This is a genomic window from Haloechinothrix alba (assembly GCF_900188115.1).
Classification (GTDB): Bacteria; Actinomycetota; Actinomycetes; order Mycobacteriales; family Pseudonocardiaceae; genus Haloechinothrix; species Haloechinothrix alba.
In genome coordinates this window covers 1-54,944 of sequence record NZ_FZNW01000021.1, presented here as the reverse complement: position 1 = coordinate 54,944, position 54,944 = coordinate 1, and the positions used below count along the sequence as shown (strand labels likewise).

The 54,944-nt window shown below is 68.7% G+C and carries 59 protein-coding genes, 1 rRNA gene and 1 pseudogene; 25 read left to right on the top strand and 36 right to left on the bottom strand.

Annotation, left to right across the window (positions count from 1 at the left end; translation table 11 throughout):
• The first annotated feature begins 325 nt into the window (after nucleotides 1-325).
• From CHB84_RS18635 to CHB84_RS18625, 3 genes are all read left to right on the top strand, one after another.
• Nucleotides 326-568, top strand: coding sequence for an acyl-CoA-like ligand-binding transcription factor (locus tag CHB84_RS18635; protein ID WP_089302940.1), 243 nt, complete (start codon nucleotides 326-328; stop codon nucleotides 566-568).
• Between the two features lie 362 nt (nucleotides 569-930).
• On the top strand, nucleotides 931-1,275 hold the full coding sequence (locus CHB84_RS18630) for a hypothetical protein (RefSeq protein WP_089302939.1): 345 nt from the start codon (nucleotides 931-933) through the stop codon (nucleotides 1,273-1,275).
• Complete coding sequence (locus tag CHB84_RS18625) at nucleotides 1,205-2,242, top strand: NmrA family NAD(P)-binding protein (protein WP_141134735.1); 1,038 nt, start codon at nucleotides 1,205-1,207, stop codon at nucleotides 2,240-2,242. Before CHB84_RS18630 ends, CHB84_RS18625 begins: the two co-directional genes overlap by 71 nt.
• Before the next feature lie 28 nt (nucleotides 2,243-2,270).
• Here the strand turns inward: CHB84_RS18625 and CHB84_RS18620 are convergent, their stop codons facing one another.
• From CHB84_RS18620 to CHB84_RS23045, 3 genes are read right to left on the bottom strand one after another with little or no spacing between them, the layout of a single operon-like run.
• Complete coding sequence (locus CHB84_RS18620; protein WP_089302937.1) at nucleotides 2,271-2,651, bottom strand: hypothetical protein; 381 nt, start codon at nucleotides 2,649-2,651, stop codon at nucleotides 2,271-2,273.
• A 42-nt stretch (nucleotides 2,652-2,693) separates the two neighbouring features.
• The gene (locus CHB84_RS18615; protein WP_089302936.1) at nucleotides 2,694-2,927 is read right to left on the bottom strand and encodes a hypothetical protein; all 234 of its coding nucleotides are present in this window, start codon (nucleotides 2,925-2,927) and stop codon (nucleotides 2,694-2,696) included.
• Between the two features lie 19 nt (nucleotides 2,928-2,946).
• Nucleotides 2,947-3,105, bottom strand: a complete 159-nt coding sequence (locus CHB84_RS23045; RefSeq protein ID WP_176440037.1) for a hypothetical protein — start codon at nucleotides 3,103-3,105, stop codon at nucleotides 2,947-2,949.
• Nucleotides 3,106-3,284: 179 nt separating this feature from the next.
• Between CHB84_RS23045 and CHB84_RS18610 the strand changes: the two genes are divergently transcribed.
• The gene (locus tag CHB84_RS18610; protein WP_089302935.1) at nucleotides 3,285-4,319 is read left to right on the top strand and encodes a phosphotransferase family protein; all 1,035 of its coding nucleotides are present in this window, start codon (nucleotides 3,285-3,287) and stop codon (nucleotides 4,317-4,319) included.
• A gap of 39 nt (nucleotides 4,320-4,358) precedes the next feature.
• On the top strand, nucleotides 4,359-5,333 hold the full coding sequence (locus CHB84_RS18605; RefSeq protein ID WP_089302934.1) for a DUF7065 domain-containing protein: 975 nt from the start codon (nucleotides 4,359-4,361) through the stop codon (nucleotides 5,331-5,333).
• Between the two features lie 2 nt (nucleotides 5,334-5,335).
• Here the strand turns inward: CHB84_RS18605 and CHB84_RS18600 are convergent, their stop codons facing one another.
• The 18 genes from CHB84_RS18600 to CHB84_RS18515 all read right to left on the bottom strand — a co-directional run bounded on the left by CHB84_RS18600 (nucleotide 5,336) and on the right by CHB84_RS18515 (nucleotide 25,318).
• Nucleotides 5,336-5,602, bottom strand: a complete 267-nt coding sequence (locus CHB84_RS18600; RefSeq protein ID WP_089302933.1) for a cytochrome C oxidase subunit IV family protein — start codon at nucleotides 5,600-5,602, stop codon at nucleotides 5,336-5,338.
• Entirely contained in the window at nucleotides 5,599-6,198 is a 600-nt protein-coding gene (locus tag CHB84_RS18595; RefSeq protein ID WP_089302932.1) for a cytochrome c oxidase subunit 3, read from the bottom strand. The genes CHB84_RS18600 and CHB84_RS18595 overlap by 4 nt, the downstream gene beginning before the upstream one ends.
• Nucleotides 6,198-6,923, bottom strand: a complete 726-nt coding sequence (locus CHB84_RS18590; protein ID WP_089302931.1) for a hypothetical protein — start codon at nucleotides 6,921-6,923, stop codon at nucleotides 6,198-6,200. Before CHB84_RS18590 ends, CHB84_RS18595 begins: the two co-directional genes overlap by 1 nt.
• Nucleotides 6,920-8,251, bottom strand: coding sequence for a protoporphyrinogen/coproporphyrinogen oxidase (locus CHB84_RS18585; RefSeq protein ID WP_089302930.1), 1,332 nt, complete (start codon nucleotides 8,249-8,251; stop codon nucleotides 6,920-6,922). Before CHB84_RS18585 ends, CHB84_RS18590 begins: the two co-directional genes overlap by 4 nt.
• A 193-nt stretch (nucleotides 8,252-8,444) precedes the next feature.
• The gene (locus tag CHB84_RS18580; RefSeq protein WP_089302929.1) at nucleotides 8,445-8,660 is read right to left on the bottom strand and encodes a hypothetical protein; all 216 of its coding nucleotides are present in this window, start codon (nucleotides 8,658-8,660) and stop codon (nucleotides 8,445-8,447) included.
• Nucleotides 8,661-8,763: 103 nt separating this feature from the next.
• Complete coding sequence (locus CHB84_RS18575; RefSeq protein ID WP_089302928.1) at nucleotides 8,764-10,047, bottom strand: peptidyl-prolyl cis-trans isomerase; 1,284 nt, start codon at nucleotides 10,045-10,047, stop codon at nucleotides 8,764-8,766.
• A complete protein-coding gene (locus CHB84_RS18570) occupies nucleotides 10,044-12,467 on the bottom strand; it encodes an RND transporter family protein (RefSeq protein ID WP_089302927.1) in 2,424 nt (807 codons plus the stop codon). The genes CHB84_RS18575 and CHB84_RS18570 overlap by 4 nt, the downstream gene beginning before the upstream one ends.
• Nucleotides 12,468-13,760: an MlaD family protein gene (locus CHB84_RS18565; protein WP_089302926.1), complete on the bottom strand. Its 1,293-nt coding sequence runs from the start codon at nucleotides 13,758-13,760 to the stop codon at nucleotides 12,468-12,470.
• Nucleotides 13,761-13,770: 10 nt separating this feature from the next.
• On the bottom strand, nucleotides 13,771-15,027 hold the full coding sequence (locus CHB84_RS18560; RefSeq protein WP_089302925.1) for an MlaD family protein: 1,257 nt from the start codon (nucleotides 15,025-15,027) through the stop codon (nucleotides 13,771-13,773).
• Nucleotides 15,024-16,337 (bottom strand): MlaD family protein, encoded by a 1,314-nt coding sequence (locus CHB84_RS18555; protein WP_089302924.1) that lies wholly within the window; start codon nucleotides 16,335-16,337, stop codon nucleotides 15,024-15,026. The genes CHB84_RS18560 and CHB84_RS18555 overlap by 4 nt, the downstream gene beginning before the upstream one ends.
• Nucleotides 16,337-17,632 carry an MlaD family protein gene (locus tag CHB84_RS18550; RefSeq protein WP_089302923.1) on the bottom strand — a complete coding sequence of 432 codons (1,296 nt, stop codon included), beginning with the start codon at nucleotides 17,630-17,632 and terminating at the stop codon, nucleotides 16,337-16,339. Before CHB84_RS18550 ends, CHB84_RS18555 begins: the two co-directional genes overlap by 1 nt.
• Entirely contained in the window at nucleotides 17,632-19,056 is a 1,425-nt protein-coding gene (locus CHB84_RS18545; protein WP_245818829.1) for an MlaD family protein, read from the bottom strand. Before CHB84_RS18545 ends, CHB84_RS18550 begins: the two co-directional genes overlap by 1 nt.
• Nucleotides 19,053-20,285 carry an MlaD family protein gene (locus CHB84_RS18540; RefSeq protein ID WP_089302922.1) on the bottom strand — a complete coding sequence of 411 codons (1,233 nt, stop codon included), beginning with the start codon at nucleotides 20,283-20,285 and terminating at the stop codon, nucleotides 19,053-19,055. The genes CHB84_RS18545 and CHB84_RS18540 overlap by 4 nt, the downstream gene beginning before the upstream one ends.
• 3 nt (nucleotides 20,286-20,288) lie before the next feature.
• Nucleotides 20,289-21,146 (bottom strand): ABC transporter ATP-binding protein, encoded by an 858-nt coding sequence (locus CHB84_RS18535; RefSeq protein ID WP_245818828.1) that lies wholly within the window; start codon nucleotides 21,144-21,146, stop codon nucleotides 20,289-20,291.
• Nucleotides 21,147-21,175: 29 nt separating this feature from the next.
• Nucleotides 21,176-21,946: an ABC transporter permease gene (locus tag CHB84_RS18530; protein WP_245818827.1), complete on the bottom strand. Its 771-nt coding sequence runs from the start codon at nucleotides 21,944-21,946 to the stop codon at nucleotides 21,176-21,178.
• 123 nt (nucleotides 21,947-22,069) lie between these two features.
• Complete coding sequence (locus CHB84_RS18525) at nucleotides 22,070-22,933, bottom strand: MlaE family ABC transporter permease (protein ID WP_245818826.1); 864 nt, start codon at nucleotides 22,931-22,933, stop codon at nucleotides 22,070-22,072.
• A gap of 538 nt (nucleotides 22,934-23,471) precedes the next feature.
• The gene (locus CHB84_RS18520) at nucleotides 23,472-23,846 is read right to left on the bottom strand and encodes a hypothetical protein (RefSeq protein ID WP_089302920.1); all 375 of its coding nucleotides are present in this window, start codon (nucleotides 23,844-23,846) and stop codon (nucleotides 23,472-23,474) included.
• A gap of 20 nt (nucleotides 23,847-23,866) precedes the next feature.
• Nucleotides 23,867-25,318, bottom strand: a complete 1,452-nt coding sequence (locus CHB84_RS18515; RefSeq protein ID WP_089302919.1) for an aldehyde dehydrogenase family protein — start codon at nucleotides 25,316-25,318, stop codon at nucleotides 23,867-23,869.
• A gap of 302 nt (nucleotides 25,319-25,620) precedes the next feature.
• Here CHB84_RS18515 and CHB84_RS18510 point away from each other — a divergent pair, with 302 nt between their 5' ends.
• A complete protein-coding gene (locus CHB84_RS18510; RefSeq protein WP_089302983.1) occupies nucleotides 25,621-26,448 on the top strand; it encodes an alpha/beta fold hydrolase in 828 nt (275 codons plus the stop codon).
• Between the two features lie 35 nt (nucleotides 26,449-26,483).
• Here the strand turns inward: CHB84_RS18510 and CHB84_RS18505 are convergent, their stop codons facing one another.
• Nucleotides 26,484-27,899, bottom strand: coding sequence for a M24 family metallopeptidase (locus CHB84_RS18505; RefSeq protein WP_245818825.1), 1,416 nt, complete (start codon nucleotides 27,897-27,899; stop codon nucleotides 26,484-26,486).
• Between the two features lie 183 nt (nucleotides 27,900-28,082).
• On the opposite strand from CHB84_RS18505, the gene CHB84_RS18500 reads away from it, so the two are divergent.
• Entirely contained in the window at nucleotides 28,083-29,324 is a 1,242-nt protein-coding gene (locus CHB84_RS18500; protein WP_089302917.1) for a lipase family protein, read from the top strand.
• Nucleotides 29,325-29,402: 78 nt separating this feature from the next.
• Nucleotides 29,403-30,128: a spermine/spermidine synthase domain-containing protein gene (locus CHB84_RS18495; RefSeq protein WP_089302916.1), complete on the top strand. Its 726-nt coding sequence runs from the start codon at nucleotides 29,403-29,405 to the stop codon at nucleotides 30,126-30,128.
• Nucleotides 30,129-30,261: 133 nt separating this feature from the next.
• Here the strand turns inward: CHB84_RS18495 and CHB84_RS18490 are convergent, their stop codons facing one another.
• The 3 genes from CHB84_RS18490 to CHB84_RS18485 all read right to left on the bottom strand — a co-directional run bounded on the left by CHB84_RS18490 (nucleotide 30,262) and on the right by CHB84_RS18485 (nucleotide 31,220).
• On the bottom strand, nucleotides 30,262-30,666 hold the full coding sequence (locus tag CHB84_RS18490) for a hypothetical protein (RefSeq protein ID WP_089302915.1): 405 nt from the start codon (nucleotides 30,664-30,666) through the stop codon (nucleotides 30,262-30,264).
• A 159-nt stretch (nucleotides 30,667-30,825) separates the two neighbouring features.
• The gene (locus CHB84_RS23040) at nucleotides 30,826-30,996 is read right to left on the bottom strand and encodes a hypothetical protein (protein ID WP_176440036.1); all 171 of its coding nucleotides are present in this window, start codon (nucleotides 30,994-30,996) and stop codon (nucleotides 30,826-30,828) included.
• Nucleotides 30,993-31,220 (bottom strand): hypothetical protein, encoded by a 228-nt coding sequence (locus CHB84_RS18485; protein WP_089302914.1) that lies wholly within the window; start codon nucleotides 31,218-31,220, stop codon nucleotides 30,993-30,995. The genes CHB84_RS23040 and CHB84_RS18485 overlap by 4 nt, the downstream gene beginning before the upstream one ends.
• A gap of 392 nt (nucleotides 31,221-31,612) precedes the next feature.
• Here CHB84_RS18485 and CHB84_RS18480 point away from each other — a divergent pair, with 392 nt between their 5' ends.
• Both CHB84_RS18480 and CHB84_RS18475 read left to right on the top strand, forming a co-directional pair.
• Nucleotides 31,613-32,014: a hypothetical protein gene (locus CHB84_RS18480; RefSeq protein WP_089302913.1), complete on the top strand. Its 402-nt coding sequence runs from the start codon at nucleotides 31,613-31,615 to the stop codon at nucleotides 32,012-32,014.
• Between the two features lie 196 nt (nucleotides 32,015-32,210).
• Nucleotides 32,211-33,227: a DUF3048 domain-containing protein gene (locus CHB84_RS18475; protein WP_176440035.1), complete on the top strand. Its 1,017-nt coding sequence runs from the start codon at nucleotides 32,211-32,213 to the stop codon at nucleotides 33,225-33,227.
• Between the two features lie 42 nt (nucleotides 33,228-33,269).
• Here CHB84_RS18475 and CHB84_RS18470 read toward each other — a convergent pair whose 3' ends face one another.
• Together CHB84_RS18470 and CHB84_RS18465 are read right to left on the bottom strand one after the other, a co-directional pair.
• A complete protein-coding gene (locus tag CHB84_RS18470; RefSeq protein ID WP_089302911.1) occupies nucleotides 33,270-33,632 on the bottom strand; it encodes an Hsp20/alpha crystallin family protein in 363 nt (120 codons plus the stop codon).
• 60 nt (nucleotides 33,633-33,692) lie between these two features.
• Entirely contained in the window at nucleotides 33,693-34,511 is an 819-nt protein-coding gene (locus tag CHB84_RS18465; protein ID WP_089302910.1) for a sigma 54 modulation/S30EA ribosomal C-terminal domain-containing protein, read from the bottom strand.
• Between the two features lie 283 nt (nucleotides 34,512-34,794).
• On the opposite strand from CHB84_RS18465, the gene CHB84_RS18460 reads away from it, so the two are divergent.
• From CHB84_RS18460 to CHB84_RS23635, 4 genes are all read left to right on the top strand, one after another.
• Nucleotides 34,795-35,637 (top strand): nitroreductase family protein, encoded by an 843-nt coding sequence (locus tag CHB84_RS18460; RefSeq protein WP_089302909.1) that lies wholly within the window; start codon nucleotides 34,795-34,797, stop codon nucleotides 35,635-35,637.
• 101 nt (nucleotides 35,638-35,738) lie between these two features.
• Complete coding sequence (locus tag CHB84_RS18455) at nucleotides 35,739-36,047, top strand: hypothetical protein (protein ID WP_141134734.1); 309 nt, start codon at nucleotides 35,739-35,741, stop codon at nucleotides 36,045-36,047.
• A gap of 91 nt (nucleotides 36,048-36,138) precedes the next feature.
• Nucleotides 36,139-36,738, top strand: a complete 600-nt coding sequence (locus tag CHB84_RS18450; RefSeq protein ID WP_089302907.1) for an ArsR/SmtB family transcription factor — start codon at nucleotides 36,139-36,141, stop codon at nucleotides 36,736-36,738.
• A gap of 26 nt (nucleotides 36,739-36,764) precedes the next feature.
• Nucleotides 36,765-37,229, top strand: a complete 465-nt coding sequence (locus tag CHB84_RS23635; protein WP_141134733.1) for an MFS transporter — start codon at nucleotides 36,765-36,767, stop codon at nucleotides 37,227-37,229.
• A gap of 75 nt (nucleotides 37,230-37,304) precedes the next feature.
• On the opposite strand, the gene CHB84_RS18440 is transcribed toward CHB84_RS23635, so the two are convergent.
• The 3 genes from CHB84_RS18440 to CHB84_RS18430 all read right to left on the bottom strand — a co-directional run bounded on the left by CHB84_RS18440 (nucleotide 37,305) and on the right by CHB84_RS18430 (nucleotide 40,162).
• Complete coding sequence (locus tag CHB84_RS18440; protein WP_089302906.1) at nucleotides 37,305-38,078, bottom strand: tyrosine-protein phosphatase; 774 nt, start codon at nucleotides 38,076-38,078, stop codon at nucleotides 37,305-37,307.
• 78 nt (nucleotides 38,079-38,156) lie between these two features.
• A complete protein-coding gene (locus CHB84_RS18435) occupies nucleotides 38,157-39,104 on the bottom strand; it encodes a universal stress protein (RefSeq protein WP_089302905.1) in 948 nt (315 codons plus the stop codon).
• Nucleotides 39,105-39,196: 92 nt separating this feature from the next.
• The gene (locus CHB84_RS18430) at nucleotides 39,197-40,162 is read right to left on the bottom strand and encodes an Acg family FMN-binding oxidoreductase (protein WP_089302904.1); all 966 of its coding nucleotides are present in this window, start codon (nucleotides 40,160-40,162) and stop codon (nucleotides 39,197-39,199) included.
• 174 nt (nucleotides 40,163-40,336) lie between these two features.
• Here CHB84_RS18430 and CHB84_RS18425 point away from each other — a divergent pair, with 174 nt between their 5' ends.
• The 6 genes from CHB84_RS18425 to CHB84_RS18400 all read left to right on the top strand — a co-directional run bounded on the left by CHB84_RS18425 (nucleotide 40,337) and on the right by CHB84_RS18400 (nucleotide 47,986).
• Nucleotides 40,337-40,984, top strand: coding sequence for a response regulator (locus CHB84_RS18425; RefSeq protein WP_089302903.1), 648 nt, complete (start codon nucleotides 40,337-40,339; stop codon nucleotides 40,982-40,984).
• A 63-nt stretch (nucleotides 40,985-41,047) separates the two neighbouring features.
• Nucleotides 41,048-42,778, top strand: coding sequence for a sensor histidine kinase (locus CHB84_RS18420; RefSeq protein ID WP_089302902.1), 1,731 nt, complete (start codon nucleotides 41,048-41,050; stop codon nucleotides 42,776-42,778).
• A 97-nt stretch (nucleotides 42,779-42,875) separates the two neighbouring features.
• Complete coding sequence (locus tag CHB84_RS18415; protein WP_089302982.1) at nucleotides 42,876-43,871, top strand: zinc-binding alcohol dehydrogenase family protein; 996 nt, start codon at nucleotides 42,876-42,878, stop codon at nucleotides 43,869-43,871.
• Between the two features lie 102 nt (nucleotides 43,872-43,973).
• Nucleotides 43,974-44,702: a FadR/GntR family transcriptional regulator gene (locus CHB84_RS18410; RefSeq protein ID WP_089302901.1), complete on the top strand. Its 729-nt coding sequence runs from the start codon at nucleotides 43,974-43,976 to the stop codon at nucleotides 44,700-44,702.
• Nucleotides 44,699-46,132 (top strand): hypothetical protein, encoded by a 1,434-nt coding sequence (locus CHB84_RS18405; RefSeq protein ID WP_217898628.1) that lies wholly within the window; start codon nucleotides 44,699-44,701, stop codon nucleotides 46,130-46,132. Before CHB84_RS18410 ends, CHB84_RS18405 begins: the two co-directional genes overlap by 4 nt.
• A gap of 21 nt (nucleotides 46,133-46,153) precedes the next feature.
• Complete coding sequence (locus tag CHB84_RS18400) at nucleotides 46,154-47,986, top strand: GMC family oxidoreductase (RefSeq protein ID WP_089302900.1); 1,833 nt, start codon at nucleotides 46,154-46,156, stop codon at nucleotides 47,984-47,986.
• Nucleotides 47,987-48,078: 92 nt separating this feature from the next.
• Here the strand turns inward: CHB84_RS18400 and CHB84_RS22490 are convergent, their stop codons facing one another.
• The 3 genes from CHB84_RS22490 to CHB84_RS23035 are packed head-to-tail and all read right to left on the bottom strand — an operon-like array spanning nucleotide 48,079 to nucleotide 48,673.
• The gene (locus tag CHB84_RS22490) at nucleotides 48,079-48,264 is read right to left on the bottom strand and encodes a hypothetical protein (RefSeq protein ID WP_141134732.1); all 186 of its coding nucleotides are present in this window, start codon (nucleotides 48,262-48,264) and stop codon (nucleotides 48,079-48,081) included.
• Nucleotides 48,261-48,467 carry a hypothetical protein gene (locus CHB84_RS18395; RefSeq protein WP_141134731.1) on the bottom strand — a complete coding sequence of 69 codons (207 nt, stop codon included), beginning with the start codon at nucleotides 48,465-48,467 and terminating at the stop codon, nucleotides 48,261-48,263. The genes CHB84_RS22490 and CHB84_RS18395 overlap by 4 nt, the downstream gene beginning before the upstream one ends.
• A 32-nt stretch (nucleotides 48,468-48,499) precedes the next feature.
• Nucleotides 48,500-48,673, bottom strand: coding sequence for a hypothetical protein (locus CHB84_RS23035; RefSeq protein WP_176440010.1), 174 nt, complete (start codon nucleotides 48,671-48,673; stop codon nucleotides 48,500-48,502).
• A gap of 116 nt (nucleotides 48,674-48,789) precedes the next feature.
• On the opposite strand from CHB84_RS23035, the pseudogene CHB84_RS23630 reads away from it, so the two are divergent.
• From CHB84_RS23630 to CHB84_RS18380, 4 genes and pseudogenes are all read left to right on the top strand, one after another.
• Nucleotides 48,790-49,032, top strand: a pseudogene (locus tag CHB84_RS23630) (helix-turn-helix domain-containing protein); the annotation flags it as partial.
• 9 nt (nucleotides 49,033-49,041) lie between these two features.
• Nucleotides 49,042-49,674, top strand: a complete 633-nt coding sequence (locus CHB84_RS18390; protein ID WP_245818837.1) for a DUF5753 domain-containing protein — start codon at nucleotides 49,042-49,044, stop codon at nucleotides 49,672-49,674.
• Nucleotides 49,671-49,856 carry a DUF397 domain-containing protein gene (locus tag CHB84_RS18385; RefSeq protein WP_089302897.1) on the top strand — a complete coding sequence of 62 codons (186 nt, stop codon included), beginning with the start codon at nucleotides 49,671-49,673 and terminating at the stop codon, nucleotides 49,854-49,856. Before CHB84_RS18390 ends, CHB84_RS18385 begins: the two co-directional genes overlap by 4 nt.
• Before the next feature lie 114 nt (nucleotides 49,857-49,970).
• Entirely contained in the window at nucleotides 49,971-50,720 is a 750-nt protein-coding gene (locus CHB84_RS18380) for an AAA family ATPase (protein ID WP_089302980.1), read from the top strand.
• Nucleotides 50,721-50,794: 74 nt separating this feature from the next.
• On the opposite strand, the gene CHB84_RS23625 is transcribed toward CHB84_RS18380, so the two are convergent.
• A complete protein-coding gene (locus CHB84_RS23625) occupies nucleotides 50,795-51,751 on the bottom strand; it encodes a LysR family transcriptional regulator (protein WP_176440034.1) in 957 nt (318 codons plus the stop codon).
• A gap of 224 nt (nucleotides 51,752-51,975) precedes the next feature.
• On the opposite strand from CHB84_RS23625, the gene CHB84_RS18370 reads away from it, so the two are divergent.
• Complete coding sequence (locus CHB84_RS18370) at nucleotides 51,976-52,938, top strand: trypsin-like serine protease (RefSeq protein ID WP_176440033.1); 963 nt, start codon at nucleotides 51,976-51,978, stop codon at nucleotides 52,936-52,938.
• 157 nt (nucleotides 52,939-53,095) lie between these two features.
• Here CHB84_RS18370 and thiI read toward each other — a convergent pair whose 3' ends face one another.
• Both thiI and CHB84_RS18360 read right to left on the bottom strand, forming a co-directional pair.
• The gene (gene thiI, locus CHB84_RS18365) at nucleotides 53,096-54,298 is read right to left on the bottom strand and encodes a tRNA uracil 4-sulfurtransferase ThiI (RefSeq protein ID WP_089302894.1); all 1,203 of its coding nucleotides are present in this window, start codon (nucleotides 54,296-54,298) and stop codon (nucleotides 53,096-53,098) included.
• Between the two features lie 444 nt (nucleotides 54,299-54,742).
• A 23S ribosomal RNA gene (locus CHB84_RS18360) occupies nucleotides 54,743-54,944 on the bottom strand; the annotation flags it as partial.

The window sequence follows — 54,944 nt, the reverse complement described above, 5'->3', positions numbered from 1 at the left end:
GGCTGAGTACGGAAGGGCTCGAGCCTGCCACCGGAGGATCACACCCTGAGCCGACAAGGGGGCTCGAACCCCTACGGTTTACAGGCTGTGCGACGGTGTTGACCTGCCCGCTACCAGGCACAACAGTTACGTTGGAGGCTTCTGCAGCTCGGAAGCAACAGGGTTTCACCCTGTTGCGCCACGAGCGGCGTCACGGCGTGTTGCCGCCAGGGCATGAACATGCATTTGCGGTTGGGCGAGCCGCCCTGACCGGCACCGGTTTCGGCCCCTAGAACCTCCCAGAACGACAGCGTCTGGGGGCAGCTTCACCGAGCAACTCGACACCATGCGGGAACAGCTCGCACGGTGCCCCGTCGAGCAGCCGATCATGGCCGCGGTGCGCGCCGTCGTCGCCGGCCGGCTCGCCCTCGACACCGACGCGCTCATCCCGCGCACCACCAGCCACACGGCTCTCGGCGTCTGCATCGCCGCATACGAGCACTGGCTTACCCATAGCGACGCGGAGCTGACCGACATCCTCGACGCCGCGCTGGCGACGCTCGCCAGCCGCTTCAACGACTTGGCGTGACGCCGGGCCGACGTGCGGGTACTACGTGCCCTGATGGCCCGCAGGTCGAAGAGAACTGTTCCCTCGAGAATATAATATCGAAAGTAAATTTTAATCTTTAAGCGGACAAGAGAGGAGTGCGCGCCTCCGGTTGCACTCACCTCTGGACTGAACTGTGGGCGAGTTGCCGGCCCGTGCGTCACCCGACCTTGACGAGGTTGTGCCATCATTTATGATATGTTAAATTAAGCAACCTCAAGCGCGATCCAGTGTGGCACGTGGCGCGACGGGGCGCCACGTGCCTCGCTTGCGTCCGGCGCAGAATTGGCGATGACCAGGAATGGAGCGGTGAACGGTGCGCAGCGAGTGGGAGAGCCCGTATCATGTCGTCCCCTGAGGTCGGGGAGAAGCGCGCCAACGAGCGGGCGCTGTCTCCTGAGCGCCAGCGCGCGAGCCAGCGGCTCCGCATGATCGCCGTGCCGCTCGTCGAGGCCGGTGTGATGGCGACCTTCAGCGCCAAGACCGTGTGGTCGGCGGCGCGCCATCCCATCGGTTACTGGGACAGGGTGCACGATCAGCTCTTTCTGACGCTCAAGCTGTGCTGGTTCCCCTTGATCGTCTCGACCACCCACGCTTTGTCCTTGTCCGGTCCCGACCGTGGCCCTACGGTCGGCCTTCGAATCCTCCGACACCACGACCGAGAGAGAGTGTGCCCCGATGAGCGCTAATGCCCGTCCCGCCCCCCACCGTGTGCTCGTATTCGGCGCCAGTGGTCATGTTGGTGCCTTCGCTGCCGACGCCATCGCCGGCAGCAATCGTAACGTGGCACTCAGGGTAGCCACCAGTTCCGTAGACAAGGCCGGTGAGCTGAAGGCGAGGTACCCGTCGGCGGAGATCGTGCAGGCCGACTACATGGACCTCCAGAGCCTGGTCGCCGCGTTCGACGGGGTCGACGCGGCGTTCCTCATCACGCCCGACTTCAGGATCGACGAGCAGCGCGCCATGATCAACGTTTGCGCCGCGGCGCATGCTGCAGGTACGCAACCGCACCTGGTCAAGCTCACCGGCGTGACGATCGGAATCAACAACGCCAACGAACTCCGGCCTTCGCTCCGTGAGTATCCAGGGCCAGCGTTGCAGTACCAGCAGGCGCGGGCCGTGTTGAACGCGTCGGGCCTGCCGGTCAGCTTCCTGAACTCGTTCGCCTACTTCATGGACGACCTACTCACTGTCTGGCTGCTTCCCCTCCTGAACCGGCGAGTCCTCTCGGCGCCGTTCGACCGGAGTACAACGTTCGTGGACACCCGCGACCTCGGCGAGGCGGCCGCGCGATTGCTACTCGAGCCACACGACCGCGAGCACGACGGATACATGCACCATGTCACCGGCACGGAACGGATCAGATTCTCAGAGGTCGCGACGATGCTCACCGAGGTACTCGGCGTCGAGATCACCTACGAGGACGACCCGCAGGCATTCAAGGACGACGTCGAAGAGGTCGTCAACATGCACTTCGGCCCCGGCGCAACCGACTATTTCGTGGAGTTCTGTCTGAACGAGCAGAAAGAAGAGCCGCTGTTCATCGTCACCGACGTCCTGCAGCATCTGCTCGGACGCGAACCGCGCACGCTCCGCGACTGGATCGAGGAGCACAAGTCAGCCTTCTTCCCCGAAAGCACGGCACTCCCTAGCTGAAAACCAAATCACAGCTATGCAGAAGCCACTACTTCGGTCCGCTGAGCGGACTTCCGGAGACCATGAGCACACGAGTTCGGGAGTTCGGGGTGTGACCTGGGAAAATGGTGCACACGCGGGATGGGGCCGTGTGACTGCACGACCCCATCCGTGCCAGGGTCGGGTAGCCTGGGGGAATCTTACCCACGTCGTTGCGGTCCGGCCGCACGAACAGGACGCCGAGTTGGTCGGCGCAGTAGCGCTCCAGCGGCTTGGCCGACAAGCCCTTGTCGGCGAGCACGACCATCCCCTCGCGCAGGGCACCGGTGTCGAGGGCGTGGCCGAACAGTTCCCCGGCGCCCTCGCGTTCGCCCAGCTTGGCGTCGGCCAGACACCACGTTACCGGCATGCCCTCGGCGGCGGTGATCACGTACAGCTTGAGGCCCCAGAAGTAGCGCGAGTGGGCCGCGCATCAGCCATAGCCGGTCCAGCCTGCCAGCTCGGAACGCCGCATCGTCTCACGCGAGCTGCCGCAAGGCACCGCAGTGCCGTCGATCAGCCGCAGATCCTCGCTCCAGGACGGGCACACGGTGGCCAGGTGCAGCATGGTCTCGCAGATCAGCGGGGCCGCGGCCTTGACCCGCTTGTGGTAGCCGGGCCGCTTGAGCAGGCACGGGAACAGGTGCCCCAGCCGTGCGTAGCACATCCGCAGCCAATGATGCTCGCTACGCGCCCCCGAGCAGCACCTGCGCCAACGCCAAGCACACCAGCTCGGCGTCGGAGAGCTTCTCCCGGCGCCCCGGCCATCGTTGCTGGGCCGGGATCACGTGGTTGTCGATCAGAACGGACAGTGCCGTCAGGAGGATATCCGGGTCTGTCTTCACAAACGATCATGAATGCCCCCTCCCATGTTCTTGATCGAGGCGACACGCCAAACCCACCATCAGAGCGAAGGGCCTGAAAATCAGGGCTCTGAGCATCGCCGGGTCGTGCGGGGCGAACAGCGAACCCGGCCACGATCGGGTAGACATCGAACGCCACGGAAGCTGCCTCTGGAGCACACATGACCGCGTACGCCGACGGCCACGGGCAGCTGGCCGCGTGGCTCGGTGCGCGCGTACCGGCACTGACGGCCCCGGTCGTGTCGTACCGGATCGGTTCCGGCCAGTCCAACCTCACCTTCCTGTTGCGAGATGCCGAGAGCCGGGAGTGGGTCCTCCGCCGCCCGCCGCGCAGCGACGAGGACGGCGGCGAGCACGGAGTGCTCCGCGAGGCGCGCATCCTGCGCGCGCTCGCGACAACGGCGGTTCCGGTTCCGGCCGTCGTGGCGACCGGTGCCGGCGAGGCCGGGATCGACGGACCGTTCGCCGTCACCGAACGGGCGCCCGGAGCCGTGCTCTCCGACGAGCGCGACGCAGCGCGGCTGCCGGTCTCCGAGCGGGCGGAGCTCGGGACCAACGTGATCGCGACACTCGCCGCGCTGCACGAGACAGACCCCGGCACTGTCGGGCTGGCGGAGCTGGCCCCGCACGACGGGTACGTAGCCCGCCAGATCCGCCGCATGAGCCGCAACTGGCGGGACTGGGGCTGGCACTCCGATGCCGACGGCTTGTGGCGGCGGTGCCTCGATCGCCTCGAGAACCGTGCTCCACGCCCGCAGCGTGTGACCCTGGTCCACGGCGACTACCGGCTGGCGAACGTGCTCGTGGATCGCGGCCGCATCACGGCGGTGCTCGACTGGGAGCTGTGCACGCTCGGTGACCCCATCGCGGACCTGGCCTGGCTCGTCGACGACTGGCGGGCACCGGAAGACCCGGCCATCGCGGTGCCGAGCCCGACGCGAGCAGGAGGGTTCGCGCACCGCGCGGATATCGTCGCAGAGTATGCCGGCCGTACCGGCCTCGACGCGGATGCGCTCGACTACTACCGGGCATTCACCCACTGGAAGGCCGCCACGCTCCTGCAGGGTGTGCTGGTGCGGCGCCGGTCCGGCGAGCTCGGTGAGCACGGAGCGCCCGACCTGGTCACGCTGGAGGACACGATCCGATACCTGCTGCACGAGGCCCTCGATCTCGCTCGCCAGTACCGCACGCCGTGAACGTGATGGCCGGCCGCCAGCACGAGTAAGGAGCTCACCATGACGCCGGACGACGATTACCTGCACACTCCGGGAGCCGATCCCGCATTCAGCGAGTCGATGTACTTCCACTTCTACGACCCGCGCGCTCGCCTTGGCGGGTTCCTGCGGATCGGCAACCGGCCGAACGAGGGCCACGGTGAGGTGACCGTCTGCCTCTACCTGCCCGACGGGCGCCTCGGCTTCGCCTACGAACAGCCCCGGGTTACGTCGAACGACCGCCTCGACGCAGCGGGGATGCGCGTCGAGGTGCGCGAGCCGATGCGACATCTCGAACTCGCCTTCGACGGGAACGTCACCGTCGTCGACGACCCGGCCATGATGACCGATCCCCGTGCCGCGCTCGGCGGGAGCCCGGTGCGCGACTGCTCGCTCGCACTGTCGGTCTACGCGATCGCGCCGGAGTCCGAGCACAGCTTCGACGCCGACGACGTCTCGTTCGTGCCGAACCACTACGAGCAGCCGATCGCCGTGGACGGGCGGATCCGGCTCGCGGGCGACACGACAACCATCCACGGCCACGGACTGCGCGACCACACGTGGGGACCGCGCAGCTGGCAGGCGCCCTGGTTCTACCGCTGGGTCCACGGCTGCACCGACGGGTTCGGCTTCATGGGTGCCTGGTTCGGCAGGCAGGACGGCTCGGCAATCCGTGGCGGGTTCGTCTGGGACGGTCGTGTCCAGCACCGCGTGACGGCGATCGATCTCGGTACCGTCCGGGACGACCGCGACGAGCAGGTCGAGGTCGATGTGGTGCTGCGTTCCGACGCCCGCGAGTGGAAGCTGCACGGCCGGGCACGGGCCACAGTTCCGCTGCGGCACCGGCCGACCGACGACACGACCGGCAAGGTGAGCATGACGCGGATCGTGGAGAGCCTGATGAGCTGGACGCTCCACGACGGCCGCGAGCTGTACGGCATGAGCGAGTATCTCGACCAGATCGTCGACGGCCGCCCCGTCGGCCTCGAGGTCTGAGGCTAGCGCAGCAGCAGCACGGCGCAGCCGAGGCACACCACGGCCAGCCACGCATCGAAGTACGACCGTACGCGCGCGGCGTGCCGCAGCTCCATGAAGTCGAGCACGACGAAGCGGGCCTTGGCGAACGCGAGAACCGTCGCGGTCGTAGCGGCGACCCGTGCGGTCAGCAGGCCGTGCGCGGCGCCGCATGCCACCGCAAGCGAGATCACCGTGACGACCACGAGTCCGATATAGACGTTCCTCGGTCTGCTGTGCGGTTTGGTCATGCGTAGCTCCCGATGTAGAGGAGCGAGAAGATGATCAGCCAGAGCAGGTCGACCATGTGCCAGTAGCCTGCCACGCCTTCGGCCCAGCGAGGGCCGTACGGAGCCTTCCCGGGCGCCAGCGCACGCTGCCACGCCACGAGCAGGGTCGTCCCGATGGCGACGTGCATCAGGTGCACGCCCGTGATGACGAAGTAGTACATGAAGAATGTCGACGTCGTCAGCCCGTGCCCGGCTGCGATCTCCAGCGCGTACTCGACGAGCTTGAGCCCGGTGAACGTGCCGGCCCCCGCGAGCGTGCCGCCGAGGAACCGCCTGGCCCGGTCGAACGCACCCGACCGGTGGGCCTCGACCGCGCGCACCACGAGGAAGGAGGACGTCAGCAGCACGAGCGTGTTCACGAAACCGACCGGTACGGGCAGCGCGGCCGCGTCGGCGGTGAACTCGTCCCGTGCGGAGCCGAACTCCCAGAGATAGGCCCCGAAGAATAGCGCGAACACGGTCATGTCGGCGAGCAGGAACAGCCACATGCCGCGTTCTGCAGGGACGTGTTCCGCGGACCGCGCGATCGACCCGTGCCGGCCCAGGTGGCCGACCATCACGCGACCCCAGGGATCGGGTCACGACCGGCGGCCCGGGCCACAATCACGTGCCGGATCGTCAGGCCCATCGCGACGAGCCAGATCGCGTAACTGGTCAGTGCCAGCCAGAAGATCAACAGGCCGTGCCAGGCGAACGGTCCGTCGTGGAAGGCGTAGGCGATCACGTCGAAGGTGAAGGTGAACCCGACCCACAGGTTCAGGAAGCCCAGCCACCGCGGCAGTGGCGTCGTGCTGGTCGACAGGATCGCGGTCGCGATCGCCACGTTCTGGATCACGAACGGCCCCACGGGTGTGATGAACAGCAGCCACGCCGTGTCGTTCAGCAGTACCGTCAGTTCCGCCGGGCGCTCCGGGCGGAATCCGGCACTCGCCATGAGCAGCATCGGCACGAGGAGCAACACGGTCGTGGCAGTCCCGCTCACCGCCTGGATCGACGTCAACACTGGCGCGCCCGGCTCGCCGAGCCACATAACGTACGTGATGGCGGCGATCACGGGGATGACCAGCGAGATCCCGATCGATGCCAGCGCGATCCCCATCGGCACGTGCGCTCCGGAGGAGTAGAAGTCCACGACCTCCCCGGCCGTGCTGCTCGCGCCCAGCGGCACCGGCAGCACACCGGCGATCAGCCAGCCGGTGAAGGCGACGACGACGGTCAGCGGGCCGCACCAGGCGCACGCGAGCAATGCCCGCCGCGAGGTACCCGTCAGTTCCCGTGTCATGACCTCGGTCCCCGGGGATCGTCCCGGTGCTGCGCGGTGCCGCATCCCGCGGCCAGCAGATCGCGTGCGGCGCGCTCACCGGAGAGCAGCGCCGCCTCGATACCGGAGTGGCTCAGGTAGTCCCCTGCCAGCCGGATCCGGCTCGGCATCGCATCCCGCGTAGCCCGCATGGCCTCGTAATGCCCGGGTGTGGGAGCGATGAGCGCTACGTCCATGCCGAACACCCGGTGGAAGTCCGGAACGGCGAACCCGAACGCGCGGTCGACCGCCGCGCGCGCCCGCGCCACGACCTGTTCCTCGTCGCTGTCGGGGGCCTGGGTGCGATCGAAGTACACGCTGACGGTCTGCCCGCCGGGCGGAACGGAGTACGGGGCACGACGGCTGTTGCGAAGCACGCCGTAGTTGTGGTGTTGCCCAGGGCCCGCTTGGACCACGAGGTCGTGACCGGCGTCGGGCCACGGGTCCGTGTGGTACCCGAGCAGGACGTGGTAGGCGGGAACGGGCTCGACGGCGTCGAGTGCCGCGCACACGCTGCTGTCCACCACGCCGTCGAGCAGCTCCCGGGCCTGCCGGACATCCGTGGCCACGATGACCCCCTGCACATCGAACGGCCCGCCGGGCGTGTGGACCGTCATGCCGTCCGGTGTGTACTCCAGCGCTCGCACCGGCGTGGCCGTGCGGACGTCGACACCGTCGAGGAGCCACGATGCGATCTGCCCCAGCCCACCAGGCGGCACCCAGAGCTGTGTACGGTGCACCCGGCCCAGCAACGCGATCGTGAACGCGGCGGAGATCGTCTCGGGGTCGGCCCCGGTCAGCGGCCCCATGAGCGGGCGGACGACGTACTCGTACACGCGGTCGCCGAACCGGGCGCGTGCCCATTCCGCAAGCGTTCGCCCGTCGTCCACCGCCGCCAGCTCGTCGGTGTCGAACGGCGCCGGGCCGCGCCGCATCGCCAGCGCGCCGATCGCCCGCACCGCTCGCCGGCGGTCGCGCCAGGTGAGCTGCGGGAGCCGGAGGAACGTCCACGGCCGGTCGAACCGGACCGGGTGGCGGTCGCCGTCGCCGTCCAGCACGGCGGCCCGGGCCTCCCATCGCCGCAACTCGTGCTCGTGTCCGGCTTCCCGGAGGTACCGGAAGGTCGCATCGTAGGAGCCCATGAGGAAGATGGCTCCGGAGTCGGCGGCACCGTACTCCAGGCCGACCGTGCGCGTACGCCCCCCGACGGCCTCCGAAGCCTCCAGCACGAGCGCGTCCACCCCGCGACTCCGCAACGTTCGCGCCGCCGCGGCGCCGGCGACACCGGCGCCGATGACAGCCACCGTCATCGACGACCTCCTCTACGGGACCCGGCGGATCTGCGCACCCACCCCGCGGCGTGCTCGCCCCAGGTAGCGACCGTGCGCAGCGGGACGCGCCGGCCGTGGGCTCGCAAGACTTGCGTTTAATATTTATTCAATTTTATACATATCCCGACCCGAAGGCAACCAGGAGGTTCGTCGGTGCCCGCCGGCTGCGAGCTCACACGCCCGCGAGCCACGCGTGGAACCCCACGGCGAGGAGTGCCCCTGCCACCACCCAGCAGGCGACACTTCCGCGACGCATCACGCGAGCGCGACGCTGCCGCTCGTTTTCCGGGAGCGACTGTGGTGCGAGCCGGGTGGCGTTACGCATGCCCCACCGGCCGAGCAGGAGCAAGCCACCCGCAAGCAGTCCGAAAGCGACGAGCGTGCTCATACTCCTCCTCCGGCAACGTGTGATGCCCCCGGATCCCGCGTCCTGTCCTGCTCCCGCACGTCCGCGAGCAGGACCGAGAACCGGAAGCCATCCACACCGAACGTCAGTTTCCTGGCTGCTGCGTCGGTTCCCCGTTCGATATGGACGGAGAAGTCGGGGGCATCGTTGGTAACGCTTCGGGTTCCTCCGGGCGGTACTCGTCCGCGTAGACGATGTCCGCCTCGGCGATGCGCTCGCCGAGCCAGGATCGCCACTTCTCCAGAGCCGCCTCGGTTCGTAGCTGCTGGGCCAGCTGATCCTTGATCTCGTCGAACTCGGCGGGCTCCGGGCTATGGATCTCGTCGACACGGCCGACGTTCCACCCGTGTTGGTTCTTGACGGGCCCGAACAGCTCACCTTGCTCGGCCTCGAACGCTACCTGAGCGTACGACTCCTCGAGCTGCCGTTCGCTGACCGTGCCGAGGTCGCCCCCGTCGTCCCGCGTACTGCCGTCCAGGCTGACCTCACGCGCGACCTCCGCGAACGGCGTTCCGGAGCGCACCTGCTCCAGCACACGTTCAGCCTCGTCCTCCGTCCCGACGACGATGTTGCTGATCGCGCGACGCTCAGGAGTGCCGAGCTCCTCCTTACGCTCGTCGAATGCCTTCTCGACTTCCTGATCGGTCACCTTCCCGACATCGCCTGCCACGGCGTCGGACAGTTCCGCTATCAACAACCGGCGTTTGAGCTCGTCGAGCACGACCTCCTCCGAGGTGCCCTGCTCACTCAGTGACTGGATGAACTGGTTGTACGCCTCGGGACCCTCCCCGAGACGGTCCGAGACGAACCTGGTCAGCGTGTCCCGAGCCTGCTTGTCAGGCACACTGATCTCCCGCTGCTGCGCCGCACGCTGCAGGACCAGGCTCACGGCGTACGACTTGGCGACGTCCTTGTCGAACTGCTGCCGTTCCTCCCCGTCACTCGGCGCACTGATCCCGTACAGGGAACGCAGCATGTCGGTGTGCTCGTCGAGTTCCTCTTCGGTAACGAGGTTCTCCCCGTACCGGAAGGCCACATCGTCCGGCAACCACGCGGGGACGAACGACAGCACACCTTCACCCGCGTAGGTTCCGAACACAGCACGGCCGGACTGCAGCCAGAAGTAGCCGCCGGTCGCGAGGAGCGCCACGACGAGTGCGGCGGCGACAGCCGCACGGCCACCCCGTGCCCGCGGCCACCGCACGGACTTCCCTGCACGAGCGACGAATCGGATGGCGCGGTGGATCATCCCGCGATGCTGCTGGTCGCCACCCGCTGCTTCGCTCTCGACCGCAGCCTCCGTCCGATCCGAGTCCTCCGTGGCGGCATTCTCGGGCTCGTCGTACGAGGTTTCCGGTTCATCGCTCATGGAACAGCTACCACACTCTCCGAGGCGTTGGTCTGTGTCGCGGTCGTAGCGGGACCGGCGCGCTCGCCCGGACCGGTGCCGGTCGCCCACACGACGCAGTGCGCCGAGATCAGCGACAGGAGCACGGACCCGGTCAGCAGGAGCCCGAACTCGCGAACGGCGGCCAAATCGGACATGGTGAGTACCACGTAGCCCAATGCGGACGTCGCGGTCGCGAGCAGGACCGACCGCCGCAGTGACGGGCTGCGTCGCCGGGTGGCTTCGGAAAGCATCACGGTGAACTCGCAGGCCACAGCGGCGGTCAACGAGCCGAAAGCAACCGTCAACGGGCTCAGCGGCACGTCGAGCAACCACAGGGCGAACAGGCCCGCGCCGGTCGCCGTACCGGCGGCGAGCACCGCACGGGCGGCGTCCGCCCGCCGGCGCAGGACGATGAGCAGCACGATACCGGCGGCCGCGATACCGGCGACGTTGCTCAACACGCGGTTCTCCGACAGGAGCTCGTGTGCGCGCACCGCGGCCACGGGCAGTCCGGTGATCGCCATCTCGTACCCGTCGGGAACGTCCGGCAGCGACTCACGCAGGTCATCGCGAAGAGCATGCAAGGTATCGAGGTCGTCGAGCTGCACGCCGTAGCTCAGCAGCGCGACCTCGCTGTCGCTGCGGAACACGGCGTCCGTCAGGTACGCAGGCAGCAGGCGCACGGCCGCCGCCACTTGTCCGGCCGTCGGGTCCGAGCCGAGGAAGCGCAGCAGGCTCGACGGCGTCGTCACCGTGCGCAACTCATCCCCCTGGTTCGCCACGGCGGTGTTGTGTGCCTGCTGTGCCCAGTCGAACGCCTCCGGCGCCAGCACGTCATCGCCCCGCAGCATGATGTCGAGCTCGCCGGATGATCCCACTACCGATTCGACGTGTTCGGCGTCGGCCATTTCCGGCAACCCCGCCGTGAACTGCCGGAAGCTCCCGTCCAGTCCCAGGTTCGGCAAGGCGAGCCAGCCCGAGGCGCCCACGAGCACGATCCCGGCCACCGCAACGAGACGGACGAAGGGCCGGGGCACTCGGCCGCCCGAAGCTCCCGTTGCCGCAGGCGGAGTCTCCCCGGCGGTGGCCGCCACCGGCGCCGCACCAGCACGGTGCGAACGCCGGAACAGCAGCGTCCCGATACCGGCTGCCATGAGCACACCGATGGCGAGAGCGAGACCGAGATCGCGCACGAACGGTAGCGGTGAGAGAACCAGTGTCGCGAAGCTCGCCGACGTCGCCAGGACGACCGCGGTCACGACGCGAGGCGCCGCGCGCTTCGCGAGGTATGTCGGGTAGTAACTGCCCAGCCCGAGCAGGACCGAGAGGAACGCGACCACCCCGAGGGAGATCGGTCGCCCGATCCACCCGAACACGGCCAACGTAGCTGCTACGGCCAGCAGCGCGCTTGCCAGCGGAAGTAGCCGGTAGCGCAGGCGCGCCCACGGAATCGCGACGAAGCAGGCTCCGATAGCCACGATCGCGATCCCACCCAGCAGCGGAACCTCGCTTCGTACCTGGGCTCCCAGGCCTGCCGAGACGGCAGGTACACCTGAGACCGTCACATCACGAGCGTCCAGGTCCGCGTCCGATACCGTGGAGCGGACGTCGCTGACCAGCTCGCCGGTAGCCTCCTCGCTCAGCCCGTGGCGTGGCCGCACGTGGATCGCGACCGCGTCGTCGCGAGGCACGACGAACCTCCACTGGGGACGTGGTGCGCCTTCGGCATCGAACACGACCTGCTGGACGAAGTCGCTGTTGTGCAACGTCGGCAGGCCCGCGGGAAGCCCCTGCACGAGAAGGTCGCCGTAACGCTGGTCGAACTCGCGTACGGCCTCATCGCCTGCTCGCTCGGCCGCCGCATCCGAGGCGCCATCTCGCTTCGCCTCGTCGACCGCCTGCGTACGTATGCCGTCCCGGCGTCCGCTGAGCTCGGCGAGCAGATCCTGGGTGTGTCCCGCGATCTGGTTCAACATCGTGCCCGGCCCGTATACGGTCGCTACGTTGGAGAGTTCGGCGAGCTCACCTTCCATGCCGAGCAGCGGCAGTAGGTGGTTGTTCTCGAACTGCTGGCGGGGCATGTTCGACTCGACCAGCACCACGACAGGATCGCCACCGAAGGACTGGTTGACCGTTTCCAGGTCCTCCATGACCGGGTCATCGACGGGGAGGAACGAGGCGAGCTTGGTCTCCATCTCCACTTGTGCCAGCCCGGACACGACGAGGGTCCCGAGCCCGAGCGTGGTCACCGTGAGCCCCAGCGCCCGTTTCGTGGGTCGCCGTACGCCGCGCCTGATGACCGCGCAGCTGCGGCGAACCCGGGCGGATCCGCCGCGAAGCGCGGCGCCGAGACGGGGCTTCAGCGGCCGGGACCGCCGGAAGGCCGGCAGCAACCTCACTCAGTTCCCCTCCTCCACGCGTGGGTAGCTTCCCTCGAAGGGAGCCGGGTGTTCCGCCTGGCCCGGGCCCGGGTAGGGGTTGACGCGCGGGCTGAGGTCGTTGGTACCGCCGGGTATACCCGCCACGGTCTGCTCGTTCGGTACCACCGTGAACGGACCATGGTGCTCGCCGAGCCGGGTCGCGGCCGTCGCGTCCGCGGTCGTGGCGAACCACGCGGCCAGGTCCTGCCCATAGGGCCGCAGGTACGCCAGCATCGGGTTCACGTCGGCCAGCGCGGTACTCGCGTGCGGCAAGAGGCTGCGCACATCCTCGCCGACCGGCGGTATGCGTTCCAGCGTCTCCGGCGCACGCTTCAGGACGCTGTCCAGGTGCGGCAGCAAGCCACGCAGATCGGCCGAGGTTTCCGGCAGTTGTCGCAAGGCCGCCGTGAGATCCGGAGCTGCCGCATCGAGATTGGCCGCGACCGGACCGAGGTCCTCGCCGAGGCGTTCCAGATCATCGCTGGCGCCGCGCGCGGTATCCAGCAGCCCCGGGAGCTTGCGCATAACCTCCTCAAGATGCTCGTTACCGTTCGCGGTCACTTCGGTCAGCTTCTCGGCGTCGCCGACCAGTTGCGCGATCTGCCCTTGCCGGGTGTCGAGGGCGCTCAGCAACGTCGCCGCGTTGCCGCTGAGTTCACGGAGTTCTGTGGATTGGTCCGCGAGCGCGTCCAACACCGTCTCGCCCTGCCGTCCCATGTGTCCCAGGCCGCGGAGCGTCGCGGAGATCTGCTCAGCCGTATCATCGGTGGCCATGCCCAGTGAACGCAGGGTGCCCGCCAATGCTTCGCGTGTCGGCTGGTCAAGGCTGACCAGGAGGTCGTTGAGGTCGACCGCCGGTTCCGCCGAACCTTCGGGTAAGGCCGTACCGGCCGCGATGGCTTCGCCGTCACCGTCGTCGATCTGCAGGAACGTCTCTTGCAACAGCGTCTTGTACCGGACGGTCACCGCGGCACCTTCGTGCAGCGGAGCGTACTCGTCGTCCAGTTCCACAGTGACCCGAGCGTGATCCTGCTCGGTCTCGATCTCGACGACCGAACCGATCTCGACACCACTGGCCATCACATCCGACGCGTGGACGAGATTGTCCACCGTGGGGACATCGAGAGATACGCGGTACCCTTCCTCGCTCACCAACGGGATCCGGCCACCCGCCCCCGTCCACAGGAAGACGAACACACCGGTGCACAGCGTCACGAACGCCAGCACGACGGCGAGTCGAAGGTATCCGAGTATCGATGTCGGGATCCGCATGATCGGCTCCTCAGTTCCCCTGGGACGGCAGGTCGTCGAGCAGTGGAATCGTGTCCGGCGCGGCCACCAGGTGGGCGCGGATCACCGGCGCGTTTCCGTCTCGCAGGCTGGTCAGCGACGCCGTGTTGTAGGTGAACGCTCGCAGGTCCTCGAGGTAGGGCACGAGCGCCGCGGTGACCGGATCCAGTTGCGCGCTGATATCCGTGAGGTCACCGAGCGCGGCGCGCGTATCACTGAGGACGGGGCGCAGGTCGGCTGCGACCGGCTTCAGCTGTTCGACCACCGGGTTCGCCTTGTCGATAACGGTATCCGCCTCCTCCACGGTCGACCTCAGCTGCGCAAGGGCGCCTGGCAGGTCGTCAGAAGCCTCTCGGACGTTGTCCAGCGTGGGATCCAACTGGCCGGACAGCTCCTGCACCGCATCGGTGGCCCGCCGGAGCTGCGAGGTGAACTCGGGAAGCTGTTGAATGGATTCGTCGAGTGGGTGGCTCCGGTCGCTCAGGACGCTCAGGCTCTCCTCCAAGTCCGCGGCCAACCGGGTGAGCCGCTCGTTGTCCTCGCCGATGGATCGCGAGATCGTCGCGAGCGCGCTCACCAGCTCGGCCAGCGTGTCCTGGCGTTCGTGCAGCTCTTCCACGACCGGGCGCAGGTCCCGCATGACCTTGTCGGTGCCCGCGACGCCGCCTGCCAGCTCCTCGCTGGCGTGAGTCAGCGCGACATCGGCTTCGTTGATCACCGCCGCCAGCGCATCCCTGGTATTCTCGTCCAGGTGTTCGGTCACACGGTCGACCGTCACCGGCGTCTCTGTGTTGCCCACGGGAAGCCGCTGGCCGGCCTCGATGGGTTCGCCGGGGGGACCGCCGGGATCGATGGTGACGTACATCTCGTTCAACGGGCTCTTCGGCCTGAGAACGAGACTGGCGTTGTCGTATATCCGGTGCTGGGGGTCGACACCCAAGCTGAGAACCGCCTTGCCGTCCTCGCTCACCTCGGATTTCTCGATCGTGCCGACCGTCACGCCTGCGATCCGCACCCCCTGACCCTGGCCGGCAGCGACACCGTGCGCTTCGTCGAAGACCGCTTCGAACTGGAAACGGTCGGTCCATGGCCAGGTGGTCAAGCCCGAGCCCTGATTGTTGACGATCACGACCCCGGAGGTAACGCCGAGCACGATCAGGCACAGGAGGATCAGCGCGTTCCTGCCGAACCGCGGTTCGGTCCGTACCCGTTGCCAGGTCTTGCGCAGTCGCCCGGTCGCCGTCTTCATCGAGCACCTTCCTCACCGATGCCGGCCAGCCGGCCGAAAAGCTGTTCCAGGTTCACCGGCAGACCCCGGACCGAACCCGGCCCCACCGTCGCGGCCATGCGGAACTGATGACCGTCGCCGTCGAGTGTGCTGATCGACCCGGCCAGCCCGCTCAGTGCGTACGCCAGTGCCTTGTAGAACGGGAAATCCGCGCCGCCGCCTTCGTACTTCCCCTCGCCGTGCCACGGCGAGCGAACCGTATCCAGCACGGGTCCGCGGACCCGCTCGAGTACCGGCCCTCGAACGTCGTCGAGCAACGTCGTTGCCCCGTCCACGGTCGGCGCGAGATCCTCCGCCATCGGTTCCACGTCCTTCAATGTCTCGTTGAGATTCGAGACCAGTGGACGCGCCTGGACCAGCACCGGATCGAGCTGTTCGAGTGCGGCATCCAGCTCCTGCGCGATCGGCCGAGCAGGGCCTGCGGTCACCTTCACCTTCTCCAATGTCGTATCCAGCCGGGTGAGGCCGGATTCCGCGGAGTCGAGCGTGGCAGGCAGGGCGTCGAGCGTCTGCCGCACATCCCCGGAACGGCGCCCCAGAACGTCGCTCGTCTCCGCGAGTCCCTCTAATATGGACTCGAGTTGATGATCGGGTGTATTCAGGGCCGCCGCAGTGTCCTCCAGTCCGCTCACAATGGAGGTCAGATCCGTCTCGGGACGCCTACCTTGTGCCGCGCTCAACACATCCGCGGATGGCTCGAGAGTGTCCGGAGCGCTGTCCAGTAGGTCCTGAAGCGCGGTTCTGCCTTCCTCGTCCAGCGCACCGTCGAGGTGCGTGACGGTACCCTGAAGGGCTCCAAGGGTGTCCGGTTGCAGCTCCCGCGTGATCTTGTCCAGCTCGACGGGAACGGACGTACGCTTCTCCGGGATTTCGCCGTCGAACTCTCCGGGTTCCCCACCCGGTATCAACTCGACGTAGTAGTAGCCACCGAGGATCGTCACCGGCCGTACGCGTGCGGTCGGACGCGACCGCAGCTTGTCGTAGTCGTCACTGTCCACCTTGAGTGTGGCGACGGCGCCACCCTCGCCGTCGCGCCGGACATCGGTCACGTCACCGATAGTCACACCGGCCATCCTGACGTCTGTACGGTGAGCACGGATTCCGTACTTGTCCGCGAAATGGACGGTTACCTTGTCACCGGATCTCAACGTCTCGGAGATCGGCTCCTTGAACATGACCAGCGTCCCGACGATAGCCAGGACAAGGATGAACACCACTCCGAGCACGAAGGGTGATGCGGCCGACCGTTTCAGGTGTACGAACTTCGGCATCACGACCCGTCCCCCTTCGGTTCGATGAGACCGCTCTTGCGATCGTTTCCGGCCTCGCCCGGCCCCGGGTACGGGTTGCGCGCCACGGTCGGATCGGATCCGGGCAGCATGCCGGTGGCCGCTGACTCGCCGCTCGGTACGTAGACCAGGCTGAGCCAGTTGCCCGACTCGTCGGAGTTGTCGAGCGCCCGTTTGAGATGCGTGAAGAAGTCGGCGATCTCCGACGAGTACGGTGCGAGCACCGCGAGCGGGTCCGTTGCCTCGCCGAGGGCCCGTGTCACCTGCGGTGCTACCGGGCGTGCATCCGCCATTACCTCGGTCAGCTCGTCGACAGCAGGCACCGCCTCGTCCGAGACGGCCGGTAGCCTGTCCAATGGTTGCGGGGCCTCACGCAGCACGCCCCGCAGATCCGGTAGCGCTTGCCCGAGCGCCTCGCCGCCCGGACGCAACTCGGTCATCGCCGACTCCGTGTGTGCCAACGGCTCGTCCAGAGCTCCAAGCGCGTGCCGGACGTCGCGCAACGTCTGCGGCGCCTGCGCGATGGATCGCCGCAACGGCTCTCCCCCGTCGACCGTGACCGCCCGCAGCGTAGTACCCAGCTGTCCTGCCAGGTCCGCGATCTGATCCTGCCTCCCCTCGAACCTGCCTGCCAGCGTGTCGAGATCGCTCAGCAGCCGGGTCACGTCAGCGCCGTCGTCGACGGCCAAGGAGCGCGAGACCGTAGCCAGGTCGGGTAGCGCTTCCGGTAGTCCCTCGATCGCATCGCTGATGTTTCGCTCGTGCTCGGAGAAGCCGGTACCCGTTTCCCGGAGGAACGAACCGAGGGAGTCCCGAGTGGGTTCGTCCAGGACTTCGAGGAGCTCCGTGACGTCCCGGGCCCCACCGGTCTCCGTCGCGGACAGCACCTGGCCGGGCTGGATCTTCCCGGCGTCCGGGGTGCCGGGGTTGAGTTCGACGTACTTGGCACCCAGCGCCGAGCGAGCGCCGACCGACGCCGTTCGTGCCTCGGCATTGCGGTAGACCGTGTCGATCTCCGTGAGCTCGAGCTCGGCGATCGCCCGGCCGTCTTCGTACGAGACCTCGCTGACCCTGCCCACGCGCACGCCGCCGACCCGGACATCGTCGTCCTCGCGGAGCGTTCCGACATCGTTGAAGGCGGTCTTGACCGTCATCTCGGTCGTCCCCGGCAGGCCGCCCGTAGCGTTCACGCTGAACACGACAGCTGCGGCGAAGACCGTGATGACGGCCGTTCCTACCACAAGGGAACGCCGCCACTGCTTCTCACGCCGCGTCATCACTGCCCACCTCCGATCAAGAGCTCCAACGCGCCGGCTTCCTGCTCCCGGCTCAAGCCGGTCGCGCCGCCTCCCTCGTCGTCCTGCGGAGCCAGGAGTCCGTGTGACTGGGAGGGCTCCTGAGTATCCGGCATACCGGACAGCAGATCGTCCACGCTCTGTTGCTCGTCGTCCTGGTCGCCGGATTCCTGCTCGCCTGCCGTGCCGGTCAGCTGCGGTAGCAGCATCTCGGCCATCTGCGGACTGACCACGAGCTGACCGCGGAAGTAGTGCGAGATCCCGTCATGGCCGTTGGTGGCCAGCGCCCAGTACCGGATGAAGTCGAGAACGTCACCGATGCTTCCCGCCAGCGAGTCCACGATCGGCTGTGCGTCCGACGCCACGGATCGCAGGTCGGGCGAGGCCTGGCGCAGTTGTGCCGTCACCGGTCGGGCCTCGGACAGCAGCTCCTCCCCACGGTCGAGGACCGGTTCTGTGCTGGCGAGCGCGGGAGTCGCGGAGTTCGCGAACGACTCCACCTCCGCGCTGAGCTCTTCGAGATCGTCGGTCGTGGGCCGCAGCGCTTCGAGTGTCGGCGTGGTCTGTTCCGCGGTACCGGCGAGCCTGCCCAGCACGTTTCGGGCTTCGGCGAGCGTGCCCGGCAGCTGCGTCAATGTATCCCTGAGGTGGCGCTGCTCCTCCGCGGTCACGGCGGTCAGCTGCGAGGTGGCCTCGACCAGCGCGTCCAGCGTGCCGCCCTGCTCATCCGCGAGCGCGCCTGCGACGGGCTCGACACGATCGACGACGTCGCCGAGGAGCTCGTTCTGCTCCTTCAGAATGTTCACCAGCCTCCCGGTGTCTTCCATCGCCGGGGCCAGCGCCTCGATGGTGGCGTCGAGGTTCTCTCCCTGGCCGTCCATGCCACGGCCGAGGGCGGTGATCAGCGCGGCGAGCGCCTGACCCGTCGGTTGGTCGACCGTGTTGAGTACCTGGTCCAGCTGCGCGGCCTGGTCGTTCTGGCCTACAGGGAGGATGTCGCCGTCGTTCAACGTCCGGGATGAAGGGGAGCCCCTGTCCAGATCGACGTAGTACTCACCGAGCAGGCTGGATGCACGGACTGTAGCTGTGGCGTCTTCGTAAACCGGTAAGGCGTCGTTGGTCAGGTGAAGCGTTACGCGCGCCAGCTTCGCCGACTTCTCGCCGCCGGCAACTCTCATCTCGACGATCTCACCCACCGGGACCCCGTCGACCTTCACATCGAGGCCGGCTATGAGAGGGCTCGCGTCACGGAACTCGGCACCGACCACTATCCCGTCACGCTCGCCGGTGTCGACCGTCGCCCAGCCGGCACTGCCGAGGACGACCACGAGCGCGAGAGCGACGATGCGAGTCACCGAGGCGCGACCGCGCAGCATCGGCATGGTCGAGCGAACTGGACGTCTCACCGGACACCACTCCCTTGCGCGTCGCGCCACGGTTGCCCCACCAGCGCTCCGGGTGCGGGCTGGCGATTCGACTCGAAACCCGGTGGCACGACTCCGGGGTTCACCCCGGGCGTCATCGCGCCACCGAGCACGTTGAACCGGACGTAGTGCCCGGTACCGGTATAGTTACCGGCCGCCGAGTTCCAGTTCGTGAATACCCCTGCCGCCTCCGGCGTGTAGGGGCGCAGGAAGTCCAGCGGTTCGAGCAGGCCCTGGACAACGGCCTCCGTGCCCGGAAGCACGCCACGCGCCGAATCGAGCATCGCGGGCGTACCCGCCAGTGCCTCATCGGCCGACCGCAGCGTCGGCCGTAGTCGCTCCATAACCGGCCGCAGTTCCGTCAGCACCGGCTTCAGGTTCCGCGCCACCGACGGCAGCCGGTCGGTCGCTGGTTCGAGTTCCTCGAGCAACGGGGATGCCTCGTCGACGACACCGGGCACCTTCCCGAGCGTGTCGTCCGCACGCTCGACTGTCTCGGGGAGCTTCTCGAGGGATTGCCCCAGCTCCTGCCGCTCCCCCGCGACGTCCGCGGAGAGCTGAGAGAGGTTCTGCACGATCGCCCGAACCTTGCCGTCGTCAGCGGCTAGCGTGCCGGTCATATCGTTCAGCTGGGAGACGATCTGCGAGATCGCCTCACCGTCGGCACCGACACCCTTCAACACCTCGCCGAGTGCCTGGAGAGCGGGGCCTGCCGACTCCAGCGTCGCCTGAAGGTCTTGCTCGTGCCCGCCCACCGTGGTGTTCAACCTACTGATCAGCGAGTTCAGCCGTTCCCGAGTCGGCTCATCGAGCGCCGCCAGGACCTGGTCGACCTCCATCGGTTCGGGCATCTTCCCCTTGAGCATTCCGCCTGCCGGTATCGTGGCATTCTCTTGTGGACCGTCGTGCACCTCGACGAAGCGCTCTCCCACAAGCGACTTCCACTTCACCGTGACCTTCGCCCCGTCGTGCAACGGCGCGTGGCTGCCATCGATCTCGAGCGTCAGCCGGGCGTGCCCGTCCTGGGCACGGACATCGGCCAACGAACCCGACTGGAACCCGTCGATCAACACCGGGCTACCGCTGTTGAGGTTGGTGGCCGTCGGCAGAACGACGTCGACGGTGTAGTCCTCGTCATCGACCAGCGACACGCCGCCAACCGCTGCAGCCACCAGCGCAGCGACCCCCACAAGTACCGCGATCCGTCTCATAGCTCAGTCCATCCCCAGAGGGCCTGCCGATGCTCCGGAAAGGAACTGCCGCACGAACGGGTCGTCGCTGCCGAATGCACTGCTGGCGTCACCGTAGTGCACCACGTTTCCCTTCCACAGAACGCCGATGTAGTCACTCACCTTCTTCGCGCTCTCGATATCGTGTGTGACGACGAGATAAGTACCACCATGCTCGCGGTGAATGTCGAGTATCAGGTCACACAGCAGGCTCGTACGGACGGGGTCCAGCCCCGAGTCGGGCTCGTCGAACAACACGATCTGCGGCTTCATCACGAGGGCTCTGGCGAAACCGGCTCGCTTGCGCATGCCCCCGGACAGTTCTCCCGGGTACTTGTCGATCGCCTCCTCAAGGCCGACTTCCTTGATGTGGGACATGACGGTGTGCTCGATCTCGTCCTCAGCCCTGTCGGTGTGCTTCCTCAACGGGAAGGCCACGTTGTCGTAGATATTCATGGACCCGAAAAGAGCGCCGTCCTGGAACAGGACGCCGAACTTCTTGCGGATCTCGTACCGCTCGTTCTCGCTGATGCCCCAGATATTCCGTCCGAAGACGAGTACCTCGCCTTGATCCGGCTCGAGCAGCCCGACGAGGTGTTTGATCAGTACGCTCTTGCCCGTACCCGACGGCCCGAGAATGGTCGTGATCGCCTCGTCGACGAAGTCGAGACTCAATCCTTTCATGACGGCCGAGTCGCCGAATGCTTTGTGCAAGTTCCGAACCTGCATGCTGTGACCGTCGGCATCGCCGTGCGAACCGTTGTCCGCCCGGTGCCTGTGACCACCGTCCGGTGCGGGCGCAGTGACGGGCCGCTCGCCACGGGCAAAGATCTTTTCCATCATGAAATGGCTCCCTCAGGGTTCCTGCGACTTCAGTTCGCTATGGGAGCGTTCGGGTCGACGCCCCATAGGAACTGCGTCATCAGCATCCCGACAACGTGGATCAACAGCAGGTTCAGTATCATCGATTTCGCCGTGTTCTTTCCCACGCCTACTGGCCCGCCCGTAGCCGTGTACCCGTAGTAGCACGAGACAAATATGATTACCGTGGCCATAGCCATGACCTTGACCAGTGAGAACGTCAGATCGACCGGATTCTGGAAGAGCCAGAAAACGAACTCGTACGTACCTTCCGACACGCCGCTGAGCATGTAGACGTTGACCAGGTAGGCGCCTGCATACGCGACCCCCACGCCGACGAGGAACAGGAACGGGACCGCGATCCAGGCGGCGAGTATGCGCGTACCCACGAGGTAGCTCCTGGACTTTACTCCCATGACCTCCATAGCGTCGATCTCTTCCGCGATCCGCATGGAGCCGATCTCGGCGACGAACCCGCATCCCACTTTCGCGGCGAAGATGTAACCGAACATGTACGGCACCATCTCGCGCAACAGGCACCACGAGCTGAACGCGCCGGAATACAGTGGAGCCCCGAGCTGGTCGAAGAAGTACTTGCCCTCCAAACCACACTGGTACCCCATGACGAACTGCATCATCCAGATGATGAGACCGCTGGAGAGTATGAGAATGGCTGCCTGACTGAGGATCTCTCCACTGTGATGCCGGAGATCCGGAAGGGAGCGAAGCACCTGCCCGGAGAACCGGATGATCTCTCCGCCCGTGGTCAGGACGGCACGCACTTGGCGCCCCACCCCGGACGGGGTGACATCCACGTGTGCGGTGTTCCGGCGCGCCCCGTTCCCTTCGGGTTGCCGGTCGTTACCGTCTCCGTGCCGCACTGCGCGCGTCATAGTCGCCGATCCTCACTTGAATACCATCATGTGGGGGTTCAGGCCAAGAAGTATGGTCGTGAACACCGCGTTGAATATCCATATGGCCGCGAACGCGATAACCACAGCCTGGTTGACCGCCCTGCCCACGCCGATCGGTCCACCTCCCGCGAGGTAGCCTTTGTAGCAACACACGAGTCCGACGATGAGTCCGAATATCGCGGTCTTGGCAACACTCGCCCACACATCCGTCGTCGTGGCGTTGGCGAAAAATTGCGAGTAGAACCCGGCGGAACTGGCTCCACTGATCGCCACGGCCCCGATGAAGATTCCGATGACGCCGAACACGAGCGCTACAAGGTTGAACAGCGCAGTAACGATGGTCATGGCGACAACCCGGGGTACGACCAGCGTCCGGATTGGATCCACGCCGAGCACCTGCATGGCGTCGAGCTCCTCTCGAATTCGGCGCGCACCCAGATCCGCGGTGATCGCGGTTCCCATCACACCCGCTATCACCATGGCATTGATCCATGGCGCGAATTCCCGGATACTACCCAGCACTGCCAGTCCGCCCAGACGCTCCGGGACGCCGAAAAGCGTGGTCAAATGTCCCGCCTGGATGCCGCCCGCACCGAGACCGAACACTGTGGTGGAAACAATCAGCGGGAACCAGCACAGTTTGATGGTCAGGAAGATCTGGTCCCGCACCTCACCCCAATAGCCTAGAGGATACCGAAGGGCTGACCAGATGGTCTTGCCGCTGAAAATCGCCATCGCGCCCGCCTCCGCGATCGGCACGGCAACCGATCCCATCCAGCGAGTCGTCCGCTGACGTGCGGGTGACGCCGGCTGCTCATCGCCTTGTTGCTCCCCGGTATCAGCGGCCGAAGTCATAGAACCCTCCCACGGTGTTCCGTACTGTCTGTCCTCTGATGCCTGGTCGTTCCTGTACGGCGCCGCACGGGGCGCACGAGAGGCATCCGGCGCACGTGAGGCCGCACTCGGATGGCGCCCCACCTACCTCGGCGCGTGCGGTACGAGGCTCTCCTACCCGGCCCACTCGACCGCCTCTCACCGGGGGCCATGTCTCAGTGTGTGCTTAATTTATCCTATTATAAGCTACCACGCAACATCCACTGCATACAGGGCGCCGCCTCGGCAGCCTACGACTCAGCAGGAAGCCGAACCAGCTACCCGCACCGTTCTCCGCCTGCACTGCCGATGTCTCGGTATCGCCGAAGCCCGGCGGCCGGGGCACGCCCCGCCGCGTGACGCACCGTTACCCGCCGAACGTCACCCGTGACCAGAAGGCACGACCTGTACCCGCGCGCCGATTCCCTCGGTACCTCGCGAGACACCGATCGCCACAACAACGACCATATTTTTAAAATAGAATATAGATTTTTAAATCTCACCGGGCCTGCGATCCCTGCTACCGCGGCGCCCTGGTGAACCACGCTACGTGCACGTACCCGGCACCGGCGCCGACGAGCACGGCGGTGGACGCGGTAGTGGCGATCTGCACCAGGTCAACACTTCTCGTGACGAGCACGACCAGCGGGAGAACGAGCAGGTATGCCGTTAGCGCCGCCGTCGCTCCCTGGACGGCGGGGACGCGGTGCGACCCGCCGCGCGCTGCCGCCACGACGAAGGCCACGACGGCCACGAGAGGAAGCCAGACCATTCCGGCGGCGGGCACGACGCCAACCACTACGGGCGCGGCGAGACCGCCGATGACCAGGACCGTGAAGCCACTCGATGCTCCGCGGAGCACGGCGGGCGGGTCGACCGACGCCAACCATCGCATGGCGCTGCTTCCTTCCCGGGCTACAAGAAGCGCCGCAGTACGGCGAGCTTCAACCTGCTGTACGGCGGGTACATGATCGACGGATCGGGGCGGGCGGGTTTGGTGAGGACAGCTTTACGATGGCTGAGCCGTTCGAATCCCCACTGGCCGTGGTACGCGCCGATGCCGCTGTCGCCGACGCCACCGAACGGGAGGTGCGGTTCCAGGCAGTGCATGGCGACATGGTTGACAACCACACCTCCGCTGCTGACACGGTCCAGAACGCGGTCGCGCTCGCCGGTCGAGTCACTGAACAGGTAGCAGGCCAGCGGCTTCGGCCGCTCGTTGACGAAGGAGACCGCGTCGTCGAGCGAGTCGGTACCGAGCACAGGCAGGATGGGCCCGAAGATCTCGCTGCTCATCACGCCCGAGTCCGGGTCAGGATCCACGACGACCGTCGGCTCGATGCCCAGCGCGGACCTGTCGGTCCTTCCGCCGAGCACGATCTCCCCGTCCGTACCCTCGAGCATCGTCGCGAGCCTGTCGAACTGCCGCTCGTTGACGATGCGCAACGTACCTCCACCGGCACTCGACGCGAACTCACGCATCGCGTCGGTCAACGCACCGACGAAACGGTCCCGTACCGCGCCGTCCACCAGTACGTAGTCAGGCGCGATGCACGTCTGGCCGGAGTTCATCAGCTTCATCCAGGCGACGCGCCGCGCGGCGACGTCGACATCCGCGTGCCGCGTCACGATGACCGGGCTCTTCCCGCCCAGCTCCAGCGTGACGGGCGTCAGGTGCGGGGCAGCCGCGGACATGATCCGCCTGCCGATCTCCGTGCCACCTGTGAAGAACGCGTGGTCGAACCCGCAGGCGAGAAGCCGTTGGGTCACGTCGGCATCCCCCTCGGTCACAACCACGGCATCGCTGTCGAGATACCGCGGCAGCATCCGCGCCAGGAACCCGGAACACGCGGGCGCGTACTCGGAGGGCTTGACGACCGCACAGTTGCCCGCGGCGAGGGCGGCGACCAGCGGGCCGAGGGAGAGGTAGATCGGGTAGTTCCACGGTCCGATGATCAGTACGAGCCCGAGCGGTTCGTACTGGTACCAGGCCCGTCCCGGTAGGGAGTGCATCGAGACCCGGGTACGGTGCCGCTTGCTCCACTTGCGTACGCGTTTCCGCGCGAACCTCGCCTCGGCCTTTGTCGAGGCGATATCGCCGAGCCAGGCCTCACCGTACGGCCTTCCCAGGTCCTCCCACAGTGCCTGGGCGATCTCACGTTCCGTGTCTTCGAGGAGGCGCTCCAACGCCCGCAGCTGGCGTACGCGCCATTCGACATCGCGCGTACGGCCCGACTCGAACGTCGCCCGCTGCGCCTGAACGGCTTCCTCGATGTCCGCCGGTCGCACTGCCGCACCGCTGGTTACGCCAGCACCGCCACCGGCGGCCTCGTCCGTGACCGGTGCGGTCGAGGTTTCTGAGCTCACCGCTTACTCCCTTGCGTCCGGGGCATCTCATGGCCGTTGCGCGCACCACGAGCACTCGCGTACACAGTCTAGCGCATTTTATAGTTCTTGTTAAATTCTAGGACGGTCTCGCCGGCGCCGCAGTTCCCGTCGCGGTTTCACGGGACACTCCCGGACCCGGTGTGACCTACGCGCTGCCCAGCGAGACAGCCTGCGACACGTTCATGGGCGGGGCGATCGTCGGCACCGCGACTCGTTGCCCGAACTGCGTCCGGGTAGCCGTGCGGCCGGAATGCCTCTACCCTCGTGGGGTTATGCCGAGCATGAACAACTGGACGTTGACACAGGGCTACGAGACCCGCGACGGCATCGTGCGGTGGGACCGCTTCGGTGCCGGACCGCCCGTCGTGCTCCTGCACGGCACACCGTTCTCGTCCTATGTGTGGCGTGACGTCGCCGCCGCGTTGGCAGCGGATCACGAAGTCTACGTCTGGGACATGCTCGGCTACGGAGCCTCGGACAAGCATGCCGGTCAGGATGTCTCGCCCCGCGCGCAAGCCCTGATCTTCGCGGAGTTGCTCAGTCACTGGGGGCTGCAGCGACCCGCTGTCGTCGCCCACGACTTCGGTGGCGCCGTCGCACTGCGCGCCCACCTACTGCACGAGGCGAACTACGAGCGGCTCGCGCTCGTCGACGCCGTCGCGCACGCGCCGTGGGGCACCGGCCTGTTCCGGCTCGTTCGGGAGAACCCGGACGTGTTCCCGCAGTTGCCCACCGAGGTGCACGAGGGGGCGCTGCGCGCCTACGTCGGCACCGCGAGCCACCGTGGCCTGGCGGACGGGACGCTGTCGGCGTACCTGGCGCCGTGGCTCGGCGACGAAGGGCAGGCCGCGTTCTACCGCCAGATGGCCCAGGGAGACGAGAGCTACACCAACGACATCCAGGACAGCTACGGCGGCCTGGACCTGCCGGTCCTCGTGTGCTGGGGAACCTGCGACACGTGGCTACCGCCCGAGAAAGGGGAGCAGCTGGCCGCGGCGATCCCGGATGCCCGGATCTGCTGGCTGCGCGGGGCAGGCCACCTCGTGCAGGAGGACGCCCCGACGCAGCTGCTCAGCGCGCTCAAGGAGTTTCTCGCGAACGAGCGGTGACGCCTACCGGTACCTCGGCACCACCGCGTGCCGGGTCACAGCACGGTCAGCTGTGCCGCGCCGTGGGTCAACACCCGCGCACCCGTCTCGGTCACGAGGAATGTCTGGCTCAACCCGACGCCGCACCTGCCCAGGTACCGGAACGATGCCGGGATGTGGAACACCATCCCCGCCTCCAGCGGCTCGGGGTTGTCCCTTGTGATGTAGAAGGGGGCACCGTCCATCCAGTGTGGCTTGTGGGCCAGCCCGACGGGGTAACCGAACAGGTGGTGGAAGACGACGCCGTCCGGTAGCGGCCCGAGCGCGGCAGCGGCGGCGTTCGCGACGTCCGCGCAGGACACCCCGGCCCGTGCCGTGTCGAGCACCGCGGCCACCGCGGTCTCGGCCAGCTCCGCGAGCACCCGCTCGTCCGGGCCCGGTGGACCGTGCGCCAGCGTACGCATCACGGGAGCGTGGTAGCGGTGATGCGCCCCGGAGAACTCCAGGAACGTCGTTCCGGGGCCGAGCCGCCGATGCGACCAGCTGGAATGCGGGATGCCACCGCGCACACCGGTGGCCACGACCGGTCCCCACGCCGATGCGGAGTTCGCGCCGTCGAACAGGGCGGCCGAGATCGCGCCCGCGACGGACGAGTCGGTTGCCTCCGGCTCGCGCGCCGCCGCGACGGCCGCGTCGACGCCCGCCCGGGTGTGTTCCGCCGCCTCCGCGACGCACCGGACCTCGGCCTCGGACAGCCGCAGCCGCACCGTCTCCACCAGGTGCTCGCCACGGACCACCGTGACACGGCTGCCCCGCAGGTACTCGACAGCGTGCGGCGGTGTGGACGCGTGACCGACCTCGATACCCACCCGAGCCCCCGCGGGCAGCACACCGGCCGCGTGCTCGAGGAAGGCCTCCAGCCCGCGTAGCGCGTCCGCGTAGCCGCAGTAACGGACGTTGTCGACCCGGGCGCTGGCCAGCGCACGCCCCAGCTCGAGGTCGGGCACGTACAGGTAGGTCGCCGACCCGGTAACCAGCAACGGCTGCGGTGCCGTCTCGGCCGTGTGGTACCCGCAGAGGTACTCGACGCTCGACGGCCGGAACGCGAGCATCGCGTCCATGCCCCCGCGCGCCATCCGGTCGCGCACGCTGGTCAACCGCTGCTCGTACTCGGCGTCGTCGAACGCGCGGTCGTGCTCGTCCCGCACAGCCGCGATCGCGTCCGCGGTGAGCCAGGACCTGCCCGGCCCGCTGTCCAGCCCGGTGACGTTCGACGCGTACGCGGGGAAGTCAGTCCGTTGCTGGTCGTCTCCCGTGGCTCCGCCCTCCTTCGCCGGACCGGCCGACGGTGTCCGGACCGCCACCGAGTATCCATCATCGGGCAACAGCGTCAGCATGCCAGGAACGCAGCCACGACGGCGGGCGAACACGCGGGCGCTCCCCTCGCGCGGTTCCGCTCCCGGCGCGGCCACGCAGCCGACCGTGCACCGGCGTTCGTTATCCCCGAGAGTCACTCGGTCGCGAGAGTTGTGTCCGGCTGACAAGTTCCGGAGCTCTCGGTAACGGGCTCGTATCCGGCCGTCGAGGCCGCCGTTGGTCGGGACAGCACAGCGAGCGGCTCGCGCGAGCAGCCGGGCACGCGGAGAGGAGTAGCCATGCGACGCACAGCGCACCGGGCCACGGCGCTGTCCGTGACCACAGCCGTGACGGCGGCGGCCGTACTCACAGGGGCACTGACCGGCACGGGCGCCGCGACGGCGGAGTCCGGGTCGTTCTACCAGCCGCCGTCCCCGCTGCCGGACGGGCAGCCAGGGGATGTCATCCGGCACGAGGAGATGCCCTTCCACCTCGACCCCGCACAAGGTCTCGAGTCACCGGCGGACGCACACCGGATCATGTACCTGAGTACTGATGTGGACGGTGACCCGATGGCGGTCACCGGGACGGTGCTGACCCCGCGAGACCCGTGGTTCGGCATCGGTCCGCGCCCGGTCGTGGGACTGGCCCCGGGCACGCAGGGCATGGGCGACGAGTGCGCCCCGTCGCGCCGCATGGAGGACGGCACCGAGTACGAGAGCGCGTTCATCTCCGGGCTGCTCGAGCGCGGCTACGGGGTGGCTGTCACCGACTACCAGAACCTCGGCACTCCCGGAGACCACACCTACGTGATCCGCGAACCGCAGGCGCACGCCGTGCTCGACGTGATCCGCGCGGCGCAGGGTCTGTCCGAGGCAGGACTTCCCGGGTCGGGTCCCGTCGCGACGGCGGGCTACTCGCAGGGTGGCGGAGCGTCGGCGGCCGCCGCCGAACGAGCGCCCGACTACGCGCCCGAGCTCGACCTGCGCGGCAGCTACGCGGGAGCGCCGCCCGCCGAGCTCTCCTCGGTCGCCGAGAGCCTCGACGGCGGGCACGCGGCGGGCCTGCTCGGTTATGCCGTGCTGGGCTTCGACTCGGCTTACCCGGAGCTCGATATCGAGTCGCTGCTCAACGAGGAGGGCCGGCAGCTGGCCGACGAGGTCCGGCAGGAGTGCGTCGAGGAGACCCTGCCCAAGCACGCCTTCACCCGCTCCGAGGACCTCACGGCCGACGGCAGGTCGCTCACCGACTACCTGAACGAGGAGCCCTACCGGTCGCGCGTGGCGGAGAACCGGCTCGGCAGGACCGCGCCGGAGGCACCCACACTGGTGCTGCACTCCCGCGTCGACGACATCGTGCCCTACGAGCAGGGCAGGCAGATGGCGCGCGACTGGTGCGAGCGCGGCGCGAACGTCCGGTTCAAGACACTGGCCTCACCGACGCATGTCGGCGCTGTCCCTGAGGCATCGATCACCGCGTTCAACTGGCTGGAGGCGCGCTTCTCCTCGTTCCCGCACCTCGGCAACTGCGGCACGTTCTGACGTAGCACCTCCGCCCACCTGCCTCCCGGCGACGGCCCGTTAAGCTTCGTGGATGACCCCACGACAGCGGCAAACCCGATGAGCGCGCGGTTCCAGGAGCTGGACTGGCGGCACACCTCGATGGGCGAGCTGGTGCTGCGCCGGCGCTGGGACGGCACGGTGGGCAGCGAGGTCTACGAGGTCAAGCTCGATGACGAGTACCTGATGTCGAGCCTGTTCACCGTGGCCGAGGAGGCCATCGCACACCGGGCGCTAGAGGAACTGAGCGGAGCCGGGCTCGACATCGCCGTAGGCGGCCTCGGGCTCGGCTACACCGCGCTGGCCGCACTCCGGGACGAACGGGTCGGTTCCCTGGTCGTCGTCGACGCTCTCGCCGAGGTGATCGAGTGGCACCGGCGTGGACTGGTTCCCGCCGGTGCGGAGCTGGCAGCCGACCCGCGGTGCACGATGCTGCACGGCGACTTCTTCACGCTGCTCGAGCAGGGTTCGGGCCTGCGGCCCGGCGCCACGGACAACGGCACCTTCGACGCCGTCCTCGTCGACATCGACCATTCCCCGCGTCACCTGCTGCACCCCGACCATGCCGGGTTCTACCGGGCCGAGGGCCTCGGCCGCCTCGCGGCACACCTGCGTCCCGGCGGGGTGTTCACGCTCTGGTCGAACGACCCGCCGGACGACGAGTTCACCGAAGCGCTCACCGGGTGCTTCGCCGAGGCAGGCGCCGAGGTCGTCCGGTTCCCCAACCCCCTGCAGGGCCGCGAGGCGACCGCGACCGTCTACCTCGCAAGGACGCACCCGCAGTAGCGCCAATCCCGCGCCTGCACCACCGGCAGCGGCGTCGTGGCGTCCGGTCGCCATATCCCGTCCCCATGCGACCGGGCGCGGAGGTCCGAGCACTCCCCGGGAATGCCCCGTACTCCCCGGGCGCCCCGGAAGCTCAGCGACCCGTGCCCTCCGTCCATGCGACCAACGCGGCGAGCGCAGCCGCCGCGGCCGTGGAGCCTCCGGCCGCCGCCAGCACGAGACCGCGCCGGACACGCGGCAGCCGTCGCCAGGAGCCGACGGTGGCCAGGGCGTCCACGGCGTCGGCCGTGCCGCCGGCCACGAGCCAACCCGTCACCGGTTGGTCGCTGAACGCGCTGGTGACCGTGCCGGCGCCGATGGCGACATCCCGCGCGCCGAGGGCCCTCCCGAGCACCGCGCTCGACTTCTGCGGGCGGAGGCGCCCCACCCACAGGGTCACCAGCGTGTTCGGCTTGGCCAGCGCGAACAGCCCCACCCCGACGCGCAGCGCGCCGGAAAGCGCGGTCAACCGCCGCACCGTGATCGTGCTCTCGCTCATTCGACCCGTCCCTTCGTTTCGCCCGCGGGTAGTCTCGCACTCACGATCACGCGTCGCACACCGACCGGCCTAACGGCCCGTACCACCGTCGCGCTGCGACCGTCACGCGCCCCGCGGCACAGGAACCGCTTGGCCGGCGCGGGCTCGACGCGTCGATGCTCACCGCATGGCCCCGCGAGTCTCGTTTCGACGCAGGTAACCGCGCAGGTTGCGCGGCGAAGTTTCCCGCTCGGCTTCGGCCGCGTACCGCCCGGCCAGCGTGGGAACGTCCGGAATCCGGGTCGTGGGGCGCACGAGACCCGCCCACGGCAACGCGTCACCCCCACTCACGGTGGTGCTTCCCGTAGCATGCGAGCCCCGAGCACCTGTCCACGCGGCGAGCTCTCGCTGGAGGGCTCCGTCGGCGCGGTGGTGAGCGGCCGGTCGGTCCATTCGAACAGATCCACGCGGTCGCTCCCGGCTTCCACGACCCACGGCATCGTGTCGTGCACTGAGGGAGCGGTGCTCAGTGCACGCTCGAGTACCGCGAGGTCGGCGTCTGTCCAGCCTGCCATCCGTGCTCCTTCGACGATGTTCGAGAACTACTGTGTCCGGAGCAGCGCTCGCGCAGGAAGGGCATTCAGGTCGCGCCGTTCGGGACGTTCGTCCCCGCGACGATCCTCCTCGTGCCGGCCACCGATCGACCTCGACCGCGAACATCGACCGACTCGCGGGAAACGCGATATGCCTCGGCTTCGTGTGGCAGGGGAAAGCACCCGCCGGACACACGACACCGCATGTTCACCCGTTCGCCGTATACGGCCGGACCGGCCACGACCTATTATGGTGGTTCCAGCGCGCCTCGGCCGCCGCTCGTTCTCGCCGGTAGCGGCCAGCAGGCGCCGGTCGCCCCGGACCTCGGCGGCCCTCCACGACTATCCGAAGACGACGTGGGAAAGGGCTGCCCATGCAGTTTCGTGACCAAGCTTCCGCGCGGCCTGCCGACGTCACGTGCGAGTACTGCGCATGCCCCGTCGCTCGGCTCCACCCGGTCGAAGTCCCCGACTCCGGCTACCTCCATCCGACCGAGCCCGAGCTGGACGGCAGGCGTCTGACCCACGCGTGCTGCCCCGAGCACGGCGAGGAACTCGTCGCGCACGGCCTGCGCAACTGGCTCGACGAGCAGCTGTGGACGGCTAAGCTCCAGCGCGTATCCGAACGGTGGCGCAACGAACCGATGTCCGTGGAGCAGTTCGCCGAGCTCGCCGGGCTCACACCGGCACAACTACGGCGGGCGCTGCGCTACCGCATGGAAGCCAGGAGCGTGCCCCGGTACGTCGATCAGACACCGCACACGGCCCGCGTGTAGTCCCCTTCCCCACGTACCAGGGGCACGGCGCACGCCCCCATGCCGCCACGCCGGAACGCCTCCCCGGCAGGCATGTCGACGGCAGGCACGACCCCGCAACGCGCGGTAGGATCACCGCTGCCGCTGCCCCGGACGAAGTGAGGCGATGGTGACCGGTCGCGCGAAGAGTCTCCTTGCTGTCCTGATCGTGGCTGCCATGGGCGCAGCCGCGGTGATCGGCCTCGTGGTTCTTCTGGGTGACGACGACCCGGAACCGTCCCAGCCGGAACCGACGGCCCAGGAGACGGAGGAACCCGAACCGCCGCGTGCCCCGCTGACCGGTGAGGCGATCGACGACGAGTCCGACCTCGACCACCCGGCCGTGGCGGTCAAGGTCTCCGACGTCGAGCAGGCCCACCCGCAGGTGGGCGTGGACCGTGCCGACATCGTGTTCGTCGAGTTCCTCGGCGTGAACTACACGCGGCTGGCCGCCGTGTTCCACTCGGACCTCCCCGACGAGGTCGGTCCGGTGCGTTCGGTGCGGCCCGCCGACGCACCCCTGCTCGGGCCGATAGCTCCAGCCTTCGGCAACACGATGGGCTCCGAGTGGATCATGGACTACGTCTACGGCGCCGGTGAGCTCGACGACCTCGGCACCCAGCGCGTCTCCGGAAGCAATGCCTACACCCTGAACCAGGAACGTCCACAGCCCGATCACGTCTTCGCCCATCCCCCCGAGCTGCTCGGCCTGACGGACTTCTCCGAGCCGCCCGAGCCGTACTTCTCCTACCCGGCCGGGGACGAGGCCAGCTCAGCCGAGCAGGCTGGTGGTTCCGGCGCATCGGTGCAGCTCGCGTACGGCGGTGGCTCCCCGATCACGTGGACCTACGACGAGGAGAACGGCCAGTACCTTCGCGAGCACCAGCGCGGGGCACACGAGATGGCCGGCGGTGAGCGGGTCAGCGCAACCAACGTCGTCGTCATCGAGGCCGAGGCGGAGACCGGCAAGATCGGCGACGGCGGAGGGCAACCGGTGCCGATCCAGGACCTCGTCGACAGCGAGGGGTCGTTCGTGGCCCTGTCCGGCGGTTCCTCCGTGACCGGTACCTGGTCGAAGGGCGGCGAGAACGAACGGTTCGAGCTGCGCACCGACGACGGGGAGCAGCTACAGCTCGCGCCCGGCAACACATGGGTCGAGCTACCCCGACCGTCCACGGGCGTGACCACCGGCTGACGGGCCGCTCGAGCTCACAGGCCGGAACCGGCAGCGAACGGCTCAGCTCGCCACATCACCGCGTTGCCCGACCGCCACGACCGGAACCCGGACCTCCAGCATCCCCGGCTTGTAGCTGGCCCTGATACCACCGGTGTCCGCGCCGGGCGGCAGGCCGACCCTCCTGGTGAGCGCGCCGTGCCGTGCCCTCGCGCACCTCATGGTGACCATCAGGGCGTCCCCGGAGGTCCTGATCGTGATGTCCTCCTTCGAGCCCGTGGCCGGAACGGTCACGTGAACCAGGTACATGCCATCGGTGTAGTACTCCTCGACGTGACCGAGCTCGGGTGGGTACCCGGGGCCCGGCCGGTCGGCATTCCCGCTCACCTTCGCCGTGTCGTGCTGTGACTGGCTGGTCACGGTCATGGTTTGTCCATCCTCATTGTCGATCACCGGCGCGCACGGCTCCGCCGCACGCGCCGGTGGTTACCGGGTGGCCGGTTGCGCGGTGAGCAGCCCGAAATGGCCGTCGTAGCGGCGGTAGAGCACGCTCACGTTCTTGGTGTCGATGTCCACGAACGGGATGAACGGCAACCGGCCTGCGCCCAGCCGGTGCTCGGCCGTGCTCAGCGAGATCACGGGCGCATCGAGCGCGCCGGAGCTGACCGGGTCCTGGGCCGCACGGCTGCGATGACGGTCGCTCGGCGATCCATGGGTGAGGCGCGTACCGCCGCTGCCGTCACGCCAGAGGACGCTGTCCCGGCCGCTCTCCCGCTCGGTGAACAGGTGAAAGTTGTAGTCGCGGATGTCCATGTCGAACGCGGCATCGGACACGCTGCACACGACCGGGAGACATCGCTTGGTACGGATCGTGCTGGGACTGCGCACTGAGCGGCGCGCACCCACCATGCGCTGGATCGTCAGCTCATCCCGCCCCCGGACGCTGTGCCGGAGCTTGTCTCCCCAACCCGCACCGCGCAGCTCCGCGACACGCACGACCCGCTCCCGGAGTCGCTCGACGGCCCGGTCGACAGCGTCCGGACCGGTCGGCGCGCTCGCTTGTGCGCGGACGAACCACCCGTCGATGTCCACGTTCGTCTGGGCGATGACCGGCCCCGTCACGGCGACCTCCCAGTACCGCGTGAGCCGGACCCGTGCCGCCAGCACCGGCAAGGCATCACCGGTGATCAACTCCGCGATGCGCGCGGCCGCGTAGTCGGCGGTGCCGCTCTCCACCGCCCCACGCACGGTCACCCGGACGTCCGGCACCGGGCGGTAGGTCGCGTGCGGCAGTGTCGCGGTCATGGTGCTCCTCCAGCTGGCGGCGCGCGGTCGGTGCAGGTCAGCACGCCCAGCGCATAGAAGGAACGTAACCGTCGGTCTGCAGGCCCCGGAAGGGTCGAAATGCCCTCACCGCGGCGGACCTTCGCCGGTTCTGCCGGAGGGAGGCACCGCGCCACGGTGGCACCGGGCCGCGCCCCCGCGCACGGGCTATTACGGAACAGATACACGTTCGCACGGGAAGTGAAACAACCCTGTACCGGGGCCCGAACGGCGTGCTGTGATCGATAGCGATTGGAGGGGTGCGATGACGGTCTCACACACCGTGCCACCGCCCGACGTTCTCGATACGTTGAACGCCACAGTGCGCTACACCGCTCAACCGCTCGCAGGGGAGATTCCCAATCATTCCACAGTGGAGTCAGCGGTGATGCTGGCCGCGTGCGCTCCATCGATGCTGCACGATCGGCCGTGGCACTGCCGGGTCACGGGCACGACCATCGAGCTGCACGCCGTATCCCGGCGGACCGGCACCAGCGAGAACCGGGGTGTGCTGGTCAGCTGCGGTGCCGCGCTGCACCATCTGATGGTCGCCTTCGCGGCGTTCGGCTGGGCCGCCACCGTCGTGCCGTTCCCGGCAGCGCGGCTCGCCATCATCGCGCGCGTATACCTGCACGAAGCAGAGCCGACCGACGACAGCATCCGGCTGGCCGCAGCGATCGCACGCCGCTACCACGACGGTTCCGCGCGCGCGGCGAGCCCGGAACGCGCCGCCGCGGGCCGCCGCGCGGACCGGATCGAGGCGCTGCGCGCGTATCCCCCCGTCGCGGGCACCATGCTCACCCCGATCCACCATCACCCGGATCTCGACCGTCCCGGCGGCCCGGCCCGCTCTGCGGGTACCGCCGCGGATATCCGCGTGCCGCAACCCCGGCTCCCCGCGGACGAGACACCACGGACCCCGGATCAACGGTGGTTCGCGCTGGCGACGCGGACCGATCAGCGGGAGGCACGGCTACGCGCCGGCCTCGCGTTGAGCACGGTGTCGCTCCTGGCGACCGAGCTCGGGTTGAGTTGCGAGTCGCGGGTCGCGCCCGCGTCGCGTGCCCGCAACGGCTCTATCCGCCACGTCCTGCTGCGGGTGCGCTGACCGCAGGTGCGCCTCGGCCCGTCACCCCGGCACGCCGAACCGGATCCGGGGACACGGACCCTGTAACCAGGGACTTTCGGCCACTGTGCCCGCGGTGCCCGGTGAGCGACCATGGAGCCGTGCACAACGAGCAGAACCCGCAGGCCGTGGTGGGCCCGCCAGGGACGACCGATGCGGAGCGTTCCCGGGCGGTACGGACCGTCGCCGCACACGCTACGGACTCCGGGGACCTCGAGCAGCTGCTGGACATGCTCGGGCTCACCGCAGGCGAGGCGCGCGAGCCGGGAAGCGCGCCGGACCAGATCGCCCGCGCGCACCGCGAGGCGCTCCGCGCCACTCCCCGGAGCCGCAGGTTACCGGCGGGTGAGCTGGCGATCGTACTCGCGTCGGGATCGTCGCAGGTGAGCTGAACGCGGTCGGGCCCATACCCGCTCCGCACCCGCTCACCTCCGGAACCCACCGAGGGTTGACATATGGTCGGTAATTGCCGACCATTCTGCTATGGCAGACTGTACGGCATCGGCCGACCATACTTCGGCGCCGGACTACGACCTGGACGAGCAGCTGGAGCTCACCCATCCACGGCAGTACCGCGCGCTCTTCGACGAGACCCGCGCCGACATCGTCAACCTGCTGCTGGAACGCGCAGCGACCACCTCCGACCTGGCGCAGGCGCTCGGCAAGCCGAAAGGCACCATCGGCCACCACCTCAAGACGCTCGCCGACGCGGGCCTGGTGCGCGTGGTGCGTACCAAGCGAGTTCGGGCGATCGACGCGATCTACTACGGCCGCACCGCGCGCGTGTTCCTCTTCGACCGCATCGGGGAGGCCACGAACCAGCCCCAGCGCACCATGGAGATCGCCTCCTCCGAGGTCGCTCACGTACCCGCCGGGTCCCAGTTACCGCAGACGGTCGGGTTGCGTCACGTCCGGATCCCCGCCGAGCGCGCGGAGGAGTGGAAACGCAGGCTCCACGAGCTCGTCGACGAGTTCGTCCGCGAACCGCGGTCGGGCGAGGTCAGCTACGGCCTGCTTGTCGGGCTGTACCCGACCGATCGCCCGAGCCTGCCCAGCCCGGAAGGTGCCGGGGAGGACGGGTGACCGGCCCTGCGCCGGAATAGGGGCGCCTGGGGGCGAACTACTGGAAGCTGCTGTCCGCGCACTCCTTCTCCAACCTCGGGGACGGTCTGCGGCTGGTCGCGATCCCGTGGCTGGCCTCGGCCATCACACGGGAGCCGATGCTGATCGCGCTGGCCACCGCGGCGGTGCGGGTGCCGTGGCTGGTGTTCTCGCTGCCCGCGGGAGTGATCACCGACCGGGTGGACCGGCGCCTGCTTGTCGCCTGGATGGATGTCGCGGGCGGCGTCACGATGCTCGCCTTCGCCGGGGTCGTGCTCGCCAACCAGGCGAGCATCGCCGATCCCGCCGCGCTGGCGTGGCTGATGCTGCTGGTGATCGGCTTTCGTGGTGCAGTGGAACGTGGTCACCGTGTCCCTGCGGCAGAGCATCGTGCCCGACCACCTGCTGGGGCGGGTGAACTCGGTGTACCGGTTCTTCGGGAGTGGGAGCCGAAGGTGACCTCGGTTCCATAGAAGGAGCCAAGTGTCACCTTCGGCTCCCACCTTCCACGCCGGGACGCTGGTGGGTGGGCGCCGGTAACCCGCGGGTCAGTCGTCGAGCAGGTAGGCGCGCAGCCGCGCGATCTCGTCGTCGTCGACGCCGTGCCTGCGCAGCCAGCCGCGCGCACCCCCGTAGTGGCGCTCCAGCTCGTCCAGGAACGCCGCCATCGTCTCGGGCCGCGGCCTGTGCGCGTCAACGGGAATTCTGTCGATACCGTCGGCGTAGGTGGGTGAGGCGCGCAGCCGGTCGAGCACGGCCGTGATGCGCTCACCGGTGGCGACGTAGTCGGCGATCACCGCGTCACGTTCGACCCCCGCGGCGGACAGGGCCAGTGCGACCACGACACCGGTGCGGTCCTTCCCCGCGGCGCAGTGCACCAGCGTCGCGCCCTCGTCGTCCAGCACCGAGCGGACGGCGGCGACCACACTGTCCGGGCGCTCTGCCAGGTACCCGAGGTACATCCCGCACACGAAGTCGTCCGGGTACCTGCTCAGGATCCGCTCCCGCCTGGTGAGCAGGGCGTCGGACGAGTCGGCTGCGGAGCCGTCCTCCTCGGGCAGCATCGAGTGGTACAGGTGGCGTACCTGCGGTATCTCCGTCAGCGCACCGGGCCCCTCCGAACGCACCTCGGAGCGCGTTCGCAGGTCCACCACGGTGCGGACGCGCCGCTCCCGCACGAGGGTTGTCACGTCCGCCTGCGACAGGCCACGCAGGTTGTCCGCGCGCACCAGCTTCCGTTCGGCGACACGACGCCCGTCCTCGGCCGGCAGCCCGGCCAGGTCCCGGACGTTGGCGGCCCCGTGCAGTTCGATCCAACCCACACGACCATTCTCACGCGATGTCCCCGCGCTGCAGGGCAAGGGTGACCAGGCCGACATGCCGACCCCGGGAGGCGGGTGTCACGCCTGCGCTCCGGAGCGCACGATCGCGACCGGTACACCCGCGTGGTGCAGCACCTTCTGGCTCACGGATCCGAGGCCCAGACCGAGCAGCGGTCCCCGGCCGCGAGAGCCGACCACGATCAGCTCGGCGGGCGCCTCCTCGCGACCCGCTTCCTCGAGCAGCATCTCGGCGGGCCTGCCGCGCCGGACCCGTACGGTCACCTCGACATCGGGGTACTTCTCCCGCCATCCGGCCAGCCGCTCGGAGGCGACCAGGGATTCCAGCTGACCTTCTGCCTCGTGCGAGGTAGCGATGGACAGCTCGGGCCAGTCGGTGTCGATCGTGGCCTGGTTCCACACGTGCACCGCCACGAGCGGGACGCCTCGCTGAGACGCGGCGTCGAAGGCGAACTCGACGGCGGGATCACTCCGCCTGGAACCGTCGATCCCGACGACCACGCAGCCCGCGCCGTCCACATCGCCAAGGCCCACATCGGCGGGGGTCTCTCGGCCGTCGCCGTCCTTCGGCACGACGACGACGGGGCACGCGCCGTGTGCCGCGAGCGTGACCCCCACCGACCCGACGAGCAGTCCCGCGAACCCGCCGAGCCCCCGGCTGCCGAGCACGACCAGACGCGCGTTCTTGGACTCGGCTACCAGAGTCGCCGCTACCGGGCCGATATGGACGTAGGTTTCCACCTGGATGTCCGGAGCCTCCGCCAAGGCGGCATCTTTCGCCTCCGACAACGTGCTCTCGCCCGCCTCCACCATGGCTTCGTCGAACCGTTCCTTCGGTGGAGCCGGGTAGCGCGGCAGAGTATCGGGGATGTAGCAGACATGCACGAGCGAGAGAACAGCTCCCCGCCTGCGGGCTTCCCTGGCGCCCCAGCAGGCCGCTCGGCGCGCGGAGTCGGATCCGTCCACACCGACAAGGATGGTGTGGCGTGCATCGGCGTTACTGGTCATGATGCTCCTTCCGTGTTGTCGCCGGCCCGCATGGGGCTCAGCATTCGTTGCGTCTGGGTGGCTGGTCGAGCACGGTGCGCGAACCGGGTGGGCTATTCATGCTCATCTGCGCCGACGGCTGCCGGCGGGCGGCGCGGGGTAGGGCCGACCGGGTGGCCGTAGCCGATCCGCAGCAACGTGTGCAGCTCGCCGTCGGAGGCGAACAGCTCGGCGAGCTCCGCTCGCGTCCGCGCAACCTCGAAGGGCTGGGACACGAACGACGCGACCAGTCCGAGCTGCGTGGCTGTCAGCAACGCCCGCTGTATGCCGGCACCTGCCCGCAGGGTGGAGCGAACTCCCGCGACCGAGGTGAGTGCCGCGACCAGCAGCGGCTGCTGCTCGAACGGGCGGGCGGGCAGCCCGTCGTGCGCGTGGTAGCTCCGCAGCGCCAGCACGCCATCCTGCTGCGGCGTCGGCCCCTCCGCGCTCGCCGGAACCCCGTCCGGCCGGGACTCGGTCCCGCTGGTCCAGGCGCTGATCTCCGCCTCGTACGCCGGGTCGGTTCGCTGGATGTGGTCGGCCCTGCGCACCAGCCGCGCGATGCGGTCGTAACGTGCGGAGGCGTCGACGAACTCGAGCTTGGCGCCTTCCACTCGCGCGGCCGAGGCGAGCTTGCCGCGAACCGTGAGCGGTACGGCTCTGTCCAGGAACGGGTGCCGGTTGGTGTGCCGCCTGGAGATGGCCTCGGCGAGCTTGTACTCCGTCGACGTCGCGGTCCGCTCACCGCCGATCCGCACCGTAGCGAGCAGGTCCGGCCGCTCCCGGTCCGGCTGGAGGTCGACCAGCGCGACCCGGTCCTGCCCGCGCACGGAGACACGCAGGTTGCACAGCGCGGCGCCGCAGGCAAGCAGGGCCTCACGAGCATCGGGGTCGGCGACCGGAAGCACCCGGTCACGGTCGAGGTACAGGTCGATGCGGTCGCCGCGCACCCGGAACCACCAGGGCTGCGTGTTGCAGGGGGAGGGCGCGAGCACGGCGTCGGCCAATGCCCTGTCGATGATCTGCGCCGTCGTGGCCATCCGTCTGCGTCCTCCTGCTCGGGAGCGTGCGCTGCTGATTGGATCCATCCTGCGCGCACTCGGACAGCTGGCACCATTGCGCTTGGTCCTCGATCACGAGGGACTTTCGACCAGTGCCCGCCCCGGTACCCGCCGCGTAATCTGGAGGCAGAACGCGAACAGTAAGGGTGCGACATGACCCAGGTGTTTCTGGTTGACGACCACGAGGTGGTCCGGCGCGGGCTCGCCGAGCTGCTCGAGTCCGACCCGGAGCTGACCGTGGTCGGTGAGGCCTCCTCCGTATCGGAGGCCGCCGCCCGGATCCCGCCACTGCGGCCGGATGTTGCCGTGCTCGACGTGCGGCTACCGGACGGCAACGGCGTGGAGCTGTGCCGCGACCTCCGCTCGGACATGCCCGAGCTGAACTGCCTGATGCTGACCTCGTTCACCGATGACCAGGCCATGCTGGACGCGATCCTCGCAGGGGCCGGGGGCTACGTCATCAAGGACATCAAGGGCGCCGACCTGCTCGAGGCCGTACGGGAGGTCGCCAGCGGACGGTCACTGCTGGACAACCGCGCCGCAGCCGCGCTGATGTCGAAAGTGCGGGAGGACGCCACGGACAGCGGCCCACTGGACACCCTCACCGAACGCGAGCGAGACCTCCTCGCGCACATCGGTGAAGGGCTGACCAACCGGCAGATCGCCCAACGCATGTACCTCGCGGAAAAGACCGTGAAGAACTACGTCTCCCGGCTACTGGCCAAACTGGGTATGGAACGGCGTACGCAGGTGGCGGTACTGGCGACCAAGCTACAAAACAACAAGCCACGCGCCCGCTGACGCCTGCGCGCATCGCTCCGCCTGCGTATGGTCAGCCCATCCACCCGGTGGCATCCTGACGATATGCCGGGTGACGCGCACCGATCCGACCGCAACACCGACCCCCCGATCCGCGACACCCTCTCGCAGCTGAAACTGCGCGAGCTGCTGGGCGGCGTCCAGGAGCGCATCGAGCTCATGATCGACGCGCGCGACCAGATGGATGGCCTGATCGAGGCGCTACTGGCCGTGGCGTCCGGGCTCGAGCTGGACGCGACCCTGCGGCGTATCGTCAACGCTGCCATCACCCTGGTCGACGCACGGTACGGCGCGCTCGGGGTGCGCGGTCCCGACGGCAAGCTCACCGAGTTCGTCTACGAGGGCATCGACGAGGAGAAACGCGCGAGGATCGGCAACCTGCCGGAAGGCCGCGGCCTGCTCGGCGAGCTGCTCACGAACCCGCAGTCGCTACGACTGGACGACCTGACCGCCCACCCGTCCTCCGCCGGGTTCCCCGAGCATCACCCACCGATGCGCAGCTTCCTCGGCGTGCCCATCCGGGTTCGGGACCAGATCTTCGGAAACCTCTACCTGACCGAGAAGTCCGACGGTAAGCCGTTCAGCGAGGATGACGAGGTCGTGGTGGGCGCGCTGGCCGCGGCGGCAGGCATCGCGATCGAGAACGCGCACCTCTACGAAGGGGCCCGCCTGCAGCAGCGGCAGCTGGAGTCCACCGGCGAGATCAGCACCGAGCTGCTCAAGGGGACGGACTCCGGGACGGTGCTCGAGTTGGTTGCCGAGCGGGCGCGCGAGCTCACCGGGTCCGATCACGCCTTCCTGGCGCTTCCCGACGATGCCGAGGCTCCTCCCGAGGAAGTCTCCGAACTGGTCATCTCGGTGACCGTGGGCATGGGGACCAGCGAGTTGGTCGGCAGGACGATCCCGGTGCACGGCTCGACGGCCGGCGAGGCCTTCAACACCAGGACGCCCTGCCGGGTTCATCAACTGGCCTACGACCCTGCAGGGGACACCGGGGTGGGACTGGGACCGGCCTTCGTGCTGCCGTTGCGCGCCGCGGACTCGGTCACCGGTGTTCTGGTCACCACGCGCAACAGGGGATCGGAGCCGTTCGCCGAGGAGCAGCTGCCCATCGCCGCGGCGTTCGCCGACCAGGCCGCGCTGGCGTTGCGGTTCGCGCAGAACCACCAGCGGATGCGCGAGCTCGACGTGCTGGCCGACCGTGACCGTATCGCACGGGACCTGCACGACCACGTCATCCAACGGCTCTTCGCCATCGGCCTGTCGCTGCAGGGAGTCGTGCCCCGGGTTCGCACCACCGAGGTGCAGCGCAAGCTCTCCGGCATCGTGGACGACCTGCAGGACGTCGTCCAGGACATCCGTACCGCGATCTTCGACCTGCACGGCGGGCACGGCAGCAGCGCCAACGTGCGCGACCGGCTGCACGCCGCGGCGACCGAGATCACCGGCGACAGCCCCATCCACACCACCATCCGCATGTCCGGTCCGTTGAGCGTGCTGGACGACCACCTCGCCGAGACCGCCGAGGCGGTGGTGCGGGAGGCGGTGAGCAACGCGGTGCGCCACGCGCACGCGCAGAACCTGTCCCTGACCGTGTCGGTTGCCGACGACCTCACCATCGACGTCACCGATGACGGCGTCGGGATCCCGGACCGCGTCGCGCGCAGTGGCCTGCGCAACCTCGCCCGGCGGGCCGAGACGGCAGGCGGCATGCTGCGCACCACCACACCGGAGTCCGGCGGGACCAGCCTGGTGTGGTCGGTACCGCTGCCCTGAGTACCCGACCGCGACCAGCCGCGGTCACGTACCGGCTCCCTGGGGCCGGCCGAGCAAGGAGCGGGCCATGAACCGAGCCGGCGAGCGAGCCGGGACGATGCGGGCCTGGCGGGTGCGGGAGCCCGGGCCGATGAGTACCGGCCCGCTTGTCGAGTGCTCCGAGCCGGTACCGCGCCCGGCTGCCGGTGAGCTGCTTGTGCGGGTGCGCGCCTGCGGGGTGTGCCGCACCGACCTGCACGTCGCGGAGGGGGACCTTCCTGTGCACCGCTCAGGTGTCGTCCCGGGCCACGAGGTGGTCGGCGAGGTCCTCGCCGGTTCGCGCTCCGACCGCTTCGTACCTGGCGACCGGGTGGGGATCGCCTGGATCCGGGGCACGTGCGGAACGTGCCGGTACTGCACGTCCGGTGCCGAGAACCTGTGTCCTGGCTCGACCTACACCGGCTGGGACGCCGACGGCGGCTACGCCGAGTTCGCCACGGTCGACGCCGCGTACGCACACCGCCTTCCCGGCGGGTACTCCGATGTCGAGCTCGCCCCGCTGCTGTGCGCCGGCATCATCGGGTACCGCGCCCTGCGACGGGCGGACGTTCCCGCGGGCGGGCGCCTGGGTATCTACGGTTTCGGTGCCAGCGCCCACCTCGCGGCGCAGGCAGCGCTGGCCCGCGGCGCCACTGTGCACGTCATGACCCGCAGCGCCACGGCCCGCGACCTGGCACTCGGGCTGGGCGCGGCCTCCGCGCAGGGCACCACCGAGGCACCACCCGAACCGCTCGACTCGGCGATCCTTTTCGCCCCGGTCGGTACACTCGTGCCCCCGGCGTTGGAGGCCCTGGACCGTGGGGGAACGCTGGCCATCGCCGGTATCCACCTGTCCGACGTGCCCACGCTGGACTACCAGCGGCACCTGTTCCTGGAACGCGACCTCCGCAGCGTGACCGCGAACACCCGAGCCGACGCCGCGGAGTTCCTCGACCTCGCGGCCACGCACCGCTTCCGGGTGCACACCACCAGCTATCCACTGTCCGAGGCGGACACGGCCCTGGCTGATCTGGCCCACGGCCGGGTCACAGGGGCGGCGGTCCTGGTCCCGTGACAGCCCGGGCTCGCCGCAGGCGGTCGCTGTCGCGACCGGCCGCGGCTACGGCAACGTTCGCTACCGCTGTACTCCAACCGGCCGCGGTGTTACGGTGACTGAGTGGCTCACCCACCAACCAACACCGCACTCACCCGCGAGACGCTGGTAGACGCCGTCGAGCGGAACCTGCGCCAGGAAATCCTCGCGGGCACCTACACGTCCGGGCAGTACCTGCCGCCCACCCGCGAGCTGGCCGAGCGGTACGAGGTGACCAGGACGACCCTCAAGCACGCGCTGATGCGACTGTCCCAGGCCGGCCTGGTGGAGACCAAACACGGCGTCGGAACCCGGGTGCGGGACTACGAGAGGCAGGGCGGACTCGAGCTGCTACCCATGCTGGTGGCGGAGAACGCCCCCGGCTGGGTGCGCTCGGTGTTCGAGGTGCGTACCGAGATCGGCGCGACGATCGCCGTACGCGCGGCACGCGACGCCTCCGAGTACCACAAGCAGCGGCTGGGCACCCTGGCGCGGCAGCTACGCGAGGCGCCGGACGCCGACGCCGCGCAGATCACCGAGTGCGAGTGGCACCGGGAACTGGCCGCCGCCACCGGCAACCGGGTCTACCCCCTGCTGATCAACCTCGTGCTGGATACGTACCTGCGCCAGCGGCACGCCGTGCGCGGCGCCTTCGACGAGCCCGCCGCGGCGGCCGACCGGCTCGACCCGCTGTCCGAAGCGGTGTGTTCGGGCGCCGACGCGGAGACGGTGCGCTCCAGGGCGACGGACTACCTGGAGCGCACCGGCCAGCTGATGATTGAGAGCATGCTCGCCCGCGGAGGTGACGAATGACAGCCAACACCCTGCACACCACGTTCAGCGAGACCATGGCCGGCCAGTGCCGGATCAGTGACACCGGGTCCAGCACGAGCTGCACGCTGGACCTGGACGTCACCGTCACCGAGCTGTTGCATCCGATGGCCGACACCGTCGCAGGCCTCCGCGGGCGCGTCACGGTGCCCGACCTGGCCGAGGACTCCGCCGCGTACGGGACCCTGCACATCGCACCACTGACGCGCAAGCGGCTGCGGTACCAGCTCGACTTCACCGCACTCGACGGGCGCGCACTCCACCTGGACGGCTGGAAGTCGGTCAGCTTCAAGCGCCCGCTCCGCTCGATGACCACCCTGCCCGCCACCATCACCGACGACTCCGGCCAGGTCGTCGCCGAAACACTGGTACGCTTCTCGATCCCACGCCACCTGTGGCCGATGCTGCGCAGCTTCCGGCTCCGCAGGAACAGACAGTCTCATGTGGACGACTTGCTGCCCCGCTGGGACGGCACGCCAGGCAGGCTCGAGGTGTGGTACACGACGTTGACCGACCCGGACACGGGCACCGGTGTCTGGGTCCACCACGAGCTCGTCGCGCCCAGTGACAGCGGCCCGGCCCGGCTGCACGGGTGGGCCGCGGTCTTCCCTCCCGGCGGGCCGCCGGTCCTGGACCGGTTCGGGCCGCGGGACTGGCACCCGCCGCGGCACGGCTGGGTCGCCGACACCCCCGACGTCACGGTCTCGCCGACGCACCTGCGCGGGACGGCCGGACAGATCGAGTGGGACCTGCACGCCGAGCCGTCCGGACCGACACTGTTCACGTTCCCGCAATGGGCGTGGCGCACCGGCGTACTACCCGGAGCCCAGGTCGTCCCGCGCCCCGCGGAGCGCTTTCGCGGCGCCATCCGGTACCAGGGCCGCAACCTGCACCTCGCCGACGCTCCCGGCGCGACCGCGCACATATACGGGCACGGAAACGCCCGGCGGTGGGCATGGCTGCACGCGGACCTCGGGGACGGGGACGTCGCCGAGGTCGTGGCCGCGGTGTCCACCCGGCCGGGGTTGCGGCGGCTGCCGCCCCAGCCGTTCGTGCGGCTGCGCATCGGCGGGCGGGACCTTCCCGCCGGGGACACGCTGCTCGCCGCGCTGCGGCTGAAAGCCGACGTCGGCCTACCGACCTGGCGGGTGTGGGGCAGGTCGGGGGAGTACTGGCTGCACATCGAGGTGACCCAGCCTCCGGAGGACACAGTGGACGTGGACTACCGGAACCCGGACGGCAGTCCCGCCGTGTGCCACAACACGGAGCGGGCGCACGTTCACATCGTCGTGCAGCACCGCACCGACGGGCGGTGGACGACCTATCGCGAGTGGACCCTTGACGGGACCGCGCACGCCGAGGTCGGTTCCGGCGTCACCGACGGCAGCAGCCACGAACGTGGCAGTCACTGAACGCACGTAGAAGGTGACGGGATGACGAACGAGACCGCGCCACCACGAGCGCTGACCGGGACGGTCGCGGCACTGCTCGGGATGGACACCGCCGCGGAGGCGGCGCCCGTCACGGAGCGGGTCGATGCCCTGTGCCGGGGCTTCCCCCGATTCGCGCGATTCGGGCTGCACGCGGGGTCCGGCGCCCTCGACACCGTGGCGGTGCTGCTCACAGGCAGGCGGTTCGACCAGCTCGACGCCGACCGGCGGGACGAGGTCTGCCGGACCCTGACCGCGCGCCCCGCGCTGGCGACACTGGTGGATGCGCTGAAGATGCCGCTGCTGCTGGCATCCGGATCGGCGGAGCCACCGCCCGAGACCGGCATCGTCCGCCCGGACCCCGAGCTGGACTGCACCCCGGCGGACCGCTGGCCTGCCCGTGCCACCGCGGACGCCGTCGTGATCGGCTCGGGCGCGGGCGGCGCGATGGTCGCGCGCACCATGGCGCGGGCCGGGCTGTCCGTCGTGATCGTCGAGGAAGGCGGCCGGTTCGGCGTCGAGGACTTCCGGGGCCGCCCGCCTGCCGACCGGTTCAGCGAGCTGTACCGGGACGGCGGTGCCACAGCCGCGCTCGGGGCGCCACCGGTCCTGCTCCCGCTCGGCAAGGGCGTCGGCGGCAGCACCCTGATCAACTCCGGTACCTGCTACCGGCCACCGGCCGAGGTCGTCGAGCGCTGGCGCAGCGCGGATGGCATCGAGCTGGTGGAGCGGTTCGACGAGCTGGTTCCTGAGGTGGAGCGCACGCTGGGGGTGGCCGAACAACCGACGGACGTGCTCGGGCGCAACGGGGAGCTCGCGCTGGAAGGCGCGCGGCGGCTCGGGTGGCAGGCAGGCCCGCTGCACCGCAACGCCCCCGGCTGCGGCGGCTGCTGCCAGTGCGCAGTGGGGTGCCCGCGTAACGCCAAGAACGGCGTGCACCTCAACGCGCTGCCGCAGGCCTGCGCCGACGGTGCGCGCATCGTCACCGAGCTGCGCGTCGACCGCGTGCTCGTCGACCGTGGCACTGCGGCGGGCGTCGCGGCACGGCGCCCGGACGGCACGCCCGTGGAGATCCTGAGTCCCCGGGTGGTCGTCGCCGCGGGTGCCACCGAGACACCACCCCTGCTGCGCCGGTCCGGGCTCGGCGGCCACGCCCAGCTCGGCCGCAACCTGGCACTGCATCCTGCGACGAGCCTCGCCGGGCGGTTCGCCGAGCCGGTCGAGTCCTGGAAGGGGGTGCTGCAGAGTGTCGGAATCGAGCAGTGGCACAACGAGGGCATCCTGCTTGAGGCCACGGCGGCACCGCCGGGCATGGGCACGTTCGTGCTGCCCGGCACGGGACGCGAGCTGCGTGCGGAGCAGGAGGCCTCGGCGCACCTGGCCACGCTCGGGGCGATGATCGCCGACGAGCCGTCCGGGCGGGTGCACGGCAGGCGCAGGTCGGTGCTGAGCTACCGGCTGAGCCGGACCGACCACGGCAAGCTGCGTGCCGCGCTGCGCGCGATCGGCGACGTGCTGTTCGCCGCGGGAGCGACCGAGGTCCTCACCGGCCTCCCGCGCCACCCTCGCGCGAGCACACCGGCCGAGCTGCATGCCATCACCGAGCGGCTGGCGCGACCCGAGCTGCACCTCGCCGCCTTCCACCCCACCGGGTCGGTCCGCATGGGCGCCGACCCGGAGTCCAGCCCGGTGGACGAGCGCGGGCGGCTGCGGGGAACCTCCGGCGTGTACGTCGCCGACGCGTCCGTGCTGCCGAGCTGCCCGACAGTCAACCCGCAGGTCACCATCATGGCCACGGCGCTGGCGATCGCCGAGAGCGCCGTCGCCGACGGGTGACCCGACTATCGGGCACCCCCGATGCGGCACCGGCTGATCGGAAGTGGTGCTCGGCCGGTGCACGGTTGGGGGTGGCGTGCACCGGCCGGGGGTCAGCGGGTTGGTGGTTCGGTGAGGTGTGCGCAGGACAGGCACACGGTCGGTCCGGCCATGCGTGTGTCGTAGGTGGTCTGCCATACGCGGTATCCGCACATGGTGATGATCACCGGTATGCCGCGTGCCGCCTCGGTGCGGCGGATGGCATGCCGTTGCTGCGCCACGGTCACCCACCGCGTCACGTGCCCTGCTCGCAGGTGGTGCAGTGTGGGTGGCGGGCGATGCGGCTGCAGGGGTCGTGGCCGTAGATGGGCAGGCACCAGGCGCCGCAGGGGGCTTGGTAGCCGCGGGGGAAGGCGTGGCCGGGCACGATCGGCTGCAGCGGGCTGCCGGGGGTGATGTAGTGGGCGGGCAGCGTGTGGCTGCCGGTGGGGATTTCGGGCATCCACCCGTGCGTGGGCAGGCGGGACGCCGCTGTCATCGCCGGCCCCGGTCGAGCTCGTACCCGTCGCGGGTGGCGACCATGCGGGGGCGCGTGTCGTGCGGGTCGTGCTGCCACCGGCGCGACAGCAGCCAGCCGCGCGCCCTGTCCCAGGGCACGAGCGTGAGAAACGGCAGAGCGAAGATCAACGATAGCCAGAGCCAGAACATGGTCGTCTCCCCATAGACAGTACGATGACAGCGTCACCGGATTGGTACCAATTGGTACCAGCGGTACCGAAACAATACGACTTCTGTACCGCAGGCAACAATGCACTGTTCGAGTGATGGGCGGTCACGCGCAGTGTCGGCGTAGCATGTGGTGCATGCCCGGTACCACCCCGAAAGCGCGAGCCATCGGCGCCGAGTTGCGCCGCGCACGCGAGTCAGCCGGATACGGCCTCCGGGAGCTCGCTACCGAGGTCGGCACTTCCCACGCTTCCCTATCCCGGTGGGAAACCGGGCAACGCGCACCCCGCCCCGAGGATGTCGCCGTATTCCTGACCGCGGTCAATGCTCCCGCCGAGCAGCGTGAAGAGTTGATCGAACTCGCACGTGACCCGGATGGATCGCACTGGCTGTCCATCAATATGCCGGATCGACAGCGCCAGCTCGCCACGCTATTGGAGATCGAGCGAGACGCCACAGCAATCACCGCCGTCTCGCCGTTGCTGATACCCGGCTTACTGCAGACAGCCGACTACGCCCGGGCCATGATGATCGCGGGGGACGTCGACCACGATGAGATCGACATGAGAGTGGCAGTACGAGTCGGGCGACGTGAGGCGATCACCCGTCGCAACCCGGCGCGGCTGTCTGCCGTCATCTGGGAACCAGTGCTGTACCAGGAAATCGGTGGACACGAGTTGATGGCCGACCAGCTGCGGACGCTGCACGACTACGGGCACCGCGACAACGTGGAGCTGCGCGTGATTCCCACACGTTGCCCGTGGCATCCCGGGCTTGAAGGTCCGTTCGCGCTGACGGAGTTCGACGACCGCGACGCGGTGGTGCACCTTGAAAATCGGATCAGCGGGCTGTTCCTCCATGACCCCGATGAGGTGAAACGCTACCGAGACGCGGTGAATAAGGTTCGCGAGGTGGCGATGAGCCCCAGCGACTCGCTCAGGCTCGTCGCCGATGTCATCAACAGCAAGGAGACGACAGCATGACGGTACCCGGCAAGACCGATACTTGGAGGAAGAGCAGTCGCAGCACCCAGACCGACAACTGCGTGGAGGTGTCCCTTTCTCGGTCCGCACGAGTGCGCGACACCAAGGACCGCGACGGCGGCACCGTCGAGGTGCCGTTCACCGCGTGGCGCGCGTTCACCGCGAGCCTTCTCGAGCTGTAGACGCCTTCTGCAGATCATGCCTCCGGTCTCGAGAGGGCCGGAGGCATGACTGTACGCGGCCACGCTGGAAACGAATCCGGGATGACCAGTACCGGCTCACTCAGGAGTAACGGCGTGTTCTTGCGCCATGTCCGCCTGGAACCCGGTTTGGAGACCGACCGGTATCCGTTCACATTGCCCGTGGTCGTTCACCTCGCGGCCTCCGGCGGGCTTGGCCTCGAGACGCCGGTGACCTTCTTCGTCGGCGAGAACGGCACAGGCAAATCCACCCTGGTCGAAGCGATCGCGGTAGCGGCTGGGTTCAACCCAGAGGGTGGGTCGCGGTCGTTCCGGTTCGCCACGCGCGCAACAGAGTCCAGCCTGGGAGACCACCTGATTCTGCGGTGGGAACGCAAACCGCGCACCGGCTTCTTCCTGCGCGCGGAGTCCTACTACAACGTCGCCAGCGAGATAGAACGCCTCGACCAGGACCCCTACTCGCCGCCGCTGTTACCGGCCTACGGCGGCACCTCACCGCACGAACGTTCGCACGGCGAGAGCTTCCTCGACCTGGTCACGCACCGGTTCGCACCCGGTGGGCTGTACCTGCTTGACGAGCCCGAGGCAGCACTATCGGTGCGCGGCTGCATGGCCCTGCTGGCCCGGCTGGCCGATCTAGCCGCGCAGGGCAGCCAAATCCTCGTGGCCACACACTCGCCGATCCTGCTCGCATTGCCCGGTGCACGCATCATCGAGATCGACGAGGATGGCACAGCCGAAGCCGTCGACTACGACCAGGCCCTTCCGGTGCGGCTTACCCGCGACTTCCTGACCGCACCCGAGAAGTACCTACGTCACCTGCTCGACGAGGACGAGCCGTCGTGACCACGGCCATGGAAGCTCCCGACGCGGGGGGCCGCTGCCTGCCAACGCACCAACCTCGGGGCAGGCACGGACCGCTACACCCGCTGGCGCTGTTCGCGGTCCCGCCGCGCCTTCCGCGCCGGGCTCTGCTCGGCGGCTTCCTGGTAGGCGACCCGTGCCCGGCCGACGAGCTTGTCGCCGATATCGGCCAACGGCCCCGTCTTGTGCCAGACCAGCTCGTTCTTCTCCCAGAACGGGTCGCCGACGATGGGGCGGACGGCGATACCGGGGGTCGCGCGGAAGGTCGACAGACCCAGCCCGATCGCGTAACCGTCCCTGATCAGCTCGCGTGCCTCGCTGGCACCCGCCTCGTACCGGATGACCGGCTCGAACCCGCGCTCGTGGCAGGCCATGGTCAGATTCTCGCGGATGCGGTTGTCGGCAGGTGGCTTGATCACCCAGTCCTCCCCGGTCAGCTCCGCGAGGTCGACCTCGAACCGCGCCGCCAACGGGTGCGTCTCCGCGAGCAGCAAACACATCGGCGCGGTAGCCACCACGCGGCGGTCCAACTCCGGCCTGGCCGGGGCCTCGTACCCGGCGCTTTCCACCAGCGCCGCCAGCTCGATGAACCCGCCGACGACGAGGTCGCACAGCAACGCGCCGGAGTCCTCGCTGAGCAGGGTCACCTCCGCAGCAGGGTTGAGCTCGCGCAGGATCGGCATCAACCGGGTACCCAGCGGCCCCTGCGTGGCGCCGCAGCGCAGCCGCTCCGTCTCCACCACAGCACCGCAGTGACGCGAGGCCGCCAGGCTCAGCTCGTCCATGGCGGGCAGCACCGCGCGCGCACGGGCGAGCACGTAGGAACCGAGCGGGGTCGGGCTCGTGCCGCGCTCGTGCCGGACGAACAGGGCACCTCCCAGTGCGCGTTCGAGGCGCTGAAGCTGGCGGCTGAGGTTGGGCTGGGACATGCCGAGTGCCGCCGCCGCCCTGGTCAAGCTGTTGTGCTCGGCAACGGCGCACACCACCCGGAGGTGCCGCGACTCCAGCTCCATGCGCCGCATGCTAGCCGTTCGGCACGTGCAGCACACCCCTTCCGAAGTCGGGTACTGAGGCAAGCCTCACGCTGTCGAGCGACGTTTGTGCACCGGCTGACAACACGGAACCGGACCGTTCCCGCGCGATAACCGGAGAGCATGCCCTGATGGCATGACGTATGCCCCTTCTCATCACACATAGTGCGCAGTGTCAGGGTCGACGACCAAGGAGACACGGCTCGATGAGACTACGAACACTCGCCCGAGCGACGACCAGCGTGCTGGCGCTGGCCTCACTGGCACTGGCCGCACCACTCACGGCGGCGGCCGAGACCACGCAAACCGGCGACGACCACGTCCAGCCATACATCGTCGACGGTGACCCCGCGAGCGAGACCTACTCGTTCATGACATCGCTGCAGCGCAGCAACGGGCAGCATGTCTGCGGCGGCTCGCTGATCGAACCGGACTGGGTGGTCACCGCAGCGCACTGCGTGGACGGCATCGACATCGCGCAGGTACGGATCGGAATCACAACGCGGGACTCCGGCGGCACCGTCGCCCGCGTCACCGCCGAGCACACCCACCCCCAGTGGAACTCCCGCACGCTGTCCAACGACATCGCGCTGCTCGAGCTGGACCGGCAGGTCTCCGAGCAGCCGATCACGATCGCCGACGGCGGTGACCGGCAGGGCACCCCGACGCGGATACTCGGATGGGGCAGCACCAGCGGGGAACGGGACTCCGGCACCCGGCACCTCCAGCAGCTCGACCTCGAGGTCACCTCCGGGTGCACGAACGGCTTCGACCCGTCGAACGAGCTCTGCCTCGGCGACGACGACCCGGACTCCAACGCCTGCTACGGCGACTCCGGAGGACCCTCGATCATCGACGTGAACGGCCAGTGGCAGCTCACCGGCGCCACCAGCCGCGCGGGACAGGGACGCCACCCGTGCCAGGACAACGACGCCGCCATCTACAGCCACGTCGGAGCGCACCAGCAGTGGATCGACGACGTCACGGGCGGCACCGACCCCGGTCCCGGACCGGAGCCGTGCGACGGTGCAGACGCGTGGTCGGCCTCCACCCACTACGAGCCGGGCGACCAGGTGAGCCATAACGGCCATCTCTGGGAGGCCACCTGGTACGTCTGGTACTACGAGCCCGGGCAGAGCGCCTACTGGCGGGACCTCGGAGCCTGCTGAGCGTCTCCGCGCCCCGGGTCGATATCAACAACACAGCCGCAGGCGGGCGACCCCGCCGGCGGCAGGAAGGAAACCCTGCGGTTACCGAGGTAAACAGCCCGGCTCGTGCACAGGGCGCGGTGAGGCGGGGCGAACTCCTGGGGGAGTTCGCCCCGCCTCACTGTGCGCAGGAGGCCACCGGCTCCGCCTGCCCGGGTCGCAGCACCTGGATCTCGGCGAGCAGCTTCTCCACCAGCTCGTCAAGGCCGACCCGGTGCTCGATGCGGGACAGCTGCTCGGGGTTGGTGTGTGTGGCGACGTTCGGGGGCAGGATGAGCGTGCAGCAGTCCTCGTCGGGCAGCTTCGAGATCTCACTCGTGCCGAGGCCGCGGGCCTCGCGGACGATCTCTTCCTTGTCCCATCCCACCAGCGGTCGCAGGATCGGCAGCGAGCAGGCGTTGTCGATCGTCGCCATGTTCGACAACGTCTGGCTGGAGACCTGGCCGAGACTGTCGCCCGTGACAAGCGCCTCGGCACCCAGCCGGCCCGCGAGTGTCTCCGCCGCCCGCACGAACAGCCTGCGCTGCGCGACGATCTGGGCCTCCCCTGCACCGCCGACCGCGAGCGCGCGCTGCGCGTTACCGACCGGCACGGAATGCAGCGTCACATCCGGCTGGAACCGGGAGAGCTCGCGCACCAGCGCGTACGCCTTGTACGTCGACGACGGACCGGTGTACGGGGCTCCGGTGAAATGCACGAACTCGCAGCGCAGCCCGCGTCGCATCGCCCGGTAGGCCGCCACGGGCGAGTCGTAGCCGCCCGAAAGCAGCACCACGGCATGGCCACTGCACCCGACAGGAAGGCCGCCCTGGCCGCGGTTACGTTCGCCGGAAACGAACACCTCGTTGCGGTCCACCTCGACCTCGATCTCGATGTCGGGGTTGCTCAGGTTCACCGGCAGACCGACCTCGGTACAGACCCGTTCCCCGATGAACGCGTTCAGCTGCGTCGACTTCATCGGGAAGCGCTTGTGCCTGCGCCGGGCACGGATCGCGAAGCTGGGCCTGCCTCCCTCGCTGCGTCGCCGCGCGATGTCGACGGCGGCCTCGGCGGCAGCCTCCGGCGTCTTGTCCACCCGCACACCGGGCTGCACGACGCTGATCCCCATAACGCGTTGCGCGCGCGCCTCCAGCTCCTCGACGGACAGCTCCGGGCAGGACACCGCGAGAGCGCCCTGGCGCCACAGCACCCGCACATCACCGAGCGAGCGGGGGAACGCGTGTTCGACACCCCTGCGCAGGTGCGACTCGAACCAGCTGCGGTTGCGCCCCTTCAGGGCGATCTCGCCGTACTTCAGCAGCACGCACGGCTGCGGACGCATGTATCTCACCTCCCGGCAGCCAGAACAGGGGCGAACCCGCCCGGCCCGCGCGAACACAGACTCCGTAACCCCTCTACGGTAGCCGATCGCGCCCCTACGATGCTGCCCACCCACAGCAGGCCCCGGCGCGACCGCCGCTTGCTCTGATCGCCCCGCGCGCCCGCCCACCGTGCGACGTGGCGCCGTACGACACGATCCCGCGATCCTCGCGGCAGGATGGTGCGCACCTCGACGGGCCCGCAGACGGTGTGACGACGGAAGCATCCGGCACGTGACGTGCCGCACGCCGGTCTCGACATCATCAGATCGGGCCGCGGTCACCTCCCGCCGACCGCACGACCCGACCCGGCGCAAATGTCCGCGCCGTTTCCGAAACCGATGACAACAGCCTAGTCGCCAGCACGCGACGAAGCTCAAGAACTCCACAGTGGACACCGCGGATGTATGGACAAGCCCTCGGCCGATTAGTACCGGTTAGCTCGAGCACGCATTGCTGCGCTTCCACTTCCGGCCTATCAACCCACTGGTCTGGTGGGGGCCTTAACCCTCGCGGGGTGGGAGACCTCATCTTGGAACGGGCTTCCCGCTTAGATGCCTTCAGCGGTTATCCCATCCGAACGTAGCTAACCAGCCGTGCCCCTGGCGG

Bases quoted from the DNA above. Each gene is read 5' to 3' on its own strand.
- CHB84_RS18635 (WP_089302940.1), top strand. From the start codon at position 326: ATGCGGGAACAGCTCGCACGGTGCCCCGTCGAGCAGCCGATCATGGCC.
- CHB84_RS18630 (WP_089302939.1), top strand. From the start codon at position 931: ATGTCGTCCCCTGAGGTCGGGGAGAAGCGCGCCAACGAGCGGGCGCTG.
- CHB84_RS18615 (WP_089302936.1), bottom strand. From the start codon at position 2,927: ATGTGCTACGCACGGCTGGGGCACCTGTTCCCGTGCCTGCTCAAGCGG.
- CHB84_RS18610 (WP_089302935.1), top strand. From the start codon at position 3,285: ATGACCGCGTACGCCGACGGCCACGGGCAGCTGGCCGCGTGGCTCGGT.
- CHB84_RS18605 (WP_089302934.1), top strand. From the start codon at position 4,359: ATGACGCCGGACGACGATTACCTGCACACTCCGGGAGCCGATCCCGCA.
- CHB84_RS18600 (WP_089302933.1), bottom strand. From the start codon at position 5,602: ATGACCAAACCGCACAGCAGACCGAGGAACGTCTATATCGGACTCGTG.
- CHB84_RS18595 (WP_089302932.1), bottom strand. From the start codon at position 6,198: ATGGTCGGCCACCTGGGCCGGCACGGGTCGATCGCGCGGTCCGCGGAA.
- CHB84_RS18590 (WP_089302931.1), bottom strand. From the start codon at position 6,923: ATGACACGGGAACTGACGGGTACCTCGCGGCGGGCATTGCTCGCGTGC.
- CHB84_RS18585 (WP_089302930.1), bottom strand. From the start codon at position 8,251: ATGACGGTGGCTGTCATCGGCGCCGGTGTCGCCGGCGCCGCGGCGGCG.
- CHB84_RS18580 (WP_089302929.1), bottom strand. From the start codon at position 8,660: ATGAGCACGCTCGTCGCTTTCGGACTGCTTGCGGGTGGCTTGCTCCTG.
- CHB84_RS18575 (WP_089302928.1), bottom strand. From the start codon at position 10,047: ATGAGCGATGAACCGGAAACCTCGTACGACGAGCCCGAGAATGCCGCC.
- CHB84_RS18565 (WP_089302926.1), bottom strand. From the start codon at position 13,760: ATGCGGATCCCGACATCGATACTCGGATACCTTCGACTCGCCGTCGTG.
- CHB84_RS18560 (WP_089302925.1), bottom strand. From the start codon at position 15,027: ATGAAGACGGCGACCGGGCGACTGCGCAAGACCTGGCAACGGGTACGG.
- CHB84_RS18555 (WP_089302924.1), bottom strand. From the start codon at position 16,337: ATGCCGAAGTTCGTACACCTGAAACGGTCGGCCGCATCACCCTTCGTG.
- CHB84_RS18550 (WP_089302923.1), bottom strand. From the start codon at position 17,632: ATGACGCGGCGTGAGAAGCAGTGGCGGCGTTCCCTTGTGGTAGGAACG.
- CHB84_RS18540 (WP_089302922.1), bottom strand. From the start codon at position 20,285: ATGAGACGGATCGCGGTACTTGTGGGGGTCGCTGCGCTGGTGGCTGCA.
- CHB84_RS18535 (WP_245818828.1), bottom strand. From the start codon at position 21,146: ATGATGGAAAAGATCTTTGCCCGTGGCGAGCGGCCCGTCACTGCGCCC.
- CHB84_RS18525 (WP_245818826.1), bottom strand. From the start codon at position 22,933: ATGACTTCGGCCGCTGATACCGGGGAGCAACAAGGCGATGAGCAGCCG.
- CHB84_RS18520 (WP_089302920.1), bottom strand. From the start codon at position 23,846: ATGCGATGGTTGGCGTCGGTCGACCCGCCCGCCGTGCTCCGCGGAGCA.
- CHB84_RS18510 (WP_089302983.1), top strand. From the start codon at position 25,621: ATGAACAACTGGACGTTGACACAGGGCTACGAGACCCGCGACGGCATC.
- CHB84_RS18500 (WP_089302917.1), top strand. From the start codon at position 28,083: ATGCGACGCACAGCGCACCGGGCCACGGCGCTGTCCGTGACCACAGCC.
- CHB84_RS18495 (WP_089302916.1), top strand. From the start codon at position 29,403: ATGAGCGCGCGGTTCCAGGAGCTGGACTGGCGGCACACCTCGATGGGC.
- CHB84_RS18490 (WP_089302915.1), bottom strand. From the start codon at position 30,666: ATGAGCGAGAGCACGATCACGGTGCGGCGGTTGACCGCGCTTTCCGGC.
- CHB84_RS18485 (WP_089302914.1), bottom strand. From the start codon at position 31,220: ATGGCAGGCTGGACAGACGCCGACCTCGCGGTACTCGAGCGTGCACTG.
- CHB84_RS18480 (WP_089302913.1), top strand. From the start codon at position 31,613: ATGCAGTTTCGTGACCAAGCTTCCGCGCGGCCTGCCGACGTCACGTGC.
- CHB84_RS18475 (WP_176440035.1), top strand. From the start codon at position 32,211: ATGGGCGCAGCCGCGGTGATCGGCCTCGTGGTTCTTCTGGGTGACGAC.
- CHB84_RS18470 (WP_089302911.1), bottom strand. From the start codon at position 33,632: ATGACCGTGACCAGCCAGTCACAGCACGACACGGCGAAGGTGAGCGGG.
- CHB84_RS18465 (WP_089302910.1), bottom strand. From the start codon at position 34,511: ATGACCGCGACACTGCCGCACGCGACCTACCGCCCGGTGCCGGACGTC.
- CHB84_RS18460 (WP_089302909.1), top strand. From the start codon at position 34,795: ATGACGGTCTCACACACCGTGCCACCGCCCGACGTTCTCGATACGTTG.
- CHB84_RS18450 (WP_089302907.1), top strand. From the start codon at position 36,139: ATGGCAGACTGTACGGCATCGGCCGACCATACTTCGGCGCCGGACTAC.
- CHB84_RS18435 (WP_089302905.1), bottom strand. From the start codon at position 39,104: ATGACCAGTAACGCCGATGCACGCCACACCATCCTTGTCGGTGTGGAC.
- CHB84_RS18430 (WP_089302904.1), bottom strand. From the start codon at position 40,162: ATGGCCACGACGGCGCAGATCATCGACAGGGCATTGGCCGACGCCGTG.
- CHB84_RS18425 (WP_089302903.1), top strand. From the start codon at position 40,337: ATGACCCAGGTGTTTCTGGTTGACGACCACGAGGTGGTCCGGCGCGGG.
- CHB84_RS18420 (WP_089302902.1), top strand. From the start codon at position 41,048: ATGCCGGGTGACGCGCACCGATCCGACCGCAACACCGACCCCCCGATC.
- CHB84_RS18415 (WP_089302982.1), top strand. From the start codon at position 42,876: ATGCGGGCCTGGCGGGTGCGGGAGCCCGGGCCGATGAGTACCGGCCCG.
- CHB84_RS18405 (WP_217898628.1), top strand. From the start codon at position 44,699: ATGACAGCCAACACCCTGCACACCACGTTCAGCGAGACCATGGCCGGC.
- CHB84_RS18400 (WP_089302900.1), top strand. From the start codon at position 46,154: ATGACGAACGAGACCGCGCCACCACGAGCGCTGACCGGGACGGTCGCG.
- CHB84_RS18395 (WP_141134731.1), bottom strand. From the start codon at position 48,467: ATGCCCGAAATCCCCACCGGCAGCCACACGCTGCCCGCCCACTACATC.
- CHB84_RS23035 (WP_176440010.1), bottom strand. From the start codon at position 48,673: ATGTTCTGGCTCTGGCTATCGTTGATCTTCGCTCTGCCGTTTCTCACG.
- CHB84_RS18385 (WP_089302897.1), top strand. From the start codon at position 49,671: ATGACGGTACCCGGCAAGACCGATACTTGGAGGAAGAGCAGTCGCAGC.
- CHB84_RS23625 (WP_176440034.1), bottom strand. From the start codon at position 51,751: ATGGAGCTGGAGTCGCGGCACCTCCGGGTGGTGTGCGCCGTTGCCGAG.
- CHB84_RS18370 (WP_176440033.1), top strand. From the start codon at position 51,976: ATGAGACTACGAACACTCGCCCGAGCGACGACCAGCGTGCTGGCGCTG.
- thiI (WP_089302894.1), bottom strand. From the start codon at position 54,298: ATGCGTCCGCAGCCGTGCGTGCTGCTGAAGTACGGCGAGATCGCCCTG.